Source organism: Arthrobacter sp. K41 (assembly GCF_059089645.1).
This window is the reverse complement of sequence record NZ_JBNHEW010000003.1, coordinates 114,231-170,372: the sequence shown is the minus strand read 5'-3', so window position 1 is coordinate 170,372 and position 56,142 is coordinate 114,231. Positions and strand designations below refer to the sequence as shown.

Below are 56,142 nucleotides of genomic sequence, written 5' to 3'. Positions count from 1 at the left end.
GACCTGTCAGTGGTGGACGGTTCCCGCGTCCGGCCCCTTCCCATGGCACTGGGGCACGAGGCCGTAGGACGCGTTGCCGCAGTGGGGGAGGGCGTGACGGATGTTTCCCCCGGAGACCACGTGGTCCTCGTCTTCGTCCCCAGCTGCGGTGCCTGCCGCGCGTGCCGGGCAGGCCGCCCCGCACTCTGCCACCGCGCTGCGGAAGTCAACGGGACCGGGGACCTCCTGCACGGCGAGGCCCTGCTGCGGACGCCTGCAGGGGAACGGATCAACCACCACCTGGGGGTCTCGGCGTTCGCCGACTATGCAGTGGTGGCGCGGGAATCGGTGGTGGTTATCGACGACGACGTCCCGGACACTGTTGCAGCAATGTTCGGGTGCGCCGTACTCACCGGAATGGGAGCGGTAATGAACACCGCTGCAGTCCAGCCCGGCCAGTCAGTGGCGGTCTTCGGACTCGGCGCCGTGGGGCTTTCGGCCGTTATGGCCGCCGCTCTCGCGGGTGCCTCCTCCGTGATTGCCATCGACCCGAATGCCGGCAAACACGGGCTCGCCCTGAAGTGCGGCGCCACGGCGGTGGGGACGCCGGACGAGGCTTCCCGTCTTATTGCTGAGGCCGCGGGTGACGGCGTGGACACTGCCATCGAAGCTGTGGGATCAGCACGTGTCATCACCTCCTGCCTTGAACACGTGACCCGCGGCGGCGCCGTGGTCTCCGTGGGACTGCCGCACCCCACTGCGGAGCTGACGGTGCCCGCGCTCCAGTTCGCGGGAGCGGGCAAGCGGCTGCTCGGGTCCTATATGGGCGACGCCGTTCCAGGCCGGGACATCCCCCTCTATCTCCGGTACTGGCGGGAGGGCAGGCTCCCCGTTGAGCTGCTGCACACGGACACCCGGCCGCTGGAGGAGATCAACGAAGGCCTCGATGCGCTCGCCGCAGGACAGGTGGTAAGGCGGCTCTTCCAGGCCTGACATGGATCCTGCTCCAATTGCAGCAGGATCACGCGCCCGCCGCATCAGGCTGCCAACAGATCCTGGCGTTCCGCCACCTCTTCCTGCAGCGCAGCAATCACGGCCTGCACCCTGGCGGACCGCAGCGCTTCCGGCCGGGCCACTGCCCAGATGGGCACCTGGCGCTGGAAGGAGTCCCGGAGCACCGGAACGAACCCTGGATCCCGGGCCACCATAAAGCTGGGAAGCAACCCGATGCCGGCACCGCGGCGTACCGCCTCCACCTGGGCGAAAATGCTCGTCGCCTGGAAACTGGACTTAGGCATCGGCAGCTGCGAGGACCGGTGGCCCAGTTCGGCCACCTGAAGTGCCGACTCCACGTAGGAGACGAAGCCATGCTGCCGCACACCGTCGGGCGTTTCCGGTAATCCCCTCCGGGCGGCGTAGGCGGGGCTGGCGTAGAGCCGCAGGAAGTAGTTGGTCAGGAAGATGGCCTGCGCGTTGCTCACGTCCGTGCGTCCCACCACCACCTCCAGGTCCACGCCGGAGCGGTTCTGGCTGACCTTGCGCGTGGCACTGAGCATCTCAACATTGAGCATGGGATGCCGGTGCTGCAGCCGGACCAGCGCAGGCGTGACGAATTCGGCGCCGAAACCGTCAGAGGTGCTGATCCGCACCATGCCGGCGAGAGCGTCCCGGTCCTGGCCTGTGACCGCAGCCAGGGAACCCAGGGTTTCCTCGATCCTCTCGGCCGCGGCGACGGCCGAAGCGCCCAGCTCCGTCAATTCCCACCCGTGCGGGCTGCGCTCCAGCGTGCGCCCGCCCAGTTGCTTGTCGAGGGCGAGGATCCGCCGGGAAATAGTGGTGTGCGTGGTACCAAGCGTTTCTGCGACGGCATTGAAACGCCCCAGCCGGGCCACGGTCAGCAAAATCAGCAGGTCGTCCGGACTCGGTAGCCGCGCCACTCATCACCTTCCATCCGTGTGCATCAGTGCACATACTGTCTGTGTTTTTTCCCCTTGATTGCACTGTAACAGGGGTGTGATGGTGGACACAGACCTTCCGGCTGCCTTCGGCCGGGGACACAGCAAAGGAGCTTGGACCATGGCAGTAGTCGGTTGGATTGGGTTGGGGAATATGGGCGGTTCCATGTCGGGGAACCTCGCCAAGGCGGGCCACGACGTACGGGGATTCGACCTCAACCCCGCCGCGCTCGCCGCAGCGGAGGCCGGAGGGGTCAAACCGGTGGGAAGCATCGCCGAGGCTGTGGCCGGCGCCGACGTCGTCTTCACCATGCTGCCGAAGGGCGAACACGCCAGGGCCGTCTACCTGGGCGCGGACGGGGTGCTGGCCCATGCCGATACGCGCACCCTCCTGGTCGATTCCTCCACTATCGATATCGCCGCAGCAAAGGAGCTGCACGACGCCGCCGCTGCCGCCGGCTTCCGCTTCGTTGATGCCCCTGTCTCAGGCGGGATGAGCGGCGCGGCAGCCGGAACACTCACCTTTATGGTCGGCGGTGAAACTGGTGCCGTGGCCGATGCTGCCGGCTTCATCCAACCGATGGCCGCAAACATCATCCCCACCGGCGGAGCCACCACCGGCCAGGCGGCCAAAATCTGCAACAACCTGATGCTCCTGATCAACCTTGCCTCTACAGCCGAGGGCGCCGTGCTGGCGGACCGGCTTGGCCTCGACAAGAAGGTGTTTTGGGATATCGCCTCCGTCTCCTCCGGGGACAGCTGGGCCTTGCGCACCTGGTACCCCGTTCCCGGCGTCGTCCCCACCGCGGCATCCAACAACGACTTTGCGCCCACGTTCACCGCCGAACTGGCAAACAAGGACATCGGCTTGGCCATCAGCGCTGCGGAAGACACCGGCACGCCCCTGGAAATCGGCAAGCACGTCCAGCAGCTGTACCAGCGCCTTATCGATGCGGGCGAGTCCGGCAAGGACTGCTCCATGATCATCAAGCTCGTTGACGGTTCCCTGGATTCAGCAAAGTAGAAGAGAGACTTTCATGCAAACCATCCCGCATTACATCAACGGCAGCCGCGTCACCGACGCGGAACGCTTCGGCCCCGTCTTCAACCCCGCCACAGGAGAGCAGGAAAAGCAGGTGGCGCTGGCTTCGGCCGCCCGCGTGGAGGAAGCCATCGCCGCGGCCAAGGCCGCACTGCCGGCGTGGCGGGCAACGAGCCTGGCCAAGCGGACCAACATCTTCTTCCGCGTCCGCGAAATCCTTAACCAGCGCAAGTCCGAACTGGCTGCCGTCCTTACCAGCGAGCACGGCAAGGTGCTTTCCGACGCCGAAGGGGAGATTTCCCGCGGGCTCGAGAACATCGAGTTCGCCACCGGGCTCTCCCACATGCTCAAGGGGGAACGCTCTGAGCAGGTTTCCAGCGGCGTGGACGTTCACTCCGTCCGGCAGCCTGTAGGCGTGGTGGCCTGCATCACCCCGTTCAACTTCCCGGCCATGGTGCCGCTGTGGATGATCGGCAGTGCACTGGCGTGCGGCAACACCGTCCTCCTGAAGCCGAGCGAAAAGGATCCCTCATCGGCCGTATTCATCGCGGAAGTCTTCGCGGAAGCGGGGCTGCCCGCCGGCGTGCTGAACGTGGTCCAGGGAGACAAGGAAGCGGTGGATGTCCTGCTTGAGCACCAGGACGTGAAAGCCGTCAGCTTCGTGGGCTCAACGCCCATCGCGCAGTCCATCTACAAGCGCGCGGCGGACCACGGCAAACGGGTCCAGGCACTGGGCGGGGCCAAAAACCATATGGTGGTCCTGCCTGACGCGGACCTGGACATGGCAGCCGACGCGGCCGTGTCGGCTGCCTACGGCTCAGCGGGTGAGCGGTGCATGGCAGTGAGCGTGCTTGTTGCGGTGGGCAACGTCGCTGACGACCTCGTGGCGGCCATCAAGAGCCGGATGGCGACGCTCACCATCGGCCCGGGCACGGACCCGGCATCGCAGATGGGCCCGTTGATTACGGCGGAGCACCGTGAGCGGGTGGCCTCCTACGTGGCAGGCGCAGAGGACGAAGGGGCCACGGTGGTTGTTGACGGCCGCTCGCAGCAGTTCGATTCAGACGGGTTCTTTATTGGCGTCAGCCTGGTGGACAACGTCAAGCCGGGCATGAAGGTGTACGACGACGAAATCTTCGGGCCTGTCCTGTCCGTTGTCCGCGTGGATACCTACAATGACGCCGTCCAACTGGTCAACGACAACGAGTTCGGCAACGGCGTTGCCATCTTCACCCGTGACGGCGGCGCCGCCCGGCAGTTCGAGTTCGACGCGGAGGCGGGCATGGTGGGCGTGAACGTGCCCATCCCGGTGCCGGTGGGCACCTTCTCCTTCGGCGGCTGGAAGAACTCGCTGTTCGGTGACACGCACATGTACGGGCCGGACAGTATCCGCTTCTACACCAGGGGCAAAGTGGTCACCACCCGGTGGCCGGACCCCGCGACGTCGGTCATCGACCTGGGCTTTCCGCAGGTCGACTGAGGCGCGTCAGCCGTTCATGATCTCGCCGCGGCGGGCCATGTACTCCTCAACGGACAGTTCGCCGTTGCTGTACTTCTCATCCAGCTCCGCCAGCCTGCGCGCGCGGTAGCCCTGCGGGGCCGACGGCGGCGGGGGAGTTGCAGGGGCGGCCGGCTGCTGGGGCACCTGGGGTTGTCCCTGCACCGGCTGGCCCTGCTGGTATTGCCCATGCTGTTGCTGCCCGTACGGCGGGAACTGCTGGTCCATCGGCGGGACCGGCTGGACGGGCGGCAGCGGCTGGGGCCGGTCAAGGCCGCGGAATCCGCCGCTGAAGTAGTCCTGCTGGGTGAAGCCGTCCCGGGGCTGTTTGTTCTGCGGGCCGGCTGAGCCCGGGAACTGGCCTCCGCCCGGGAACTGCTCGGGGTAGCGCCCCAGGAAGCTCTGCTCCTGGTTCCTGCGGGCCACAGACTTCCGGTACATCCGCATGGCCATCGGGATCAGGAATGACAAAATGATGATCCAGAAAAACAAGTTGCTCACGGTGCCGTGCCTCTCATATGTGTCCCTCAAGCTTAGCCCCGGAGTGCACGCGAACGGCCGGGAGCCCGGTGAATGCGCCGTACCGGTCCACTGCTTCCTGCACTGCCGCGGCCACTGGAGAACCCGGCGTCCCAGCGGAGAGTGACAGCCGGATATCCAGCTCGCAGCGGCCGGGAAGCAGCGTATGCCGCCAGGCGCCGGCCATCTTCCCGTCCAGCAGCACCACGTGCATCGGCTGGCCTTCAGAGGGAAAAGCGGGTGCGCTGCCCCCGAGGTAGTGCCGGGTGGCGGAATAACCCATGATGTATTCGTCGTAGCACTGGACCAGGTCGATCCGGGGCCGGCCTTCCGGTGAGACGGCGGCTCCGTCTCCTGCCCCGGCTTCAGGACTGCCGGACTCAGCATCGCGGGCGCCAGTGCCGGCGGCTTCAGGACTGTAATAGAACACGACGCCGTCTATAAGGGCTGAGGCGAGAGCCCCCGGTTCAGTTTCCAGGGTGAGCTGCAGGCCCTTCCTGACGTCCGTCATGGTCATTCCCGACCAGTCGGCGCAGTCCTTGGCTGTGGCAGGACCGCGGCCAGTGAAATAGCGGCGGGCGAGTTCGGCCAACGCCTCCTCCCGGGTGGGCGCCGTCCCTGGCCCGGCGGGAACCCGCTCTTCAAAAAGCGCGTATGTCTGCTTCAACGCTCCGCCACGGCTTCGCACGGGCGTCCCGCTCACCAGGACACCGCTGATTTCGGCATGCATAATCAGGTAGGCCAGCTCCAGGCCCTTCGCCGTAAACCCGGCCCCGCGCAGCCGGTCCGCAAGGCCTTCACGGGTCAGGTGGTTTCCGTCCGCAACAGCCCGTGCCAGCACGTCGGCGCTCCGCGCGGCAGCGGCCGCGTCAATGCCGGTGCTGCGGTAGGTGAAGGCATTGGCCTGCTCAAGCCGTGGCCCGGAGAGCGCACGGAGCCAGCGCAGATCGTCCCGGTGAACGAAGTGCCAGGTGGGCCGGAGGATGTGGGTGCGCAGGATCCGGCCGTCCGCCACAGCCTGTTCAATGTCAGCAGCCGTCACGGGTGCACGTCCGGCGGCCGATACGCGCTGGGCGAGACTCCACCGGGCGTACGGAAACTCCTGTGCCTGCACGGCCAGGAGCCTCCGGAGTGCCGCTTCGGGAGAGGCCGCGGCAGGTGCCCGGAGCAGCTGGGACCGAAGCCGCATCCGCACCACCGCATGGGGTTCCATGCCTGCCCGCCTGAACTGGCCGCCGTCGGGATTATCCTGCGGGCGCTAGCGCCTGGCAGCCTCGGTGGTGCCCAAAGGACCCTCGCCGGATCCCAACGGCACGCCGGGGCCAAAGACTGGCCCCGGCGTCGGACGCTTGGCGGTGATTCCATCTCCGGAGGACTGGTGCCGCAGCCGGCGCAGCACCCAGGGCACAAAGTACTCGCGCGCCCACACCAGGTCACCGGAGCGCGCCTCGCGCCAGGTGCGGGAAGGCACAGGCTTGGGCTGGAGCGGCTCCAGTGTGTGCTCAACGTTCAGCGAGTCCAGCACCATGGCCGCGATGGTGTGGTGGCCCAGCGGAGAGAAATGCAGGCGGTCCTGGTCCCACATCTGGGGATCGCTGAGCTGGCGCAGGGACCACATGTCCGCGATAACGGCGTCGTGCCGGGCAGCCACGGTGCGAAGGTTCTCGTTGTAGATGGCAACCTTGCTGCGGATCCTGCCCAGCACTGACGAGCCGGTGTCGGGGCCGTTAAAGAGGACCACGGTGGCGCCGCCCATCGCCAGGATCTGCACCACGGAATCGAGTTTTTCGGCGAGCGCGTCGGGGTCACCGCCAGGGCGGATGAGATCGTTGCCGCCGGCCGAGAGGGTCACCAGGTCCGGCTTCAGTGCCAGGCACGGGGCGAGCTGCCGGTCCACGATCTGCTGCAGCAACCGGCCGCGCACGGCGAGGTTGGCATAGGCGAAGTCGGGCTGGGTGCGGCCCAGTTCCTCCGCCACACGGTCCGCCCAGCCGCGGTAGCCGCCGGGGCTCGAGGGCTCGGGATCGCCGATGCCCTCGGTGAAGGAATCGCCCATTGCCACATAGCGGGTCCAGGGGTGGGATCCGGCGTGGGCGGTGGGGGTTCGAATGGCACTCGTGTCAGTCACGGTCCTATCCTGCCTTCCGCTTCGCTGGCTACGCGAACGTAGGTTGTTACCTGGGGGTAACTGTAAGAATGGAAACCATGACTGAAGCCGAAGTATTTCCTGCCCCTGTTGTTTTGTGGTCGCATCCGGAGGACCAGCGCGACGGCAGGCCGCTGCTGGTGCTGCTGCACGGCTACGGCGCCAACGAACAGGACCTGCTCAGTCTGGCTGACCTGCTGCCGGGGGACTTCGCCGTGGCCTCAGTCCGGGCCCCCATCGCCATGGGCCCGGGCTTCACCTGGTTTCCGCTCACGGCCTCCATCGAGTACTCGCTGGATCGGGTGAAGGCAGCGTCGTCCTTTGTGCTGGATTGGATCGACACCATCAAAGTAGGACACCCCTCGGTGTCACTGCTGGGCTTTTCCATGGGAATGGCCATGGCCACCACGCTCCTGCGGCAGCGCCCCACTGACTTTGCGGCCGTCGTCGGGCTCTCGGGCTTTGTGGTGGACGCGGGCGGCGACCCCAGCTTCAGGGACTCCGAACTGGACGGCACCATTCCCATGTTCTGGGGCCGGGACCAGCAGGATCCGGTGATCACTCCGGACAGGATCGACTACACCATGGGCTGGGTCCGCAAGCACGTCAAGCTCACCAAGGTGCTGTACACAGGCATGTGGCACGGGATCAACCAGCAGGAGATCGGGCACGTGGGTGAATTCCTCACCCACGAGGTGCTGAAGAAGTAGGCGGACGACGCCGGGCGCCTGCCCGGGAGGTCAGCCCGCCTTCGGTGCCACCACCCGGACGGTCTGCCCGTTCACTGTGACGGTGTCCCCGTGATGCAGCTGCCGGCCGCGGCGGTCATCGATTTCGCCGTTGACTTTGACGAGCCCGTTCCTGATGAGATCCGCCGCCTCCACGCCGTCCTCCACAAGGCTGGCGAGCTTGAGGAGCTGGCCGAGGCGGATCATGCTGTCGCGGATGGGAATGTCTTCAACGGGGTTGCTCATGAAGCAATGATGCCTGACGTAAGGTGGATTCGGTGACCTCCAGCCCCCGCCTGCCGCTGCTCGCAGGCCTGCCGTTGGCGGTGGGCGCTGGGCTGGCCATTCCGCTTCAGGGCCGTGTCAACGGTGCCCTTGGTGCCCGTTTGGACGACGGCATTGCCGCTTCCGTCGTGAGTTTCAGCACAGGCCTTGTGGTGATGATCCTGATCTCGCTGCTGCTGCCGCGCGGCCGGGCCGGGCTGGCGCGGATCGTACCTGCCGTCCGCAGCAGGGCCTTTCCCCGGGTTTATGTTTTCGCCGGCGGGATCGGGGCGCTGTTCGTTTTTGCCCAGTCCTTCACGGTGGGCATCCTGGGTGTTGCCCTCTTCACGGTTGCCACCGTTACCGGCCAAACCGTCAGCGGCCTGCTCGTGGACCGGTTGGGCATCGGGCCGGCAGGCAAGAGACCCGTCACCGCGATCCGGCTCATCGGCTGCCTGCTGACCATCGCCGCTGTCGCCTGGGCAGTTTCGCCCCGGTTCACCGGAACCGGCGGGGGAGCGCACGACGGAGGTCCTGCTTTCCTGGTGCTTCCCCTCCTTCTTCCCGTCGCGGCCGGGTTCCTGATGAGCTTCCAGCAGGCCATGAACGGAACGGCAACAGCCCATTACGGCACGCCCATTGCAGCTACCCTGGTCAATTTCGTGGCAGGTTCGCTGGTCCTCTGGACGGCGTATGCCATCAAGGTGGCCGTTGCCGGGCCGGGCAATCCGTTGCCGGGGGAGTGGTGGTACTACGTTGGCGGCCCGATGGGGTGCGTGTTCATCGGTTTGGGCGCCCTGCTGGTGCGCAGCCTGGGCGTCCTGGTGACGGGGTTGGGCATGATCGCCGGGCAGTTGCTCGGCTCGCTCGCCCTCGACGTGATCCTGCCGGCGCCCGGAAGCGTGGTTGCCCCGGCCACAGTGCTCGGCACCATCCTCACTCTCGCGGCCATCATCCTGGCCACCCTGCCCTGGCCTCGGGGCGCGCTCCACAGTGGGCACCGGTAGGCTAGGTCACGCAGCTTTCTGCATCTTCCTTCATCCGCCCCCGCGGCAGCCAGCGGTTGCACACCGCCGGCTTACCGCGGGCCCGAAAAACCGCGGACCGCACCCAGCGGCCCTGTAGAAATTGGAGTTTTCCCCATGGCAGCAAAATCCGTTCTCGACCAGGTCATTTCCCTCTCCAAGCGGAGGGGTTTTGTGTTCCAGGCCGGTGAGATCTACGGAGGTTCGCGTTCTGCCTGGGACTACGGGCCCCTCGGCGCGGAGCTGAAGGAAAACATCAAGCGCCAGTGGTGGCAGTCCATGGTCCGCGGCCGCGAGGACGTGGTGGGCCTGGATTCCTCCGTCATCCTGCCCCGCCAGGTATGGGAAGCCTCCGGCCACGTGGAGGTCTTCTCCGATCCCCTGGTGGAGTGCCTGTCTTGCCACAAGCGCTACCGTGCGGACCACCTTGAGGAAGAATACGAGGAAAAGAAGGGCCGCCCTGCCGAGAACGGCCTGAAGGACATTGCCTGCGCGAACTGCGGCACCCGCGGCGAGTGGACCGAACCCCAGGAGTTCTCCGGCCTGCTCAAAACCTTTTTGGGTCCCGTGGCCAGCGAGGAAGGCATGCACTACCTGCGGCCGGAAACGGCTCAGGGTATCTTCGTGAACTTCAACAACGTGCTCACCACTTCGCGCAAGAAGCCGCCGTTCGGCATCGGCCAGATCGGCAAGTCCTTCCGCAACGAGATCACGCCGGGAAACTTCATCTTCCGCACCCGCGAGTTCGAGCAGATGGAAATGGAGTTCTTCGTCGAGCCCGGCACGGACGAGGAATGGCACCAGTACTGGATGAAGGAGCGCATGTCCTGGTACACGGGCCTGGGCATCCGCCAGGAAAACCTCCGCTACTTCGAGCACCCGCAGGAAAAGCTCAGCCACTACTCCAAGGGCACCACGGACATCGAGTACCGCTTCGGTTTCCAGGGCTCGGAATGGGGCGAGCTTGAAGGCATCGCCAACCGCACGGATTTTGACCTCTCCACCCATGCCAAGGCCTCCGGCACGGACCTGAGCTACTTCAACCAGGCCACGAACGAGCGCTACACCCCGTACGTGATCGAGCCTGCGGCCGGCCTCACCCGGTCCTTTATGGCGTTCCTGGTGGACGCGTACACGGAGGACGAAGCCCCCAACGCCAAGGGCGGCGTGGACGTCCGCACTGTCCTGAAGCTGGATCCGCGCCTGGCCCCGGTCAAGGCAGCCGTGCTGCCGCTGAGCCGCAACGAGGACCTGTCCCCGAAAGCCAAGGACCTCGGCGCGCAGCTGCGGAAGAACTGGAACATCGACTTCGACGACGCCGGGGCCATCGGCCGCCGCTACCGCCGCCAGGACGAAATCGGCACCCCGTTCTGCATCACGGTGGACTTCGACACCCTCGAGGACCAGGCCGTCACCATCCGCGAGCGGGACACCATGAGCCAGGAACGCGTCTCCCTGGACAAGGTGGAGGGCTACCTGGCCGCCCGCCTGATCGGCGCCTAGCCATGGCCATCGAATACCGCGAATGGCGCGAGGGCGACGACCTGGCCCTCCTGGAAATCTGGGGCGGCCCCGAAACGTACCAGGCGCGGCAGTTCCGCGGCGCCCTGGCACCGTCATCGGACGGAAGCGGCTCGCCATGGCGGCGCTGCATCGTGGCCGAGGACGTCATTGACGGCGTCGGCATTCCGGTTGCGGCTGGCGTTGTCTACGAGGCCTCACTGCACCCCGAGCGGCTGTGGGCCTACATCGAGGTGGCACGCGATCACCGCCGCTCCGGCATCGGCGCCACGCTCCTGACCATGCTGCGCCGCGAAGCCGGGCAGTCGCCGTCGGGCGTGTCCAGGTTACGGGCCAAGGTGGAGCCGGGCACTCCGGGTGCCGCCTTCGCAGAGCATTTCGACCTTTCGCCTATCCAGCGGTCCCGGCTGGTGGTGGTGGAACCGGGCGCCCTGCGGCTTCCGGTCTTCCCGGTCAAGGACCACGACGGCGGGCCGGCGAACGATGAGAACGCAGGCTCCGACGTCGTAATGGATTTGGCTACCGGGTCCGTGGAGCTGACCGATGTTGTGGGCCGCTATTACACGGCCATCCACGACTGGGATTCGCCGGGTGTGCTGTCCGTGGGCCAGGTACAGAAGCTGTTTTTGGACGATCTCACCGGCGCGCACGGGGCCATCGTGCTGCGTGCGCAGCCGGAGTCCGCGTTTGGGGCGGGGGTTTCGCCCAGCAGGAAGGGCCGGATCAGGGCTTTCGCAGTGAGTTATGCAGCCCAGGCGCAGGGCCCCGAACAGGACACGGCGCCGCAGGGGGAACAGGTTCCTACTGACGTGTTCGTTGGGCACGAACCCGCGCTTGCCCCGGAGGACGCCGCCGAGGCCGTCCGGGACATTCTCGCGCTGATTGCTTACCAGCACCCGGTCATGCTGGAACTGGACGATTCAATGACGGCCCTTCGCGCCGCCGTCGAGCCCCTCCTCGAAAACGGCAAGGCGCGGCTCTCCGGTCCCGAAACCCTGGTCGTGTCGGACTAGGAAGACTGACCCACCTGACCCGCAGCGATCGTCCCCGGCGTTAACTGCGGGTCATGCGGGCAGCCTCTCTGCAGCGTTACAGGGTCACCTGGACGGCCGATGCCGGCAGCAGCTGGCCAAACCCGCGGGGAAGGGCAACATCCGCCCCGGTTGCGTCGTGGAATGCCTTCAGCACAAATCCCGTGGACAGCGAATGCCACAGGCCGATCTTGCGGAACATGAAGTGCCCCACGCCTTTCAGGGCAACGTACTGCATCGACTGGGCACCTGCGGCGGCCCGGCGGGCGAACGCGAGCGACGCCGGCGGGCTGGTCCACCTGTCGACGGTGCCGTGGACAATGAGCACCTTCCGGCCGGCCACTGCCGAAACCGGAGTCCCGGAGCTGAGCCAGGGCGCCAGGGCAACAACAGCTTCCACCTGGGGGTGGTCTGCAGCGCAGACGGCAGTCAGGCCGCCCATCGAGTGCCCCACCAGGAACACCGGAACGCCCGGGTGCCGGCTGCTGATCTGTTCAAGGGCCCAACGCGCATCCTGCAGCGGCGACATGTCGGCGCCGTTCCAGCCGCGCACGCTGTTGCGGAGGGACCACACCGCCAGTCCGTTCTGCCGGCCGGCCCGGTGCAGGTGCCGCGCAAAGGGGATCATCCGTGCCGGGCTCAGGTGGATGGCTTCCACCTGCTCGCGGCTGTGCGATTTTCCGCCGTGCAGCACCAGGGCAACGCCCAAGGTGGGCCCGGACGCCGGAAGAACACTGAGTGCGGCCTGGGGGGCGGCGTCAGAAGCAGTTCCGGCGGCATTGAAACGGCCGCTTTCCCCCGTGCTGCGGTTGGCCATGCCCGGTTCCTCCCAGTTCTGACGGTCCATTTATCAACCCTATGGTGCCGGACGTAGAGTTCAAGGTATGAGGTTCTACTGCTGATGGGCTCCGGTCACTCCCACGCTTCCACAGGCCATGCGGAGCCTTCACCGCAGGCAATGGCCGCCCGCCGGAAGGCAAACAGGATCCTCGCCGCGGTGCTGATTCCCCTGACGCTCCTGACCCTGGCCGGCATGGCGATGCTCTGGCCCTCCGGAAGCAAGGAGGGCATCTCCCTGGCCAACCCCTACTCCGCCGCTCCGGGGGTCACGTTCGACACCGGATCCATCCAAAGCGTCGTCACCGAGAACTGCATGCAGGGCGTCGCCCAGCAGGGGCCGGGCGAGCAAAGCCAAACCCAGCAAAGCCAAAACCAACAGGGACAAAGCCAGCAGGGATCTGACTGTACGTTTGCCTTTACCGAACCGGACAAGGGCGGAAGCCCCGTCAAGGTGGTCATCAACCCGGATGTCGCCAAGTCGCACGGGGTGAAGCCTGGCGACCAGATCCGGTACCTGAACCTTTCCAACGCCCAGGGCGCCTCCGCCTCCCAGGGTTCACCCGCCTTCATCTTCGTGGACTTCGTCCGGACCCTGCCGATAGTCCTGCTCGCACTGCTTTACGCTGCGGTGGTCATCGCAGTTGCCCGCTGGCGGGGCCTCCGGGCGCTGATCGGACTCGTGGGGGCCTACCTCGTGCTGGCCGGCTTTATGCTTCCAGGCCTGGTCGAAGGCAAACCGCCGCTGCTGCTGGCCCTGGTGGGGTCGACCGTGATCATGATCGGGGTGCTGTACTTCGCCCACGGCTTCTCGGCCCGGACGTCCACCGCCCTCCTGGGCACCATGTTCGGGCTCGGAATAACAGCGCTCCTGGCAGCCTGGGCCACCGGCGCCGCAAACCTTGCCGGCGTGGGCAATCACGAGGCAACCACCCTGGTGAACACCTCAATCAACATCTCAATCTCGGGTGTGATCCTGTGCGGGCTCATCATCTCCGGACTCGGTGTCCTGAATGACGTGACCATCACCCAGTCCTCCGCCGTGTGGGAGCTGTACGAACTGGCACCGGGCAGCAGCGCACGGAAACTGTTCACCTCCGCCATGCGCATCGGACGCGACCACATCGCCTCCACCGTCTACACCATCGCCTTCGCCTACGCCGGAGCCGCTCTGCCGATCCTCATCATCGTGATGCTCTACGACCGCCCGCTCGCGGACACCCTCACCAGCGCGGAGTTGTCGGAGGAGGTCATCCGGACCCTGGTCGGCTCCATCGGCCTGGTCCTGGCAATTCCGGTCACCACCCTCATTGCCGTGCTGGTGGTGAAGGCCACCGGCGCACGGGCAGTGGAGCCCGCGGGTTCCGGAGGCCTCCAAACGGAATCGGGCCAGGGTGAAGCCGCCGCTGCTGAAAGGCCGGCTCGTCCGCCCCAGCCCGCCGTCAACCCGGACGACGTCAGCGATACAGGCACGCTTGCCGCCGCTGCCCTGCAAACCCGGCGGGGGCGCAGGGCGGCCGAGCGGGACTGACGGCGGCGGTCACCGGGGGAGCGGGACCTGCGCGCACGCCCGATTTGCCCGGCTTTGCAACAATGGACAGGTGACTGTTGCAACTCCTCCCGCCCCCAAGCTGGAACTCCCGCCCCTGAGGCTGGGCCCCATCACCGTGGACACCCCGGTGATCCTGGCGCCCATGGCCGGCATCACCAACTCGGCTTTCCGCCGGTTGTGCCGTGAATACGGCGGCGGCATGTACGTGGCGGAGATGGTCACCTCGCGCGCGCTGGTGGAACGGACGCCTGAGTCCCTGCGCATCATCTCCCACGATGATGACGAAAAAGTCCGGTCCGTCCAGTTGTACGGTGTGGACCCTGGAACAGTGGGCCGCGCCGTCCGGATGCTGGTGGAGGAAGACCGGGCAGACCACATCGACCTGAACTTCGGGTGCCCCGTACCCAAGGTCACCCGTCGCGGCGGCGGCTCAGCCTTGCCCTGGAAAATCGACCTTTTCACCTCGATCGTGCAGACCGCCGTCAGGGAGGCCTCCAAGGGCAACGTCCCGCTCACCATCAAGATGCGCAAGGGCATCGACGACGACCACCTCACGTACCTCGACGCCGGCCGCATCGCCCGCGATTCCGGTGTTGCCGCCGTCGCCCTGCACGGCAGGACCGCGGCCCAGTTCTACTCCGGACAGGCGGACTGGTCCGCGATCGCCCGCCTTCGCGAGGCGCTGCCAGACATTCCGGTGCTCGGCAACGGCGACATCTGGTCTGCCGAAGACGCTGTGCGGATGGTCCGCGACACCGGTGTTGACGGCGTGGTGGTGGGGCGCGGCTGCCAGGGCCGGCCTTGGCTGTTCGGGGACCTGCAGGCAGCCTTCGAAGGCAGCGACACCCGCTTCCGGCCCAACCTGCGCCAAGTGGCCGAGGGCGTGTACCGGCACGCCGAACTTATGGTGGAAACCTTCGGCGACGAGGGCAAAGCGCTGCGCGAGATCCGCAAACACATTGCCTGGTACTTCAAGGGATACGTGGTGGGCGGGGAACTGCGGACCCGGCTGGCCCTGGTGACCAGCCTGCAGGTGCTGCGGGATACGCTCGCCGAACTGGACCTTGAATCGCCGTACCCGGGCAACGACGCCGAGGGTCCCCGGGGCCGCGCGGGCTCGCCGAAGAGGCCTGCCCTGCCCAAGGACTGGCTGGACTCGCGGGCGTTGAACGCGGACCAGTCCCGGGACATTGCTGCGGCGGAACTGGATGTTTCCGGTGGCTGAAACGCGCACTGCTGCCCCGGTCCTGCCGGGCTATGACACCCACGATTCCGCCCGCTGGGTGGAAGAGCCGCCCAAGAACATTTACCGGTCGGACTTTGAGCGTGACCGCGCCCGGGTGCTACATTCCTCCGCGCTGCGCAGGCTCGGGGCCAAGACCCAGGTGGTGGCGCCGGACACTGACGACTTTGTCCGCACCCGCCTCACCCACAGCCTGGAAGTGGCGCAGGTGGGCCGCGAACTGGGACGCGCCCTTGGCTGCGACCCTGACGTGGTGGACACTGCCTGCCTCAGCCATGACCTCGGCCACCCGCCGTTCGGCCACAACGGGGAATCGGCGCTGAACGAGGTGGCCCACGCCATCGGCGGTTTCGAAGGCAACGCCCAGACCCTCCGGCTGCTGACCCGCCTCGAACCCAAGGTGCTGACGGCAGACAACCAGCCGGCCGGGCTGAACCTCACCCGGGCCAGCCTCGACGCCGCAGCGAAGTACCCCTGGTCCGCGCTGGAAGCTCCGGTGATCCACGGCCAGCGGACCAGCAAGTTCGGCGCCTACGAGGACGATCTCCCCATCTTCAACTGGATCCGCGAAGGCGCACCGGAACGCCGGTCCTGCCTGGAGGCGCAGGTCATGGACCTCGCCGACGACATCTCCTATTCGGTCCACGACGTCGAGGACGCGATCGTCGCCGGACACTTCCAGCTCCGCTGGATGGACAACCCGGACCACCGCGCCCGGGTGGTGGGTTACGCCAGGCAGTGGTACCTGCCGCACAACGACCCCGCCGCCATCGATGCCGCCCTGGCCCGGCTGGAGGCAACCGATGTGTGGGTGCGCGAAGCGGACGGCAGCCGCAAGTCCATGGCAGCCCTGAAGAACATGACCAGCCAGCTCATTGGCCGGTTCTGCCAGAGCGCCCTGGAAACCACGCGTGCGGTCTACGGCCCGGAAAACCTGACCCGCTACAACGCCCAGCTCATGGTGCCGGACGAGACCATCATGGAGATCGCGGTCATGAAAGGCCTGGCCACCACCTTCGTGATGACCACCGAGCACCGCCAGCCGATCTACGAGCGCCAGCGCGAGGTGCTGCACGCCCTGGTAACCGCCCTGAGCGCCACCGGGGACCGCCATCTCGAGCCGATGTTCGCGGCGGACTGGCGTGACGCTCCCGACGACGGAGCCCGCCTTCGCGTCGTAATCGACCAGGTGGCGTCACTCACCGACGGTTCGGCGCTCGCTATGTATGAACGCCTGGTGGGGAGCCTTCCGTCACTGTGGTGAGGAACGCCATAAGGCGCCCGGCGCCGTCGTACCCCGGGGCTAGGATGGCTCTGTGGCTGGGCTGATCAAACGTGAAGACATCGACGAAGTACGCCAGCGCACTGACATCAAGGAAGTGGTGGACGGCTACGTCACGCTCAAGGGCGCGGGGCTGGGGACCTTCAAGGGCCTGTGTCCGTTCCACGACGAGCGCTCGCCGTCCTTCACCGTCCGCCCCCAGGTAGGCCGCTACCACTGCTTCGGCTGCGGCGAGGACGGCGACGTCATCGCGTTCGTCCAGAAGCAGGACCACAGCTCCTTCCAGGAGGCCGTGGAGAAGCTGGCAGCCCGGATCGGCTACGAACTCCGGTACGAAGACGGCGGAACAGGGCCCAGCCGCGAGGAAGTCGGGCGGCGGCAGCGGCTGCTGGATGCCCACAAAATCGCGGATGAGTTCTTCCAGGCGCAGCTGCTGACGCCCGGTGCCGCCGAGGGGCGGACCTTCCTGCACGGCCGCGGGTTCGACCGCGCCGCCGCCGAGCAGTTCGGCGTCGGCTACGCCCCGCAGGGCTGGGACTCGCTGCTCAAGCACCTGCGCAACCGCGGCTTCACCGATGCCGAGCTGAAGCTCACCGGCATGTTCTCTGCCGGGGGACCCGGAAACCAGCAGAGAATTTACGACCGGTTCCGCGGCCGCCTCATCTGGCCCATCCGCGACATCGCCGGCGACACCATCGGCTTCGGTGCCCGGAAGCTCTACGAGGACGATCAAGGGCCCAAGTACCTGAACACCCCGGAGACCACCCTCTACAAAAAATCCCAGGTGCTGTACGGCATCGACCTCGCCAAGCGCAACATCGCCAGGGACCGGCAGCTGGTGGTGGTAGAGGGCTATACGGATGTGATGGCCTGCCATCTGGCAGGGATCCCGACGGCGGTGGCCACCTGCGGCACCGCGTTCGGCACCGAGCACATCAAGGTCGCCCGCAGGCTGCTGTCCGACGACGGCACCGGGGGAGAGGTCATCTTCACCTTCGACGGCGACGCCGCGGGCCAGAAGGCGGCATTGCGTGCCTTTGAAGAGGACCAGCGTTTCACCGCCCAGACCTTTGTTGCCGTGGAGCCCACGGGCGCTGATCCGTGCGACCTGCGCCAGACCAGGGGCGACGAGGCCGTGCACGCGCTGGTGGAGTCCCGGCGGCCGCTCTTCGAATTCGCCATCCGCAGCACGCTTCAGCAGTTTAACCTGGACACCGTGGAAGGCCGGGTGCAGGGCCTGAAAGCGTCCGTACCGGTGGTTGCCGCCATCCGTGACGCATCCACCCGCACCGGATACTGCCAGGCGCTCACGGGCTGGCTGGGCATGCCGGACCCCAACGAAGTGCTGCGCCTGGTAACTGCCGCGGTAAAACGCGGAGACCAGGCAGGGCCACCCGCAACAGATGCCCGGACTTCCGCACGTGCCGCCCTGCCGGGCGGTCCGGGCGTCGCTGCCGGGCCGGTGCAGGGCGCCGTCCCGTCCTTCCACCGCCCGGACCCGCGCGATCCTGTGGCGTCCATGGAGCGGCAGGCCCTGGAGGTGGCACTGCAGGAACCCGCACTGCTCGGTGGAGGGGTCTGGGAGCGCTTTTCCGCTGCCCGGTTCGCCACCCCGGCTTTCCAGGCGGTCCACGACGCCATGCGCGCCACGGACCCTGCCCTCACGGCCGATCCCGTGCGCTGGGTGGAGCATGTGATGAACGAAGTCCCCGAACCGCTGCGGCCCCTGGTGTCCGAACTGGCTGTGGTGCCATTGCCCGCCAGCACGGAGGAAGCAGTGCAAAAGTATTGCCGGGACATCCTCGCGCGGCTTTTCGAACTGCAGATCACCCGGGTCAAGGCCGACAAGATGGGCCAGCTCCAGAGGCTGGACCCGACGGCAGACCCGGAGACCTACCAGCGGCTCAACCGCGAGCTCATGATGCTCGAAATGGAACGCCGGGCGCTCCGGGCGGAGGCCTAGCAGGTCCCGCAGGCCCCAGGGGCGGGCCCGATTTCGTTTCCAGGCGGAGTCTTTGCTAGGCTAATACCCGCTTCATTCCTCCTTAGCTCAATTGGCAGAGCATTCGACTGTTAATCGAAGGGTTGCTGGTTCAAGTCCAGCAGGAGGAGCGCGCAATCCCCGTTCCGGACTCCGGAACGGGGATTTTTTTGTACCCTCAAAGCCTTCGCGGCCCGGCAAAACCGCCGATTTCACTTTGGCGTGGATCCTTTGCTAATGTCATACCTGCTTCATTCCTCCTTAGCTCAATTGGCAGAGCATTCGACTGTTAATCGAAGGGTTGCTGGTTCAAGTCCAGCAGGAGGAGCCAAGAGAAAAATCCCCGTTCCTCCATTGGAGACGGGGATTTTTCTTTCCTAGACGAAGTCCATCTCCACTTGAAGAAACCGCTCCGCCTCGGCTACGGCGGCCAGGAACGCCTCCTGCTCGGTAGGCGACCTCCGCGGCTGGCGCGGGTTCCACTCATGCGGCGCCGAATGGACGCGCACAAAGCCCGTTTCCGGCGGCGCATAGAAGATCCCAAAGCGCTGGACGGGCCACTCGGGTGAGGTTTCCGGGGCTACCAGCAGCGCGGCCTTGAAGGCGGGGTTGTACCACTGGGCGATCGGACGGCGGCGGTCCTCCGTAAACAGGCCGGCGGCGTAGAGGGCGGCGGACTGCTCGCCGCTCTGGGCACGCAGCCGGTCCCACCACAGTGGCAGTATCCGGGCATCGCACCGTTGCCATGTGGCCGGAAGCGGCGGTTGGTTCTGCCGGCGGGACACGGACACAGTTTATCCCGTAGGGCACCGCGGCGGCAGACATGGCGCCGCGGCCCGGCCGTGCCGCGGGAACGTCGGGGAAGCCGTGCGGCCAGTGTCAGGGCCGGTTCCAGGGCCCCGGGTTGACGCGGTACAGCAAAGCCGCTCCTGCAATCATGCCCAGGGCGATCCCCATGGCAGGGTTGCCCAGGGCCCGGCCTGCAAAATAGCCGGCGACGGCGCCAAGCACCGCTCCGAGGAACAGGCCCCGGCGGTTCCGGTGCGGCTTTCGCCGTGGATGCTTCATGGCTTCAGTGGATCGAGGGGACGGTGCGTGGCCGTACCACCAGCCAGAGGGCTGCGATGGCCAGCAGGATGCAGGCACCCTGCACGGCGCCCATGGGAGCTGCGCTGTTGATGCCCAGCCAGCCGACCACAGGGGAGATGAGTCCGGCCATCATGAAGGTCGCGAAGCCGAGCAGGGAAGCAGCGGTGCCGGCCTGGGCGGCGTGGCTGGCCAGGGCGAGCACCTGCACGCAGGGAAACATGAAGCCGGTGCCCATGATGTAGAACCACAGCGGGACCATCACGCCCCAGAGGCCGAACCCCAGCTGGTCGAACACCACGATCAGCATTGCCATCACGAACATCCACGCCGTGGCGCCGGCAAGGATCCACTGCGGCGGCACGCGGCGGATCAGCCGCGAACTCGTCTGGATTCCGGCCACGATGCCCAGCGAATTGATGCCGAAGAGCAGGCCGTACTCCTGGGCGGAAAACCCGAAAACGTCCTGGAACAGGAACGGGGACGCCGAAAGATAGGTGAACAGGCCGCCGAAGTTCAGGCCAGCCACCATCAGCAGCCCAACGAAAACCCTGTCGGTGAAGAGAACACGGTAGCGCTGGCGGGCTGTCATGCCGCTTTGCCGGCGTTTTTCCGGCGGCAGCGTCTCGCGCACCAGGAACAGGGCGGCGACGATGACCAGGGTGCCGTAGGCGGCAAGGAAAACAAAAATCCCCGGCCACGGCATCACCAGGAGCAGCTGGGAGCCAATCACAGGCGCGAGGATCGGCGCCAGCCCGCTGACCAGGGACATGCGGGAGAACATCCTGACCAATGCATAGCCGGAGAACAGGTCCCGGACCATGGCCATCGCCACCACGCCGCCGCCGGCAGCGCCCACCCCCATCAGCACGCGGAAAATACCCAGGGTGGTGATGTCCGTGGACAGGGCTGCGCCGAGCGAGGCTGCGATATGCAGGGCCGTGGCCAGGATCAGCGGAGTCCTCCGGCCGAACCTGTCGCTGAACGGGCCCACCACCAGCTGGCCGAGGGCGAAGCCCACGGTCGTTCCGGCGAGGGTCAGCTGGACCTGGGCCTCACTCACGCCCAGGCTCGCCTCCAGTGCGGGAAAGGCGGGAAGGTAAAGATCGATCGTGAACGGACCCAAGGCCGTCAGGGCACCGAGGAGGAGGATGTACAGAAGTTTCCGGCGTCGGCTTAACAGGTCGCCCGGATTGCTGGGTGTGGTCACGGAGATTAATCCTATGGCCGGGGGCTAAGGGAATTCTCCAGCGTTGTAGGCCGCGCCGTCCGGCAAGCCACGGGGGCCGGTCATTCAACCGAATGATACTTTTGGTGCCGGGGACTGTGCAGCTGCACTTTCCCGCAGCACATGGAAGCCGAATTGGCCATGAAACAGTAAGGCGGAACCGATGAGCGGACGTCACAGCGGGCGGACCAGCCCGGGATTGCGCATCGCTGCGCTGCCCGGGACGCTTAAACTCCTTTTCCGGTTGGCGCCCCGCCAACTGAATGACGAAGTCGCTTTCGCGAAGATTGAGCTTAAGCGCAAGGGTATCCAGGTCGGAGTTGCCTCAGCCTTCCTCGTCGTGGCGCTTGTCTTCCTCCTCTTCCTGCTGGTCGGCCTGATCGTTGCCGCGATCATGGGCCTGGCCACGGTCATGCCGGCGTGGCTGGCCGCCCTGCTGGTCTCTGCGGTTTTTCTGCTGATAGCACTCATCGGTGGCCTTATCGGCATGCGCAAATTCAAGAAGGCGATGCCTTTGCTGCCGGAGGAAACCATCCGCGGCATCAAGCACGACATCGGCATCGCGAGGGAAGGCTCCGCCTACAATCCCGCAATCCTCGATCCGCAAAGCCCCGAGGCAAAAGCGGCCAAGGCTGCCAAGGCGCAGGCCGATGCCAAGGCCAAGGCCGAAAAGGAGGCCAAGGCAGCGGAGCACAACAAGGAATACCCGCAGGCCTCCGAGCCGGACCTCGTCCGCCGCCTCAACCAGCGCCGCCACCACCTCACAGAGGTCCGCGACGATCTCGGCGATGAGCTCGATGTCAAAACCCAGGCCCAGTTCCTGCTGGCTGCCGCCCAGGGCAAGCTCCACCAGGGCCAGGTTCTCGCCGGGCGGGGCAAGGACCTTGCCGGACGCCGGCTTGCAGCACTCTCCGAGTCCGCCGGAGGCCTGGGTAACCGGTGGAAGCCGCTGGCAGCCTTTGCGGCTGCCGGCACCTTGTTCGTCGTCCTGGTCCGCAAACTCCTGAGGACCTACTAGCACCAGGCTTCCTCCCGCGCTGCAGCGTGCAGCACGGCAGGTCCGTCGGCAGGAACCGTTAGCCCCCGCCCGAGGGGCAGCAGGAAGGAAAGGGGGTCGGGATGAAGTTCATCGGTGCCGGCTCCCGTCCCGGACGCCCCCAGGTGGACCATGACCGCGTGTTCACCATCCCCAACCTGCTCACTGTGGTCCGGTTCATGGGCGTACCGCTCTTCGTCTGGCTGGTCCTGGCCCAAAAGGAATACGGCCCCGCCGTAGTGGTCCTGGCAGTGATGGGCTGCACCGACTGGATTGACGGCTACGTAGCGCGCCGCTTTGACCAGGCCTCCAAGCTTGGCCGGGTCCTGGATCCCATCGCGGACCGGCTGGCGCTGATCGCCGTCGCGGTCACGCTGGTGATCGCCGGGATTGTGCACTGGCTGTACCTGGCCGCACTGCTGATCCCGGACGCCGTGCTGCTGGTGCTCACGCTGTCATTCTTCGGCGGCCACCCGGACCTGCCCGTCAGCGCCGTGGGCAAGGTCCGCACCGGCCTGCTGCTCCTAGGCACGCCGCTGCTGGTCCTGTCCCGGCTGGACACCGCGTTCTCGGGCGGGCTGCTCGTCACTGCGTGGATTGTCCTGGGCCTTGGCCTCGTTGGGCACTGGATCGCGGCCTACAACTACTTTTGGGCCATCCTGCGCAAAGGCAGAATGGTCCAGGACCACGACGGCGGGACCTCCTGATGGTGTGGGTGGCGGTTGGGCTGGCACTGCTGGGTGCTTTCTGCCTTGCCCTTGGTGCCCAGCGCCAGGGGAGCGCGGTTAAAGCCGACACCGGTGGCCTGGCGCTGAGCTCCAACGGATTCCTCCGCCTCCTCCGTAACCCGCGGTGGGTTTTCGGCCTCCTGCTGCTGTGCGCGGGCATGGCCATGAACGCGGTGGCACTGGTGTCCGCCCCGCTCACCGTGGTGCAGCCGATCGGCGCCATCGCGCTCGTCATCACAACCGTCATCAATGCCAAGGACCAGGACCTCACCATTAACCGCGCGACAGTGGTGGCCATCAGCGCGTGCGTGACGGGCTCTGCGCTTTTTGTGCTTCTGGCCGTCAACGTCACCCAGGAAAACCACCATGTGAGCCTGGACGCCGAACTGACCATCGTGCTGCTGCTGGCCCTCGCCGTCGGACTTTTCGGCACCCTTGCAGTGATGTTCAAGCACCGCATCAACGCTTTTATCTACATCCTTGGCGCCGGCGTACTGTTTGGCTTCGTAGCAGTGCTCACCCGGATCATCGGCAAACACCTGCTTGACCCGAACGGGCTGTTCCTGCTGAACGTTCAGTGGTACTCGGTGCTGGCCCTCATCGCCGCGGGAGGTCTGGGTTCGTGGTTTGTCCAGAACGCCTACTCCGCGGGTCCGCCGGACCTGGTGATTGCGGGACTTACGGTGATCGATCCGCTGGTAGGGATCGCCATCGGAATTGTCATCCTCGGTGAACTCCGCCCCGATGTCCACGCCGTGATGGCCATTGCCATGGGAACCGCTGCTTCCCTTGCTATCGTGGGGGTAATAGCCCTTTCAAGGCACCATCCCGAGGTTACCAAGCGCAAAAAAGACGCTCGGAAGGCCGCGGGCAGGCCGTCCCACTAGTCCGTCCAGCCACTACACGAGGCCCCCGGCCCCATGCCGGCGGCCAACCGTGCTGCCAGTGCCAGCTGTCCGCACCGTGACCATCAGGAGTTCTCCACGTGACCACGCCCGCAGACCAGCAGCCCCTGACCATTCTGATCGCCGCGGACACCTATCCGCCCCATATCAACGGGGCAGCCCAGTTCGGGTACCGGCTGGCCAAGGGCATGACGGGCCGGGGCCACAACGTGCACGTGCTGGCCTGCCGCGCGGACAACGGGAAGAGCTTCACCGAGTTCCGGTCAGAAGCAACGGTGCACCGCCTCCGCTCGCACGGCGTGCCCACGCATGAGTACTTCCGGATCTGCTTTCCCTGGGAAATCAAGAAGGAAATCAGCCTCCTTTTTGACCGCGTTAAGCCTGATGTAGTGCATATCCAGAGCCACTACATGATTGGTGAGCATGTCCTGTACGAGGCCGACAAGCGGGGCATCCGGATCGTCGCCACCAACCACTTCATGCCGGAGAACCTCAACCCGTTCCTGCCGTTTCCGCAATGGTTCAAGAACATCATCGGGCGGATCTCCTGGAAGGACATGGGCAAGGTGATGGGGCGGGCGGACGTGGTAACCACGCCCACCCCGCTGGCGGCCAAGGCGATGCACCAGCACGCTTTCCTCCGCAAGGTCCTGCCGCTCTCGAACGGCATCGACTCGGCCGCCTACGAGCTTCAGCCGGGCGAGCACATTGAACCGCACGCCCACCCCACCGTGATGTTTGCCGGCCGCCTTGCCGAAGAAAAGCATGTGGATGTGCTGATCGAAGCCATCAGCAAGACGCCCCCGGAGCTGAACGTGCACCTGGAAATCGTGGGTGGCGGCGAGGTGCGTTCCTCCCTCGAAACCCTCGTCCAGCGGCTGGGCCTGGGTGACCGGGTGAAGTTCCTGGGCCTTGTCAGCGACGAGGAGCTGCGGGAGACCTATATCAAGGCGGATCTCTTCTGCATGCCAGGGACTGCGGAGCTGCAGTCCCTGGTCACCCTGGAGGCGATGTCTGCTTCCACTCCCGTGGTGCTGGCGGATGCCATGGCTTTGCCGCATCTGGTCCGCGATGGCGAGAACGGGTACCTGTTTACCCCAAACGACAGTGATGATCTTGCCAAGAAGATCACCATGATCCTTGAGCTGCCAGCGGACCAGCACGCCGTGATGGGCCAGGTCAGCCGGCAGATGGTGGAACCGCACAGCCTCGAAGGCACCCTGCAGACTTTCGAGGACCTGTACCGGGGCGCGCGCTTCGAGGACAAAGTGGTCTGAGGGCTTTCCCGGGTTTGCTAGAGTAATTTTGCCCTGCCGGCGCATCCCTTTTGCGGTGGCGGGCCAGGGCGTCTGGGGCTATAGCTCAGCTGGTTAGAGCGCGGGACTCATAATCCTAAGGTCCTCGGTTCAAGTCCGAGTAGCCCTACCTCAGAAAGAGCCCTCCTTCCCTTGTAAACAAAGGGAAGGAGGGCTCTTTTGCATAGTCGCCGGGGTGGTCCTTGACAGAACGCCTTCGTTGAGCGTTATCAGCAATTCCCGGCGATTTCCGGCGGACTGGATAGTTTCTGGATAGCGAAACGGCGAGGTGGATACTCCGCTTTTCCCTGTAGCACAGGGGCCTCAGGCCCCTAACGCATCTCCGGGCGCAGGAGAGCAAGCGACATGAAGCGAAATATTGGGTCGATACCTGGAAATCTCTTTCACGCTCTGTCACGCGTGGCAATGTTCATAAGTCACCCCCGATTCTGCCCAGTGTGCAATGGCAGCCCTACAGGCCGCTGAGTAAACCCCAGAAGCCCTCAGGGGCTCCGAGCGGGGCTACTGCTGCTCTTGCTGCCGCTAGACGCTTAGAGCGGCGTACTGCGCTTGAAAGCTGCCCAGCGTCGGGCCCAGGTAAGAGTGCGCGGTAATGTTCTCGGGAATTGAGGGGCAATGGGTAGAACAGGCGCACTGTTCGGATAACCTCAATCCCAAGCGTGCGACACCTAATAAGGGTGTCGATGAGGGGGTTGGAATGGTCAGGATTTCGCGTCTGGCGGGGTTAGCCTTTTACCGCCTAAAAACCACCCTCAAAAGCTTTCGATGGGTAATAGTAGGCGGCATTGTAGCCATCATCAGTCTTGCCGACCTCTTCTTCGACATCCCGGTGGAAGTGATCGCGCCGGCAGCCTTAACAGCGCTGGTCTTGGTAATTCTAGATATCCGCGCCAATCGAAGGGCTTGGAAGTCTACAGCGTTCGTGCCTCGCGACTCCGAGACTTTCCGGGACTTAACGTCCCAACTCGAGGAGTCGGAACGCTTCGACGCTTGGGAATATCCGAACGGAAGTTTCGTTCATGACAGAAGTTTGAGTGCAGTGATTGAAGGCGGCTTGGTAGCACGTCGAAGCGAGTCGTCCTACGCGCTTCCTCCAGCCCTGGACAAGATCGGCAAGCGCTACCTCCATCATGTGCTAAGCAAGCCGCATAGCAGCCACCACGACGGCCCCATCATGGGTTGGCACTCGAACATAGGGACCGTCGAAGCGCTAACCGAGGTTCAATTTGTGCCGTCCAGTTACCATCTGCACATTGCCTCCGATCACCTAGCAACGGTGAACATAGAGCAAGACAACGCTCCCTTGAATGATCACGGCCGAAGACTATTCATGAATCGGCATGGACAGTTGAGAGACTTTGGTGAGTCCTGGCTCCTCAACGGCGTTGGTGTATCTACCCTTGCTTTTACGTCAGACGGCATGTTGCTACTTATTCAGCAGGCGATCAACAACATCAACAGTGGTGAGCTCTTTGCTCCAAGTGGCTCGGGAGCGCTGGAACCGGCTGATTTCGGAGGATCATCGACGATCCCGCTGAGACAGCTTGCGGAGAATGGCGGCAATAGAGAACTGACTGAGGAAAGCACAGTGCGAATGCCTGAAGTCCAGGCCAGCCACTTTCTGGGCGTTGGACGCTGGCTAAACAAAGCGGGAAGACCAGAGCTATTTTCACTGACTCGTGTCTCTGTGGACTCACACACGCTCAAAGCACGTCCTCTGAACAAAGAGGAAAAGCCCTATGTGAAACGTCAGGAGTTTGTGCGTCTAGTGGGTCACCCCGCAACGTGGAATCCCGAAACGCCCGACAGGATGCTTTTGCCGGCTTTCCGCGACCATCTTTCCGTTCCGCTAGCGGCCGGCCTGTCCTTGTTGGCGCTGAAGTGGCAAACGCTGGAGGGGCTAGACGAGTCGTTTTTCGTCAGCTCTGCGCACGTTTCTCCAGAACAATAACAAGGCGGGTTCAGCCCTGCATGGCACACGCAGGGGCCCCTACTGCTTCGCTCACAGCGTACTACTTTCACGGAGGATGGCAGCTACCCTGCGGCACTGTTCCTCGGATAACTCTGGGAGTCCGTCAACAATGCGGTCAGCCATCGCCTGCAATTCTTCAGGGGTAACCCTAGCCACGGTCCTAGTTCCTTCCCAAGACGTGAGCGATCATGTGGGCTTGCTCCTCGGTCAGCGTCGGCATCTGAGCAACCTTCTTCTCTGCCCAGGCGCGCAGTTCTTCGTCTGTCATGTTTGCCACCGCCTACGCCGTAGCCGTGAGGACCGTGGGCGTCCCGTAGGGCGCGCCGGCAGCCACTGCCGCACGGGCTGAGGCGTCACGCTGCCAAGATTCGATAATTCCCATAACAGCGTCAGCGTCACCCTCGAAAGCGATGCGGAAGCCTTGGCCGTAGTTGATGATGACCGCGCCGGTTGGCTGTGCGTTGCCATCCAGCTCGTTCTCAATGCCGTGAATGGAGCTCAAGGAGATGTAGGCACCGGGGAATTTGATGAGACCGCTCTTCTTTGGGGACATCAGCTTGAACAGGAACCTTGCCGTCTTTGCTGTTGCGGCCACAGCCCTTGCAGGGTGCAGCGCACCCGGCGAGGGAACGCCTCGCCTACTGTCACGGTGACAGTAACGCAGCCTCCGGTAACTGTGACGGCTACGCCTCAAGCGCCCGCTCCGGGCGCATCTCCCGCCGCGCTTGGTGAAACGCTATCGGCAAAGAATGGCGGATCCGTGACCGTGTCTGAGCATCGCAAGGGCGTCGAGAAGCAGGACCCCAATCAGGAAGCCATCCACGTCGAGGTGTGCGTGCTTGCAGCGCCGCCGACTGTCGGCGCTGAGCTGCCATACTTAACCAACCAACCTTGGGCACTGCTGGACGCTGACAATAGGCGATACACGTCTGCTTCGACCACGTGGCAGCACGAAGGTGCCCAGCCGGCCTACCCGCATCAAGAAACGATTTCATGGGGTTACTGCGTTCGCGGCTGGGTCATCATCCAGGGCCAGGCTGCAACTCAGATGACCAAGGTCAGGTACACCGGGGCCAATTCAATCCTGAAGTGGAAGCTTTCCTAGCGCCACGCCGCTATTTGCCCCCGGAAAGAAGGCAAATAGCGGCGAAACCGCTGTTGGACGTATTCCTCGAAGAGATAACGCGTAACTATGGGCCTCCAGAGGTCGTAGTTAACCTTCTGAGGCTCCAATAGGCTTTAGCCCCACCCGCTGAACCCTTTTCGATTCGGAGGCGCTTAGAATGGCGCGCAGCGCTTTCTGCTATCCATAAAGAGCGGTTTGAGCTTATGATTGTGTCCGGTTTGAGTAATTGTTGCAAAAGTTGGACCTAAAGAGGCATCTCCTGTGTACTCTGACCCTGACGAAGCAACTTGGCGGGAAAATGCGTTTTAATTGCTCGACTGGATTGTTTCTCACCGGAGCCTGGCTCGCCATTGGAGGAGCAGCGGTAGGTTTTGTCGGAATTGCCAGTATGGGCTCCTCCTCGACTTCCATCTACTCGTCGAGGCCGGACGGATTCAGCTTGCGTACTGATACTCCTGTCGGGTGCTGCAGCGGTAACTGGGTGGGTGCTTATAGCGATCGCGCTTCATAGGGCGCTTTCCAAGATCGATGGGTTGGCTGCCCCGCTGGCGCAGCAGCAGGGGGCTCAGTGGCAGGGGCAATATCCGCCGTCACAGGGCGGCCCGTTTCCCGACGGAACGGCGCTCGTCAGGGGAAGGTCCGAGAGTAGACCATAGCTGCGTACTCATGCGTGTTTTAGCAGGGGTTACTGACCTATCACTCTGGCGTGAGTACGGCTGTAAGCCATGCGGAGAACACGCTAACGGGCGCAGTAACGAGAAGGCTGAGTCCCGCTGCCTGCCAGCGGACCTTGCGGTCGTGGGACCGTTGATCGGCGGTTGCCTTGGTGATCGTTTTCACCACGGGGTATGACTTGAGACCCCTCCACCAAGGGACCGTTCCGGTGCATGACTCCGCCACTTCCTTGGCCCTGCTGACGAGGTACGAGGCATCCTGGGCCATTCCGAGGTTAGGGCTTATTGCCAGGTAAAACCGGCCGGGCATTGAGGCGGAATGACCAGCGTTTGTAAGGGTGACCATCAACTTCCAGCCGCTCCCGATTTCATCGGGCTCGGCGCCCGGCGGGTAGATGGCGATGGACATCTCATCGAGTTGGGCATCCGTCATCCCCGAAATGTCCTCGAGGGACTTGGGCGACCCTTTAACCCTGTACTGGACAGGGCCGCCGGTGGCGAGTTCGTCGCCGAATGCCTTCAAATCCGCGAGGGTTTTAACCTGGACGCGCTTCCTGTAATGCGAGCCGATGCCCGCATCATCCCAACGGTTGGCCTTATCTGCGAGACGTTGGAGCATCAGGTCATAACGCGGCAAAGCGGTCCCCTTGGATCAATTCGGCGTAGTTGGTGGGCAATTTTCCGCTGCAAGAATACCCCGGGATAAGTGCACAGGGCGGGGCGGGCGGCCCTAGTCCCACCCTTTAATGGCTTCTATGACAAATGGGGCAATGACCGCCAGCGCGGCGAAAACTAGTGAGCTCAGCGCTATCCAGAAGTTCTTTCGCGCCGCGCTCCTAGCCTCTTCGTCGCGGCCGGCCGCTTCACGCGCCTGTTCGCTCATTGTGGTCAGCATGTCTTGCATGACCTGTGCGGTGACTTTTATGTTCTCGCTATTGCGCTCTTCTCGCTCATGCTCCAAGCGCTTGGCCTCCGCGATACTGTCCAATACCTCCTGACTTACCCCGAAGTCCTGCGCGGAGGGCTGTGCACGTTGGGCAACGGACGTGATCGCCTTCTCCCTTATGGCCCCTACGTCTATGGAGGGGTGGCTGGGCGGGGTACCGTTTGTAATAGGGGACAACCGCTCGAACATTGACTTGATGTTGCCAGTAAAGGCTTGGCGGAATTGCCCCATGGTCTCGTTCAAGGAGTTGCGGGCATCTTCATACTCAGCGTGCTCCTCCTCGCTGAGCTCGATTGGCTTGCCGTCTGCTTCCGCTTCTTCGATTTCTTGGTATCGATCCATCGTCATGGCGGCCTCCGAATCATTCAAAAGGCTGACGACGTACGGCTCGTTTTGCTGGCTCATGGCCCCATCCTAAGGCGGGGCGCGTCGCCATCCATGTCGGCTGAAATGAGGGCAGAAGTTGAGGGTACTTTCGTAAAAAAAAACTATTTTATCCACAGATCATTTCTAGCAATTCCCCGGCTCAACGCTGCTCAAGCATTGTGGCAAAAACTTTTCCACAAACTCGCCCACACCTTGTGCACAAGTTATGCCGAGTACTGCACAGGTTATCCACAGGGGGCGGCCCTCAATGGCTTTGCGAATGTTCGGGATGTGCTTAGGCTCCTAAATACCAGCGGCCGGTACCCGTCTGTCTCGCAAACTCGGGGTACCGGCCGATCAAAACAAACAGCGCAGCGCTGAGTGCTTCGGTGTCAATAGTAGGCAGCCCTTCGGGGCTGAGCAACCGCTATTGGCTCGCTCGAGCACTTGTCGTGCCGCCGGGAATAGAAGGTGTGACACATGACCAAGTCATTCGAGCACAAGCCCTGTAAGTGCCCCAGATGCACAGTCGTGCCTCCACTGCTGCAGCAGTGGTCCGGGCCCGTTGCGTGCATCTTGGCGGTGGTCGCGAGGGAGTTGTGGAACTAGGTCAGACAGGCAACGATGAGTCGTAGCGCGACGTTTGTCAGTAGTTCACCTGCTGGGAGTATCGTCCGTAAACCGTTGCTGTAGCGGCCCTCACGGGATCATGGCGGCGGTAGATGGCCCGCTCTGCTCAACAGGGGGCAGAGCGGGCCACCCCCTGGCTAGCGGAGAGTCCGGGCAATGTGGGCGCTTAGTTATTGCCGGGTCAGCCCTCCCAGTCTCGCCGCGTCCCGCTTCAAGGTGGGCAACTGAAGCGCGGCCGACAAGGGCACCCATCAGTAGGCGGGGGAATCCGCTGCCGCTGCGATCACAGCGGCGTCATCAACTATGGAGGATGGGTTTACGGCCCAGTCCATGATTTGCCTGCGCGTAGTTGCGGCGAGATTGTATATATCGCTAATTTTGTCCACGCTGCGTTCGTCCAGCTGAGTCATTGCAAATACCCGGGCGCTAATCCAGCCTCCTAATATTGTGCCGCCCTCATGGCAATCGAGGCGAAGTAGCGCATCCAATTCTTCAGTCTCGTGCATTAGGCGGAAGTAGTCCTGGCCGTCCACGCTCTCTGCCGATAGCTGCGCTACTTTCGTGATCAATGCCATGCAGCGTTCGGCCATATGCCGTCGCCAGCTTGCCCATTGTGCCTGTTCCTGCGCTTCGAAGGCTGACTTCATTTCCGCTTCACGGCGGTTGAAATCCCTGCGCTGCGACCACAGGGCAAGCAGCACTGAGCCGATAACAGCTACAAGCGTGAACATCCCGGCCCAGAGCACCTCTGGGCCATTACCAGCATCCCCAAAATCTAGAAGCATGACGAGAGCCTCTCACAGCGCACCCCTAAGCCGTGGGATTCGGACTTGCCGGTTAGTGTGGTGCGGTGAAACATCTTGGCTTTCCTTGCGCCACCGCACCAGAAGATCACGCCCCATGAGGGCCTATGGGCTAGCCCGAGCTGTCGGTGAGTTGTGGTTTTGGATGGTTGTTTTTTAACGGGCCTCGCACTTGGCGCCTTCATAACCTGCGCCATACGCGTCGGCGTTGGGGGTGTCGATATGGCTCGATGGCCTGAGATGGCGACTGCGATCTTCGCCCTACTAGCATTCATGGTTGCCTTGCTGACCTACCGATTCACCTTGCACAAGCATCAAAAAGACCTGTTCGTCACGGTGCACGACAAACTAATTGCGCCCGACATGCAGAAGGGTCGCGAACTCTTGTTGGAGCATGTAAAAAATAAGGACGACGTTAGCAGGCTGAACAAAGACCAGTTCCGCGTGGTGAACGGGTCTGTGGCGCTTTACGACACTTTGGCGATGTACGCGCAGAACAATGACCTAAGTGATAAGCATGTCCGGGATACCTGGGGACTTGTAATGCACGACAATCGGGCCCGATCTTGGCCTTTATCGCTCACCGCAAAGATAAGGACCACTACGAGTCCTGGCCGCATCTTCGGCAGTTCCTAGCCAGCCTTGGGAAAGCACCCCCTGTCGCTAGATGAGCATAAATGGCCCATATTGGGCCTTGGGCAAGGGATAGGGGAGTGCCACGAATTAGGATAGCGCCCGGCGGTACAACCGTTCATGTATTCACAAGGGGGACTGCAAACAATGGACTTGGCGCCTCAGATAGTCACATGGGTAATCTCGCTCGGCTCCTTAGCCGTTGCCGCGTGGGCTTTGCTACTCAGTCGCAGGAATGACGCGCGGCAGCGCCGTATAGAGGAGCGCCAAGACACAATTTTCCGCCGGGAGAAGGCCGACAAAAATTCCGATTTTGTCGTGGAGTGGTGGGACTATCCGTTCCGAGAGGTTGCCTATGTGGTGGCTCGCAACGTCGGCGGCGGGGCAGCGACCAACATCCATGCGCACTTCCGCGGCGACCCCACTCACATTCTGGGCTTTGACGGGGAGACGCGCGGACCACTAGCTCCTGGCCAGACATTCGTAGTCGCCGGTGAGCGAAGTGTGTTCCCGGTGGATGGGCATCCTCAGATGCGGCTCAGGGGGCTGGGGGACAATGATTTCATCTTGTCGTGGGTCGACTCCTACGGCGATGAGCAGTCAAAGGTCTTTCCTGTGGCCGAAATGACAGCCAAGGGGATCGTGGAGGACGAGCCGAACTTGCCATCGCAATGGGAGACGAACGTGCCATACCTGCCAATCCAAGACACCCGAGCCCGATAAGCAGTCACAGGCAAGTAGCCCCGCTCGTGCATGGAGGGCAACTTCTTCAGTCAGGCCTGTAGACCGCTGACGGCCAGCTTCACCCGCCAGTTGCCACCCGCTCGGGATGCAGAGGGCATGGAAGAGTGGAGCGGAAGACACGGCACGTCAGACTGTGCATGGGGGCTTACGGCTGACGCCGACGCCCAAGTGATGGCAAGCAGCAACGACTTCGATAGTCACGGAGCAACGTGCGGGGCGACTGCCCTTTGAAAGGCCGGCCTTTGCCGACTGTTGGTTAGTGACCTGCGATTGCTTTGCCTAGTAACTGCGCTGCCTGCTTTAGTCCCTTCCACTGGAGCTGAACCGGCGGAGCCGTGTTCAGCAGCTAGCTGTATATATAGAAGGGGGCTGGACGGTATCGGGGGGAACACTTGGGAACTCATTGCCCGATACCTGAAAGTATTGGCAAAACGGGCTCTATTCAAGAATCGAGCTCTTGGCGTGCTCCCGGACCGGCCTCCCCGCGCCGGAAGGGGGCACGCCGCGCCCCGGTTAGGAGGACTTTGGATAGCGAGCACTTAGGATAGTCGCCATGGCCGTATGCGACGCTCGCGAGCGGTTCCCGGATACGCCCACCACCAAGCCGTGGGTCGCTGACTACCGGGACGCCTCCGGAGCCAGGCGGCAGCCGCGCTTTCGAACAAAAAAGAGGCCGAAGCGCACTATCGGGAGCAGACGCTGGCCGTCTTCAGCGGCACTCATCTCGACATGTCCCGCGCCAAGGCAATGACAGTCTCACAGCTCAACAAGCAGTTCGTTACCTTCAAGCTCAGCGTGAGCGCCCGTGGCAAGCCCTGGGCGCCAGCCACACACGCCAAGCACCGGGCACAGTTCGCCAAGTACGTCGAGCCGCGCTGGGGTCATACACCGCTCGCCAGCGTCCGTCACGCTGACGTGTCCGACTGGATAAGCGGGCTGGAGTCGGATGACGGCCCCGCAGGGGCCAGCGTGAAGCGGCAGGTTGCCAAGCTGTTTTCTCAGCTCATGGGCTACGCGGTAAGGCTCAACCTGCTGCCAGCCAATCCAGCTGCGAGATGGCTCCATCGACTACATGCCCAGGGTTCAGAAGCTGGCGAACCACGTCTATTTGTCCATGGAGCAGTTGGCCTACTTCGCCAGCAAAGCCGATCGATACGAGGACATGATCCTGACGGCAGGGCTCTGCGGGCTCCGGTTCGGCGAACTGGCCGCCCTCCGTGTTGGCAACCCCTCCCTGGGCGACAAGCCATCAATCAACGTCGAGTCGTCCATTTCTGACGTGCCCAAAGACCTCGGCGGGCGCGTCGAGAAGGACCCCAAGGGCGGAACTGGCCGCATTGTACCGTTGCCCGTCAAACTGGCGGCGCGGCTGGCCAGGGCGGTTGAAGGCCGAAGGCCTGAGGAGCGGCTGTTCACGTCCCCCAAGGGCCACACGCTGGGTGCTGAGAACTTCCGGCGGGACGTCTTCACGCCGCTAGTTGTGAAGGCGCAGGCAGGCGCCAAAGATTTCCCCTCTCTTACACCCCACGCCCTCCGGCATACTGCAGTCAGTCTGCATATCCGCGTGGGGTCAACGTAAAGGTTGTGCAGCGAATTGCCGGCCATGCGACAGCAGTCCTAACGCTGGACACCTACGCGGGGCTCTTTGACGATGACCTTCACGAGAGTGCGGCGAGGCTGGATGCTAACCTTCCGTTCTAGCTGGTGGATAGTCGTACCTACTGTTTCCCAGTGGCAGCAACGGAAAGCTGTAGGATTCATAATCCTAAGGTCCTCGGTTCAAGTCCGAGTAGCCCTACCCAAAGCGCGTAACCGCGGCCGGCACTTGTGCCGGCCGCGGTTTTTTCTTCCTAAAGCCTGCCTGCTGCGGTATGTTACTGAGCAGTAACTTAACGTGCTCCTTCCGGCCCCCGGTCACCGCTGATCATTTGCGAGGTAAACATGTCCACTTCCGCTGCCGACCTCAACAACCTGCCTTACGCCGATGGCGACTTTTATGCCTTCGAGCAGTTGCTCAGCGGGAAGGAGCAGGACCGGCTGTCGGAAGTCAGGGAGTTCCTGGCACGTGAGGTACGGCCTATTGCGGTTGACTACTGGAACCGCGCCGAGTTTCCGATGGGCCTGATTCCCAAGTTGGCGGATATTGACCTGGTCAGTCCTGTGCGCAGGCAGGGCCACTCCAACCTGTTTGCGGGCCTGATGCATGCTGAGGTGACACGCGCTGACGCGTCCATTTCCACCTTTATGGGCGTCCATGACGGGCTCTTCACCGGTTCCATTGAAGCGTTGGCCTCCCAGGAGCAAAAGGAGGCCTGGCTGCCGGACATCTATTCGCTCAGGAAGATCGGAGCCTTCGGCCTGACGGAGCCCCTGGGCGGATCCGACGTAGCGGGGGGTACGCGGACCACTGCTCGCCGCGAGGGTGGTTCGTGGATCCTGAACGGGGCCAAGCGCTGGATCGGGAACGCCACCTTCTCCGACTGGGTGGTCATCTACGCACGGGACATCCAGGACAACCAGGTTAAGGGCTTCCTGGTGGACACCCGGCTGGAGGGCTTCCGCGCGGAGAAAATCGAGAACAAGATCGCACTGCGGACGGTCCAGAACGCCGACATCACCCTGGACGACGTGGTGGTGCCTGACTTCTGCAAGCTTGCCCACGCCAATAGCTTCCGCGACGTCAACAAAGTCTTGAAAGTCACCCGCCTCGGCGTCGCCTGGCAGGCCGTCGGCCAGCAGCTGGCTGCCTTCGACGTGGCGCGGCGCTACGCGGTGGAACGCCACCAGTTCGGCCGGCCGCTGGCCTCCTTCCAGCTGGTGCAGAGCCAGTTGGTCCAGATCCTGGGCAACGCCGTCAGTTCCATGGGCATGATGGTGAGGCTGGCCCAGCTAGAGGACGCCGGGGTGGCCAAGGACGAACAGTCCGCCCTGGCCAAGGCCTTCACCACGGCAAGGATGCGTGAAAGCGTTGCCATCGGCCGGAACCTCCTGGGCGGCAACGGCATCGTGACCGACTTCGAAATGGCCAAGATCTTTGCCGACGCCGAAGCCATCTACTCCTACGAGGGAACGCACGAAATCAACACCCTCGTGACCGGCCGCGCCATTACCGGCATCTCAGCCATCGTCTGAGCCGGCGCGGTCCGGTTCCACGGCTCCTCAGCTACTGTGGCGGTGCTGCTAGGGGCAGCAGGATGGACGGACGCAGGTCCAGAACAAACTGCAGCGGATTTACGTAGTCCTCGCCCCGCCTGACACCCCAGTGGACGCACGAAGCCCCGGGGCAGTGCCCCGGCAGGGCAGTGCCAATAACCTGGCCCGCGCCCACCGCGGCTCCCGCGGCCAGGCTGCTCTCCACCGGTTCAAAGCTGCTGCGCAGGCCGTTTCCGTGGTCAATGGTGATCACCGGCCGGTCCACCACAACCCCTGCGAAGCTGACAGTGCCTGCCGCCGGCGAGGTGACCTGTGCGCCGTCGGACGCTGTTGCCAGGTCCACGCCACGGTGGCCGCTGAGCCACGGCTTGGGCGGCGGGTCGAAGTCGCGCAGGACCGGCGGCCGGGGACTGAGCGGCCACTGCCAGGAAGGCGCCGGCTCCGCCGCTGCAGGCTCTGCGGACAGCGGGGGGCCGGCCACCAGCGTCTCGCCGGCGGGGGTAAGGGAAGCGGGCAGCAGGAGCAGGGCCGCGAGCAGGACCGGAGGTTTCATAACCCCAGCCTGCGCCGGCGGGGAACTACCTGGGCAGGGCCAGCCCGGCCTATGTGGATAAGGCCTGGCAGAGCGCGGTCCCGTCCTTGGGGCGCGGGTGCCTGTAGTACACTTGATGGAGCAGTTTGCTGCGCCCTCAACGCTGTCCGTCCGGCGGCTATCCCAATGGTTTTTCCCAACGGTATACGCCCCTGTCCGGGTTTGCGTCGGCACGTCTCATTCAGGAGTGTGGGGGAGTGGCAGCTGACTACGCGTATCCAGCCCTCCAGCGGAGGATCATGCTTCTTGCGGTCAGCGCCCCCGGTGCTGATGAGAAGTGCGATGGATGCCAGGAGCAGGGCCCGCCCGGGCCCGGCTAATAAACCGTCAACTATTGGCAGGGTAAGAAGCCCAGGGGCTTTCTCATGAATGACCTGCCGGAAGGAGCGTCGGCATGCCCGTCGTAACCATGCGCCAGCTGCTTGACAGCGGCGTCCACTTTGGACACCAGACCCGCCGTTGGAACCCGAAGATGAAGCGCTTCATCTTCACCGAGCGCAACGGCATCTACATCATTGACCTTCAGCAGTCGCTGTCCTACATCGACCGCGCCTACGAGTTCGTAAAGGCCACCGTTGCACACGGCGGCACCGTTCTCTTCGTCGGCACCAAGAAGCAGGCCCAGGAAGCAATCGCCGAGCAGGCAACCCGCGTGGGCCAGCCGTACGTGAACCAGCGTTGGCTCGGCGGTATGCTGACCAACTTCCAGACGGTCGCCAAGCGCATCCAGCGCATGAAGGAACTCGAAGAGATCGACTTCGACGACGTCGCCGGCTCCGCGTACACCAAGAAGGAGCTGCTGCTCCTCAAGCGTGAACTCACCAAGCTCGAGTCCAACCTCGGCGGTATCCGCAACCTGACCAAGGCACCCTCCGTGCTCTGGATCGTGGACACCAAGAAGGAGCACCTCGCCGTTGACGAGGCCAAGAAGCTGAACATCCCGGTTGTGGCCATCCTGGACACCAACTGCGATCCGGACGAGGTCGACTTCCCGATTCCGGGCAACGACGACGCCATCCGCTCCGTGAACCTCCTGACCCGCGTTGTTGCCGACGCCGTTGCCGAGGGCCTCATCGCCCGCAACAACCGCGCCACCGGCACCACCGAGGCTCCGGAAGAGCCGCTGGCCGAGTGGGAGCGCGAGCTCCTCGAAGGCAGCAAGGCTGAAGAAGCTGCTCCCGCCGCTCCGGCGGAAGAAGCTGAAGCACCCGCTGCTGCCGAGGCAGCTGCCCCGGCAGAAGACGCTGCTGCTCCGGCTGAAGACGCCAAGTAACAAATAAATCCGGATTCTCCTGCGCCGCCCTGCGGTGCCGGAGCTGCTGACAGGATGGCGGCCCACCAGGTGGGCTGCTGTCCTGTCGGTCCGTACACCACCATAAATTTCTAGACAGAGGGGTTCACATGGCGAACTACACTGCCGCGGACATCAAGGCCCTGCGCGAGCGCACCGGCGCCGGCATGATGGACGTCAAGAAGGCTCTTGACGAGGCCAACGGCGACGCCGAGAAGGCCATCGAGATCATCCGCATCAAGGGCCTCAAGGGCGCTACCAAGCGCGAGGGCCGCTCCACCGCTGAGGGCCTGGTTGCCGCCAAGGTCAGCAACGGCGTCGGCGTTATGATCGAGGTCAACTGCGAGACCGACTTCGTGGCCAAGGCTGACAAGTTCATCCAGCTGGCCGACAAGGTCCTGGCCGTTGCCGTCGAGTCCGGCGCAGCCGACCTCGAGACCCTGCTCGCCACAGAGGTTGACGGCAAGCCCCTCTCCGAGGTCGTCGTCGAAGAAGGCGCTGTCCTGGGTGAAAAGGTTGTTGTCCGCCGTGTCTCCCGCGTCGAGGGCGCAACGGTTGACGCTTACCTGCACAAGACTTCCAAGGACCTCCCGGCCCAGGTTGGCGTGCTGTTCGCTGTCGACGGTGAAGGCGAAGCCGCTGGCACCGCCGCCCACGACGTTGCAGTGCACATCGCTGCCATGGCTCCGAACTACCTGACCCGCGAAGACGTCCCGTCAGAGCTGGTTGAGTCCGAGCGCCGCATCGCCGAAGAGACCGCAAAGGCCGAAGGCAAGCCCGAAGCCGCCCTCACCAAGATCGTGGAAGGCCGCGTGACCGGCTTCTACAAGGGTGAGGTCCTGGTTGACCAGGCATTCGCGAAGGACGCCAAGAAGTCCGTGGCGCAGGTCCTCGAAGAGGCCGGTGTCAAGGGAACCGCGTTCACGCGTTTCCGCGTCGGCTCCTAGTCGAAACAGCAAGGGGGTGGCCACTTCGGTGGCCGCCCCTTTTGCATGCGCGGGGACGCCCGCCTGGGAACCTGGCCCCGAACGGGACAGGCTCGAATGGTGCGGGCCCGAATGGGTCCCCGGCCGCGCAGCAGGATAACCTTTTTTCAGAGTTCACCAACGGGAAGGCATCATGGAAGCCGTCAACACTGTAGTCCAGCCAGAGAAAAGCCGACGCCGGGTCCTCCTGAAGCTTTCCGGCGAGGTCTTCGGCGGCGGGAAGCTGGGCGTTGACCCTGAGACCGTCCGGGACGTCGCCAAGCAGATCGCAGCAGCCGTCCCCCAGGTGGAGGTGGCGATCGTGGTAGGCGGCGGCAACTTCTTCCGGGGCGCCGAACTTTCCCAAAGCGGCATGGACCGCTCAAGGGCCGACTACATGGGCATGCTCGGAACGGTCATGAACTGCCTGGCCCTGCAGGATTTCCTGGAGCAGGCCGGCGTGGAGACCAGGGTCCAGAGCGCCATCACCATGGGACAGGTGGCCGAGGCCTACATTCCGCGGCGCGCCATCCGGCACATGGAAAAGGACCGCGTAGTCATCTTCGGCGCCGGTGCCGGACTCCCGTACTTCTCCACCGACACCGTTGCCGCCCAGCGGGCACTGGAAGTGCACGCCGACGTCGTCCTGATGGCCAAGAGCGGCGTGGACGCTGTGTACACGGCGGACCCTAAAAAGGATCCCACTGCCGAGCGGCTCGAAACCCTCAGCTATGACGACGCGCTCCGCCGCGACATCCGCGTGATGGACCAGACGGCGATGACCATGTGCAAGGACAACAACCTCTCGATGGTGGTCTTTGGCATGGAAGGCGAAGGCAACGTTACCCGGGCCATCCTCGGCGAGAAGCTGGGCACCCTGGTCACAGCCTAGCTGCGGCTAGGATGTCTTCAGGACAGTTCCGCCCCTGCCTGTGTGGCCAGGGGCGGAAGCAGTAACAGAACCACGTTTGTGCATGGACCCGGTGGCCCGGACTGCACCAGAATCTTCAGGAGAAACCGTGATTGAAGAAACCTTGCTCGAAGCCGAAGAAAAGATGGACAAGGCTGTTGAGGTAGCCAAGGAAGACTTCGCTTCCATCCGCACCGGCCGGGCCAATCCGGGCCTCTACAACAGGGTTCTGGTGGACTACTACGGCTCACCCACGCCGCTGCAGCAGCTCGCCTCGTTCGCCATTCCGGACGCCCGCACCATCCTCATCACCCCCTTCGACAAGACGGCCCTGCGCGACATCGAACGTGCGCTCAGTGATTCCGAGGTGGGTGCCAACCCGTCCAACGACGGCAACGTCATCCGGATCACCATTCCGGAGCTGACCAAGGAACGCCGCAAGGAATACGTCAAGATCGTCAAGACCAAGGGCGAGGACGCCAAAGTCTCCATCCGCAACATCCGCCGCAAAGCCAAGGAAACCCTGGACAAGCTGGTCAAGGACGGCGAAGCCGGTGAAGATGAGGGCACCCGCGCCGAAAAGGAACTTGACGGCCTGACCAAAGCGCACGTGGACGGCATCGACGAGCTGCTCAAGCGCAAGGAAGCAGAGCTGCTCGAAGTCTGATGGGCCAGGCAGAGCAGGCCCCGGCACAACGGGCGCGCACACGGGGGAAGCAGCCCAGGTCCAACCCGACGCCGAAGGCCGGACGGAACCTGCCGGCTGCGGTGGCGGTGGGCCTTGCCATGCTCTTCGCCGTGCTGGGCGGGCTGTTGTTCCTCCCTCTCGGCTTTGTTGCTGTCACCACCGCGTTCGCCGTTTTCGGGGTCTGGGAGATTTACCGTGCCCTGGAGGCGAACGGCACCAGGATGCCCATCGTGCCGGTAATAACCGGCACGGTGGCCATGCCCTTTGCCGCCTACTTCGGCGGGATCGAGAGCCTGCTGTTTGCCATGCTGCTGAGCTCGGTGGCCGTGCTGCTGTGGCGGTCCATCGAGAGTGCCGCCGGCTCAGCCAACAGCATCTTTGCGGGCGTCTTCACCCTGGGCTGGGTGCCGTTCTTCATCAGCTTCGCGGCACTTCCGCTGCATGCTTCGGGCGGTGCCACCCCCGTAGGACTTTGGCCGGGAGGGATGATTCCCGACGGCGCGTGGCAGGTGGCGGTCATGCTGCTGCTGGTCGTATCCAACGACACCTTCGGCTACCTGGTGGGCGCGTCATTGGGCAAGCACCCGATGGCGCCCAAGATCAGCCCAAAGAAATCCTGGGAAGGCTTCGCCGGCTCCATCGGCGGCGCCATCCTTATAGGCGTCCTGGCCAGCCTCTTTATGCTGGACAAGCCCTGGTGGGTGGGTGTGGTCCTGGCGGTGGGACTCGTAGCCGCATCCACAGCCGGCGACCTCGCCGAATCCATGGTCAAACGCGAGCTCGGCGTCAAGGACATGAGCAGCATCCTGCCGGGACACGGAGGCGTGATGGACCGCCTGGACTCGATCGTCTTTGCAGCCCCGGCGGCCTTTGTCCTGTACGGCCTCGTCTCCGGGGCCTGAAACACAACCCCCGCCGGACACCCGGGCACCCCTAGACTGGCGCCCGGGCGGTACGGCTTGAGAAGCATCGAAGGAATCATCAGTGGCATTGGACATTCATCGGCAGATCCCTGCGTCCTTTGAGCGCGTGCAGCGCAGTGATTACGGCTACAACGCCAAGCAGGTGGACCAGTTCCTGCAGCGCGCGCGGGTGTCGCTGGAGAACCCCGGCGCCGCGGCGGAGCCGGTCAACAGTGCTGACGTCAGGGCGGTTTCCTTCGACCCCGTCAAGGGCGGTTACTCCGCTGCCGTTGTTGACGCGGCCTTGGACCGCCTCGAAGATGCCTTCGCGCGCCGTGAGCGGGACGAGTTGATCGCTGCCCGTGGCGAGGAGGCGTGGCTGCGCGAGATCGGCAACCTGTCCGGGATCCTCCGCGGCCGGCTGCACCGCCCCGACGGCGACCGCTTCCGCCGCCCCGCAAAGAAGAAGGCGCGCAGCTACAACACGGTTGACGTGGACCGGCTCTGCCGCGAACTTATTGCCTACCTTGAGCAGGACAAGCCACTGAGCGTGGACAACGTCCGCCGGGCGGTCTTCCGTCCCGCCGTTGGCCGTGACGGGTACGAGGAAACCCAGGTTGACGCCTTCCTCGACCGTGTGGTCGAACTGATGGCAGCCATCGACTGAGCCGCCTTCACACATCCCCGGGCGGAGTGGGGGAGAGCGGCTTGAACCTGCGCCAGATATTCCGGTAGGCCCGGTAACCATAGACCGACCACGCGGCCACGAATGCCAGGCCCGCCACCGCTCCAACGACGACTGCCACCGCTGTGCCGGCTCCCAGGAGCGACAACAGCAGGCCGGACAGGATGGCGATCAGGGCTGCGTTCGCAGCAGTCATGAAGATCATGCTGCTGCCCAGCACATGGCTCAGGGAATTCCGGTTCCCGAAGAAGAAGTAGGTCCTCCCGGAGCCGGCCTCGTCATCGTGGCTGGCGGCCATCAGGTACGGCGCTATACCGGGGTCAAGATCCACGTAGGCGGCCCGAAGCCGGTTCATAGCCGTCACATACATCAGGTCCTCCTGCGCGACATTCATAACGCGGATCTGGGTAAGGAGTCCCATGGCCACGTCAATGCACAGAACGATCACCGCAAGCAGGACAAAGGCTTCGGAAAAGCGGGTTGCCTGACCCACCAGTGCCGCACTCACCACACTGGCGGAAGTAAAGGTAAGGAACATGCTGATCCGGGTCAGGACCTCGCTCTGGGTGGTGCTGCGCGATGCCAGCAGGCCCCAGTGTTCAGTGGCGAGCAGCTGGGCCCGCACCGACGGAGGAATGCCATCCGGCGTGCCGCGCGGCCTGCCGTCCTCGGTGGACATGGCGTTATTGTCTCCCATCCCGGGGAGCAGCGCGAGGAAAAAGCAGGCCACGGCGGCGTCCGGCTGGATCAGCCGGGCCTGTTCACCGCTCGGTGGCCAGCGGCCGTTCCGGAGTGTGCAGGCGCGTCATGACCCGGGACATCGTCCTGGGCACCCTGTTGGCGGTGGCGCGGGAAACAACCACCATCACTGCGAAGGCGGCCGGTACTGTCCAGGCGGCAGGCTGCGCCAGCCAGGGCGAGAGGTTCGACGCGCCGGCCACTGAGCCTGCGATCATGGCGCCGCCGCAGAGGACCCCGCCGGTCAGCATCCCGGCGATGGCACCGGCGTCGGTCAGCGCCCGCCACCAGATGCCGAGCAGGAGCACCGGGCATACGGTGGAGGCGGTGAACGCGAAAACCAGGCCCACGCTGCCGGCAAGGGCCAGCGAGTCCGTCATAGCGGCAAAACCCAACGGCACCACGATCGAGATCACGGCGGCCAGCCGGAATCCGCCCACGCCCGCGCCCAGCACATCCTGGCTGATAACTCCGGCAAGGGATACCACCAGTCCCGACGTCGTGGACAGGAAGGCGGCAAAAGCGCCGGCCACCACAAAGGCCGACAACAGGTCGCCGGCGGCACCGCCCACCAGTTCGCCGGGGAGCAGCAGCACCAGGGCATCGGCCTGGCTGGTGCGGGCGAGGCCTGGAGCGAACATCCGGCCCACCAGGCCGTATGCCGTGGGGAACAGGTAGAACACGGACAGCAGCCCCAGGACGATCAGCGTGGTGCGCCGGGCCGAATGCCCGTCCGGGTTGGTGTAAAAGCGGACCAGCACGTGGGGCAGCCCGAGGGTGCCGAACAGGAGGGCCACCAGCAGGGACACGTTCTGGTACAGCCCGGCGGGGGCCAGGGAAGTGGGGTTTACGGAGGGCGCTGACAGTGCAGGGGTTCCGTTCCCCGCCAGCATAAAGATGATGAAGAGGATGGGGACCGCCAGAGCGGTGAGCTTGAGCCAGTACTGGAAAGCCTGGACAAAAGTGATCGAACGCATGCCGCCGGCAACCACCGTCAGGCACACCACAACCACCACAGCCACCGATCCCACCCAGGACGGCAGTCCGGTGGTGATCCGGATGGTCAAAGCGGCTCCGTGCAGCTGGGGCACAATGTACAGCCATCCCACCAGCACCACCACGAGGCTGGTGACCTTCCGGACAGCCCGTGAATCAAGCCTGGCCTCCGTGAAGTCAGGAATCGTATAGGCGCCGGAGCGCCGCAGCGGCGCTGCAACAAACAGCAGCAGCATCAGGTAGCCGGCCGTATAGCCCACCGGAAACCACAGGGCATCCGTTCCGGACAGCAGGATGAGCCCGGCAACACCGAGGAAACTCGCGGCGGACAGGTACTCGCCGCCAATGGCGGAGGCGTTCCACCAGGGCCGCACCGTTCGGGAAGCAACGTAGAAATCCCCGGTGGTCCTTGAAATGCGCAGGCCGTAAAAACCAATCACCGCAGTGGCCACCGAAACCACCGCGAGCGCGGCTATGGCCACGCCGGGGTTCACGGTGCCCTCACTGGTCCTTGGCCAGGTCGCGGTACCGTGCCTCGTTGCGCGCAGCGGTGCGGACGTACAGCCAGGCGCTGAGTCCGATCAGGGGGTAGATGCCTGCGCCCAGGAGGAGCCAGTCAAAGGGAATCCCCGCAACGCGGGTCTCCGCCAGCCCCGGCACCACGGCCAGCAGCAGCGGGAAAGCGCCAAGGATCAGCAGGAACCCGGCAGCCACCACCAGCGCCAGGCGCAGCTGCGACCGGATCAGCGACCTGACGAAGATCTGCCCTACCTCGGAATCCTGCGCCGCTTCCCGGCTGTCCCGGGGAGGAAGTGCAGCGGAACGGGGGGCGGTAACGCGTACCCTGCTCATGCGTGCGGCCTGATCCGGGTGGCCCCCAGCTTTTCCCGCACCGTTGGCAGGTGGCGCCGGCTGATGGGAAGGCCGGCACCTGCAACGGTGACGCAGGGACCGTCCGCAGCCAGCTTCATGGACGTAACGTGCTTCAGGGCAACGAGGTAGGAGCGGTGCGTCCGGATGAAGCCGGCGTCGGCCCACTGCTGCTCAAGGTCCGCCAGCGGCACCCGGATCAGGTAGCTCGCATCAGCCGTGTGCAACCGTGCATAGTCGCCCTGGGCCTGGACATAGGTGACGTCGTCACGCCGGATCATCCTGGTGGTACCGCCCTGGTCAACGGTGATCATCTCCGGTGCCGTACCGCCGTCGCGCAGTTCACTGATGCGCCCCACGGAGCGGGCCAGACGTTCGGCCCGGACCGGCTTAAGCAGGTAGTCCACAGCGGCGAGTTCGAAGGCCTTGAGCGCGTGGTCCTCGTCCGCGGTCACAAAGACCACGGCGGGCGGATTCCGGCTCCCGGAGATGGCGCGGGCAATATCCAGCCCGGAGACCGCCGGCATATGGATGTCGAGGAATACGGCGTCAACCGGGCTGGCTGCCAGGGCCCGGAGGGCTTCGGTGCCGGAGGTGGCGCGGAGGACGGTGCCGATGCGGTCGTCCCGGCCGAGGAGGAATGCCAGTTCTTCAACGGCGGGCAGCTCGTCATCGACGACGAGGACGTTAATCATCTTCCTAGGGTACGTTCCCGCCTGGCGCCTGGTGTGCGGGGTCACGCGTCGTGGCCGGGTTGGGACTTGGGGACCCGCATGGTGATCAGGGTCCCCTCCCCGGGGGCGGTGTCGATGACCAGCCCGTGGTCGTTGCCGTAGACCTGGCGGAGGCGGGCGTCCACATTCCGCAGGCCCACGTGCTCGCCGTCGGTATGGCCGGCCAGTATGGACTGCAGCTGCGCAGGGTCCATGCCCACGCCGTCGTCCTCAATAGTCACCTCGGCGAAGGCGCCGGCGTCGTTCGCGCTGATGCTGATGTGCCCCGGCCCTTCCTTGGCCTCCAGCCCGTGCCGGACGGCGTTTTCCACCAGCGGCTGCAGGCTGAGGAAGGGGATGACGGTGCTGAGGACCTCCGGGGCCACCCGCAGGCTGACCTGGACGCGCTCGCCAAAACGGGCACGTTCCAAAAGGAGGTAGCGATCGATGCAGCGGAGCTCCTCGGCGAGCGTTGTGAAGTCGCCGTGCCGCCGGAAGGAATAGCGGGTGAAGTCGGCGAACTCCACTACCAGCTCCCGGGCCCGGGCAGGGTCGGTGTTGATAAAGGAGGCGATGGCGTTGAGCGAGTTGTAGATAAAGTGCGGGCTGATCTGGGCGCGCAGCGCCCGGACCTCAGCCTCCATCAGCAGTGTCCGTGATGCGTCAAGCTCGGCAAGCTCCACCTGCACGGCCACCCAGTCGGCCACTTCTGTGGTGGCCCGCACCAGGCCCGCGCCGGCTGTCGGGGCGAAGGCAGCGACCGCCCCCACCACGCGGGTGCCGGCCCGCACCGGGGCGATCACCGCCGCGAGCGGCCCGCCCGTACCGCGCTTCGGGGCACCGCCCGGTCCGGTGGGATAACCCGCCAGCAGCACCGCAGTCCGCCCCCCAGCCAGCACCCCTTCGGCAAGGGCCATCAGTTGCGGTTTCAGTTCCTCGCCGGCACCGTCCCACGCGAGTACGCCGGTGGTGTCTGTGATGGCCAGCGCGTCGGAACCGAGCAGCCCGCGCAGCTGCTTGCCGGCTTTTGCCGCGCCGGCGGGGTTCAGTCCGCGCCGGAGATGCTGGCCGGCCTGGGATGCCGCATGCAGGGTGTGGTACGTGGCGCGTTCGGCGTCGGTGCCGAGGTCCCGGAATGAGCGCAGCACCTTGAGTCCCACGCCGACGACGACGGCGACGGCCATGGCGATCACTGCCACCGCCGCGGCAGTCAGGAGGGGGGAGTCAGGCATGGTGCCCAGCGTAGTGGCGGGTGCCGTTTGGCGCAGCATCCCGACCGTTGAGCGACCGCCGGCGGGCCGGGTATGGCTTGTACTGCCCATCGCCCGCAGAGTGATTGCAGTCACACTTGCGGTAGCCCTGACTGGATTTGCCGGCCGGTGTGTGTCCAAGGCAAGTCTCAATGAGGAGGAACGATGGGTAACGATGCCCACACTCCGGACGCAGCGGCGTCCGTGGACTTTGAACAAGTCCAGTCGACCGGGCAGTTCCAGGAACTGCGCAAGCGTCACCGCAGCTTTGTCTTTCCCATGGCGATCGCATTCCTGCTGTGGTATTTCGCCTACGTCCTGCTGGCTGACTACGCGGTGGGCTTTATGTCCACCAAGGTCTGGGGCAACATCAACGTCGGGCTGATCCTCGGCCTGCTCCAGTTCGTCTCGACGTTCGCGATCACCAGCTGGTACGTCAGCTACTCAAACCGGAAGCTGGACCCCATCGCAGCGGAGATCCGGAACGAAATCGAGGGGCATGAATTTGATAAGGACGGCAACCGCGTGGGCGAGGTAAACAAATGATCGGGATTGCCGCAGCGGTGGACGTCGCCGCGCTCAAGGACACCACCCTCCTGAACATGGGCGTCTTCGCCCTGTTCGTGGCCGTGACCATGGTCATTGTTTTCCGCGCCAGCCGGAACAACAAAACCGCGGCCGACTACTACGCCGCAGGCCGGTCCTTCACCGGCTCACAGAACGGCACGGCCATCGCGGGGGACTACCTCTCGGCAGCGTCGTTCCTGGGCATTACCGGTGCCATCGCCGTCAACGGCTACGACGGTTTTATGTACTCCATAGGCTTCCTGGTGGCCTGGCTGGTGGCACTGCTGCTCGTGGCCGAACTCCTGCGCAACACGGGTAAGTTCACCATGGCGGACGTGCTGTCCTTCCGCCTCCGGCAGCGGCCCGTCCGCATCGCCGCCGCCATTTCCACGCTGGCCGTCTGCTTCTTCTACCTCCTGGCCCAGATGGCAGGGGCCGGAAGCCTTGTTTCGCTGCTGCTGGGCATCAGCGACTGGGGCGGCCAGGCCCTGGTGATCATCGTCGTCGGCGGCCTGATGATCATGTACGTTCTCATCGGCGGCATGAAGGGCACCACCTGGGTGCAGATCATTAAAGCAGTCCTGCTTATCGCCGGCGCGGCCGTCATGACCATCTGGGTCCTGGCGATCTACGGCTTCAACCTTTCCAGCCTGCTGGGCGCAGCAGTTGAGACGGCCAACAACCCGGCCGTCCTCAACCCGGGCCTGCAGTACGGCAAGACCGAAACCTCCAAGCTGGACTTTATGTCCCTGGGCCTCGCGCTGGTCCTTGGAACCGCCGCCCTGCCGCACGTGCTGATGCGTTTCTACACCGTCCCCACCGCCAAGGAAGCCCGCAAGTCCGTGGTGTGGGCCATCTGGCTGATCGGGCTCTTCTACCTGTTCACGCTGGTGCTCGGGTACGGCGCCGCCGCTCTCGTTGGTCCCGACACCATCCGGACGGCACCGGGCGGTGTGAATGCCGCGGCCCCGCTGCTGGCCTTCTACCTGGGCGGGCCGCTGCTGCTGGGCTTTATCTCGGCCGTGGCCTTCGCCACCATCCTCGCCGTTGTGGCAGGGTTGACCATCACCGCCGCCGCATCCTTCGCCCACGATATCTACGCAAGCGTCATCTCCAAGGGCAAGGCCGACGCCGACACCGAGGTCAAGGTGGCCCGGCGCACTGTGGTGGTCATCGGTGTCCTGGCCATCCTGGGCGGTATCCTCGCCAACGGACAGAACGTGGCGTTCCTCGTGGCGCTGGCCTTCGCCGTCGCCGCCTCCGCCAACCTGCCCACCATCGTCTACTCCCTGTTCTGGCGGAGGTTCACCACCCAGGGTGCGGTCTGGAGCATGTACGGCGGGCTTGGCGCCGCGATCGTCCTGATCATGTTCTCGCCGGTGGTCTCCGGCGGCGCGACCTCAATGATCAAGGACGCCAACTTCGCGATCTTCCCGCTGAGCAACCCCGGCATTGTGTCCATCCCGCTGGCGTTCTTCCTCGGCTGGCTCGGAACCGTCCTGGACAAGAAGCGCGAAGACACCGCCAAGCAGGCCGAAATGGAAGTCCGGTCCCTGACCGGGGTCGGGGCAGAAAAGGCAGTCAACCACTGACCCCTGACTCAAGGGTTACCCGGCATCACGGAAAGAGCCTCGGCGCTGCGGCGCCGAGGCTCCTTCGTGTGCGGGGGAGTCAGGCCTTGGGCCGGAGCTTGATGTTGGTCATCTTCAGGTCCTCGGTACCTTCGAAGCGGTAGGCCAGGTCCACTTCCTTGCCCTCGCAGGTGATGACACCTGCCACGTCCGCCGCCTTGGTCCCGTTCTCGGTTCCCACCTGGAGGTCGTTATACGTCGGCTTGCAGGAATCGTCCATCTCCAGGGTGTCCACTCCGGCGATGAACGCTTCCTTGGACAGCTGTTCCTTCAGGGCAGGGTCAAGGTACTCGTCGTAAGCCTCTGAGCTTCTGCCGCTGATGACCATCTTTGTGAAACCGTCAGCAACGCCCCTCGCCTGGTTGGTGGCACTTCCCACCACGTTAACCAGGATGATGACGCCCAGGACCACCAAAAGCAGGACACCGCCGATCGCCGCCAACACAATCCACAATTTCCGCCGGCTCTTGACCGGAGGCTGCCGGCCCGGCAGGCCAAACGGGCCCGGTTCCCCATACGCCCCGGCGGGAGCCTGGTAAGCCTGCCCGCTGTAGCCCGGCACTTGCTGCGGGGGCAGGGGCGGCTGCTGCGGCGCCTGCCCGGGCTGTCCCGGCTGGTACGGTTCCTGAGGATTGCCCAAGATCGAGCCTCTCCGGCGTGATGTATGGCACCCGCCTGGTTGCGGGGACCTCCCGGCACCCGTGAATAACTTGCAACAGCCTATATTCCCGCGCTGCCGCCGTCGTACTTCCACGGCGATCCGCCGGCACTGTCAGCCGTTTCGCGGGCCCCGCTCCAGGAGGGGCTGCATCCGGAAGGGGATGAGCTCACCCATCGCCAAGGCAGTGTCCGTCCGGTCCACGCCGTCACACGCCAGGATCTTCCCGTTGATGCGGAAGAGGTCCTCGGCGTCCAGTGCCACCACCCGGAGCAGCAGGTCGGCCGGACCGGTGAGCCCGTAGCCTTCGAGGATCTCCGGAATCCCGGCCAGTGCCGTTGCCAGCCCGGCGAGCTTTTGCTGCTGGACGTGGACGGATATAAACGCCATCAGCGGATATCCCAAGGCCACGGGATTGATCCTGCGTTCGAAGGAAAGGAAAACGTGCTTCTTCTCCAGTTGGGCCATCCGCGCCTGAACCGTATTCCTGGACAGGCCCAGCTTTTGGGCCAACGCCACCACCGTCCGCCGCGGATCCTGGGCGAGGGCGGACAAAAGGCGGGTGTCAGTGCCATCCAGAGCCTGCATAGTGCGCAACGTTAGCACCGTCACAAGCCGCCACACAGAGCATTGTGCTAAATAACCGACCTGGTGGTTGTACCCAATGAGCATTGTGAGTAGGGTCACAGTATCCGCGGCAACGGCGCCCGGGGGCCGGAGGCAGGCGGGACCACAAGTCCCCGAATCCGCTGGTCAACAACGTGAGAAGGTGCGGCTATCGTGTCTACAGACAGAACCGGCCAGGACGGCGCAAATACCCCGCTTGCAGATGCCGCGGGTGCTGATGCCGGGGCGGATATTCACCGGCAGGGCAAGGGTCTTGTCCAGCTGATCACTCCCCGGGGGGAGCGGATAAGCCACCCGGAATTCGACCCCTGGGTCCAGGACATTACTGACGAGCAGCTGTGCTCGCTGTTCGAGGACATGACTGTTGTCCGGCGCATCGACGTTGAAGCCACTGCCTTGCAAAGGCAGGGCGAACTCGCCTTATGGCCGCCACTGCTGGGGCAGGAAGCGGCGCAGGTCGGCTCCGCCCGGTCCCTGCGCGCGGACGACTTCGTTTTTTCCAGCTACCGCGAAAACGGTGTGGCCTACTGCCGTGGTGTCGGCCTGACGGACATCGTCCGGGTCTGGCGCGGAAACGCCTCGTCCGGCTGGGACCCCTACTCCATTAACATGGCCACGCCGCAGATCATCATCGGCGCCCAGACCCTGCATGCCACCGGATATGCCATGGGCATTCAGAACGACGGCGCCGATTCCGCGGCCGTCACCTACTTCGGCGACGGCGCCACCAGCGAGGGTGACGTCAACGAGGCGATGGTCTTTGCCGCGAGCTTTCAGGTGCCTGTCGTGTTCTTTTGCACCAACAACCACTGGGCCATCTCCGAGCCCGTGCGCGTTCAGTCGCACATCCAGCTCGCGGACCGGGCCGCCGGGTTCGGCATCCCCAGCCTCCGGGTGGACGGCAACGACGTCCTTGCCGTCATGGCGGCAACGCGGGTGGGCCTGGACCGTGCCCGCCGCGGCGGCGGCCCCACCTTCATTGAGGCCGTCAGCTACCGGATGGGCCCCCACACCACGGCCGATGACCCCACCCGCTACCGGGACCCCAATGAACTCGAGGACTGGGCAGCGAAGGACCCCATCAGCCGGGTCGAAGCGCTTTTGGACCGCAAAGGCCTCCTGACGGCAGGGTTCAAGCAGCAGGTCAAGGACAAGGCCGACGCCGTTGCACGGGACATGCGCACGGGCTGCACCACCATGCCGGAGCCCCAGCCGCTGGACGTTTTCAAGCACGTCTACAGCACCCCCAACTCCTGGCTGGACCGGCAGCAGGACCACTACACCCGTTACCTGGCCTCCTTCGGTGATCCCGCAGAAGCCGTCTCAGAAAAAGGTGAACGCTGATGACCCAGATGACCTTTGCCCGTGCCATCAACGCCGGCCTGCGCAAATCAATGGAAAATGACCCAAAGGTGGTCCTGCTGGGCGAGGACATCGGTGCCCTTGGCGGCGTCTTCAGGATTACAGACGGCCTGCAAAAGGACTTCGGCAGGCACCGCGTTGTGGACACGCCGCTGGCCGAGTCCGCCATCGTGGGAACCGCCGTGGGACTGGCCTACCGCGGCTACCGGCCCGTGGTGGAAATCCAGTTTGACGGCTTCATCTACCCGGCATTAGACCAGATCGTCAGCCAGGTGGCCAAACTGCACTACCGCACCCGCGGCGCGGTGAAAATGCCCATCACCATCAGGGTGCCGTTCGGCGGCGGCATCGGCTCACCTGAACACCACTCGGAATCCCCGGAAGCCTACTTCACCCACACCTCAGGGCTGCGGGTGGTGACTGTTTCCAGCCCCCAGGACGCGCATACCGTCATCCAGCAGGCCATCTCCTGCGACGACCCCGTCCTGTACTTTGAGCCCAAGCGCCGCTATCACGACAAGGGTGAAGTGGACGAGGCGCTTGACCCACTGTCAGCGGCACCCATGGACAAGGCGAGGGTGCTGGCGGACGGCACAGACGTCACCCTGGTGGCCTACGGTCCATTGGTAAAGACAGCACGGGACGCCGCCCTTGCCGCCGCGGACGAAGGTATCTCCATCGAAGTCATCGACCTTCGTTCGCTCGCGCCCGTGGACTACGACACCGTGGTGTCCTCAGTCCGCAAGACCGGCCGCCTGGTCATCACCCACGAGGCGGGCCAGTCCGGAGGCCTCGGCGCGGAAGTGGCAGCGAGCATTACCGAACGGTGCTTCTACTACCTTGAAGCGGCGCCTGTCCGCGTGACCGGCTTCGACATCCCATACCCGTACTCCAAATTGGAAATGCACCACCTGCCGGGCCTGGACCGCATCCTCGACGGCGTGGACCGTGCCCTGGGCCGGCCCAACTCCCTCAGCGGGCTGGAAGGATGAGCGCCACCATGATCAAGGAATTCCGGCTCCCGGACCTGGGCGAAGGACTCACTGAATCGGAAATCCTCAGCTGGAAAGTGGGGGTGGGGGATACGGTGAGCCTGAACCAGGTAATCGCCGAGGTGGAAACCGCCAAGGCGGTGGTGGAGCTCCCGTCCCCTTTTGCCGGAGTCATCCGGGAACTGCACGAACAGCCCGGCACCATCGTGGAGGTAGGCAAGCCCATCGTCTCCTTTGAAGTGGCAGACGACGCCGGCACTGCCTCAGCAGGGTCCGGTACCGCTGCTCTGTCCCCGGCTGGCCCGGCCGCCTCCGCCGCGGGCCGGGAGGGGGAACCCGCCAGGAGGCAACCCAACCTCGTGGGGTACGGCGCCGTCGTCGAAAGCTCCGCCCGTCCGGCACGGCGCCCCCGCAACCTGCTCCGGGTTGCTGCGGCCCCGGTGGCCGAGGCAGCAGCGACAAAACCGTTGGTTGAGCCGGCCGGAACAGGGCCTGCCGTAACCGACCCTGGCGCAATGCGCCCCCGGTCCACTCCGCCCGTGCGGAAGTTTGCCAAGGACGCGGGCGTGGACCTGGCGCTGGTTCCAGCAACCGGCCCGCACGGCTTGATCACCCGCGAGGACGTCCAGCAATTCCTGGACGGCAGGTCGCCGAGGGCGGCTGCTCCTGCGTGGGAAGCAGAAACCCCGGTGCTGGCGGCACAGCAGGGCGGGCGGGAAACCCGGACGCCCGTCAAAGGCGTGCGGAAGCTTACGGCGGCTGCAATGGTGCAGAGTGCCTTTACCGCGCCCCACGTCACCGAATTCCTCACGGTGGACGTCACCCCATCGATGGAGCTCCTGGCCAGGCTCAAGGAAAGCCGCGGCTTCAGCGGCCACAAGCTGACTCCGCTCACCCTGGCGGCGAAAGCCGTACTCATCGCACTGCGGCGCAATCCCGCCCTCAACGCCCGATGGGACGAGCAAAACCAGCAGATTGTGACGTTCAACTACGTGAACCTCGGCATAGCCGCCGCGACGCCGCGTGGACTCACCGTTCCCAACATCAAGGACGCGGACACCCTGTCCCTGCTGCAGCTGGCCGATGCCCTGACGGAACTCACCGAAACCGCCCGGGCGGGCAAGACCACACCCGCGGACTTGTCCGGGGGAACTATCTCGATCACCAACATCGGTGTCTTTGGGATCGACGCCGGCACGCCCATCCTCAACCCGGGGGAGGCGGCCATCCTGGCGTTGGGAGCGGTGCGGAACATGCCGTGGGAGCACCAGGGCCAGGTGGCGCTGCGCCAGGTCCTCACACTGAGCCTGTCCTTTGACCACCGCCTGGTGGACGGCGAGCAGGGCTCGCGTTTCCTGGCAGATGTAGGCGCGATCCTCGCAGAGCCCGGAATGGTCCTCACGATGGTCTGAGCCGGCAGTTGCTGGACCGCTGCCGCCGGCCGGGCCTGCCGGGCCGTACGTTTCCTGCCGGGCCGCGCGTCCCTTCGGCTGTTGAAGAACCGGGGCCTTACGGGGAGCCCTGCGGGACCTCCACCAGCAGCGCAGCCAAAGCCATGCCTTCCAGCAGGGGACGGGCGGTTCGTGCCGCCATCTTCCGGCCGTGGCTGCGGACCGAGTGCGGCGTGGAGTTGATCAGTCCGAACGTGGCGTGCGCCCGCATCCGCAGCTCCGCGATGTCCGTGTCCGGATGCAGCCGGGCGAGCACGTCCACCCAGACTTCGACGTAATTCAGCTGAAGCGTACGCACGGCTGCCTGGTCCTGCTCGGACAGGTTGCTGAAGTCCCGGTCCTGTACCCGGATGACGTCAGGCTTGCCGAGGGCGAAGTCCACCTGGAACTCCACCAGGCGCCGCAGGGCGGAGGCGGGATCAGGATTTTGGTCAACAACGTCACGGCCGCCGTCCAGCAGTTCCTGGCTGACGGTCACCAGCAGGTCGGCAAGGACGGCCTGCTTGCCCGGAAAGTGACGGTAAACGGCCGGGCCACTGACTCCTGCCGCTGCTCCAAGGTCTTCAAGGGATACCCGGTTGAACCCGTTGACGGCGAACAGCGAAGCCGCGGCGGACAGCAGCGCCTGGCGGCGGTTTTCCTTGGCCTTGCCGCGCTGCGTTGACTGGACGCGCTGCGCTGACTGGACGCGCTGCGCTGACGGGACGCGCTGGGTGGCTGGTTCGGGCCGGCCGGCGGTAACGCCTGCCGGACCCGGATCCGCAGCCGGGGACTGGATCGAGGATCCTCGTCCGCCCGTCTTGGTGGCGTCGGTGCCGGCCACGTTTCCTCCTCGGCCCCGCGGCGTCAGCCAGAGCGGTATGTGTTGGACTTCACAGTTAATACAGACTAACCTGATTTTCAGTTATTGGGCGCTAACCGAGTTGCTTGGACAGCTCGGACCGGAACAGGAACGGACCGTCAATGGAGACCCTTGCCACCCGGCTTGACGCAACGGCCGAGGCCTTTGCGTCCAACCGCGCCGAGCAGCTGGCGCTCGCCGGGGAGCTGCGGAAAAAGCTGGCCGACGCCGCCCTGGGCGGGCCCGAAAAGTCCAGGCAACGCCACGTGGCCCGGGGAAAGCTCCTGCCCCGCCAACGCATCGACCAGCTGCTCGACGACGGCAGCCCCTTCCTCGAAATTGCGCCACTGGCCGCCACCGGGATGTACAACGATGAGGCCCCCGGCGCCGGCGTGATTGCGGGGATCGGGCTGGTTCACGGCAGGCATGTGCTGGTGATTTCCAATGACGCCACCGTCAAGGGCGGAACGTACTATCCGATGACCGTGAAGAAGCACCTGCGGGCCCAGGAAATCGCCTTCGAAAACCGGCTGCCCTGCATCTACCTGGTGGACTCCGGTGGGGCCTTCCTGCCCAAGCAGGATGAGGTTTTCCCGGACCGGGACCACTTTGGCCGGATCTTCTATAACCAGGCCAGGCTCTCGGCGGCCAAGATTCCCCAGATCGCCTCGGTCATGGGCTCCTGCACTGCCGGCGGTGCCTACGTTCCGGCCATGAGTGACGAGACCGTAATCGTCCGGAACCAGGGCACCATCTTCCTGGGCGGGCCGCCGCTGGTGAAGGCCGCGATCGGTGAAATTGTCACTCCTGAGGAACTCGGCGGCGGGGAAGTGCACTCCAGGATCTCCGGCGTGACGGACCACCTGGCCGAAAACGACGAACACGCGCTGCAGATCATCCGGGACATCGTGGCCACCCTGCCGCCGCCGGCACCACCGGTGTGGGAGGTGGCTGACGCCGTCGAACCCGCAGCAGATCCTGGCGGGATCTACGGCGCTGTTCCAACGGACGTCAACGCCCCGTACGACGTCCATGAGGTGATCGCCAGGCTGGTGGACGGCGGCCGGTTCCACGAATTCAAAAAGGAGTACGGCGCCACCTTGGTGACAGGCTTCGCCAGGCTGCACGGGCACCCGGTGGGGATCGTGGCCAACAACGGCGTCCTGTTCAGCGAATCGTCCCTCAAGGGCGCGCACTTCATTGAACTGTGCGACCAGCGTGGAATCCCGCTGCTGTTCCTGCAAAACATTTCCGGTTTTATGGTGGGCAAGGATTCGGAGCAGGGCGGCATCGCGAAGAACGGGGCCAAGATGGTCACCGCCGTGGCGACAGCCCGTGTGCCCAAGTTGACGGTGGTGATCGGAGGCTCGTTCGGTGCCGGCAACTACTCGATGTGCGGCCGCGCCTATTCGCCGCGGTTCCTGTGGATGTGGCCCGCCGCCCGGATTTCCGTGATGGGCGGCA

At 64.5% G+C, this 56,142-nt stretch carries 55 protein-coding genes, 3 tRNA genes and 1 pseudogene (2 of these 59 running past the window's edge); 37 read left to right on the top strand and 22 right to left on the bottom strand.

Features of this window, described 5'->3' with window-relative positions; translation table 11 throughout:
- Positions 1-972, top strand: the 3' portion of a protein-coding gene (locus AC5RTE_RS08445; RefSeq protein ID WP_494040941.1) for a zinc-binding dehydrogenase. It extends 147 nt beyond the left edge of the window; only the last 972 of its 1,119 coding nucleotides appear in the window; its start codon lies off the left edge, out of view; the stop codon is at positions 970-972.
- Between the two features lie 44 nt (positions 973-1,016).
- On the opposite strand, the gene AC5RTE_RS08440 is transcribed toward AC5RTE_RS08445, so the two are convergent.
- Positions 1,017-1,916 carry a LysR family transcriptional regulator gene (locus tag AC5RTE_RS08440; protein WP_494040940.1) on the bottom strand — a complete coding sequence of 300 codons (900 nt, stop codon included), beginning with the start codon at positions 1,914-1,916 and terminating at the stop codon, positions 1,017-1,019.
- A gap of 139 nt (positions 1,917-2,055) precedes the next feature.
- On the opposite strand from AC5RTE_RS08440, the gene mmsB reads away from it, so the two are divergent.
- Complete coding sequence (gene mmsB, locus AC5RTE_RS08435; RefSeq protein ID WP_494040939.1) at positions 2,056-2,958, top strand: 3-hydroxyisobutyrate dehydrogenase; 903 nt, start codon at positions 2,056-2,058, stop codon at positions 2,956-2,958.
- Positions 2,959-2,971: 13 nt separating this feature from the next.
- Positions 2,972-4,456 carry a CoA-acylating methylmalonate-semialdehyde dehydrogenase gene (locus tag AC5RTE_RS08430; protein WP_494040938.1) on the top strand — a complete coding sequence of 495 codons (1,485 nt, stop codon included), beginning with the start codon at positions 2,972-2,974 and terminating at the stop codon, positions 4,454-4,456.
- 6 nt (positions 4,457-4,462) lie between these two features.
- Here the strand turns inward: AC5RTE_RS08430 and AC5RTE_RS08425 are convergent, their stop codons facing one another.
- From AC5RTE_RS08425 to AC5RTE_RS08415, 3 genes are read right to left on the bottom strand one after another with little or no spacing between them, the layout of a single operon-like run.
- Positions 4,463-4,975 carry a hypothetical protein gene (locus tag AC5RTE_RS08425; protein ID WP_494040937.1) on the bottom strand — a complete coding sequence of 171 codons (513 nt, stop codon included), beginning with the start codon at positions 4,973-4,975 and terminating at the stop codon, positions 4,463-4,465.
- 13 nt (positions 4,976-4,988) lie between these two features.
- Positions 4,989-6,206, bottom strand: a complete 1,218-nt coding sequence (locus tag AC5RTE_RS08420) for a winged helix DNA-binding domain-containing protein (protein ID WP_494040936.1) — start codon at positions 6,204-6,206, stop codon at positions 4,989-4,991.
- Positions 6,207-6,251: 45 nt separating this feature from the next.
- The gene (locus AC5RTE_RS08415) at positions 6,252-7,121 is read right to left on the bottom strand and encodes an SGNH/GDSL hydrolase family protein (RefSeq protein WP_494040935.1); all 870 of its coding nucleotides are present in this window, start codon (positions 7,119-7,121) and stop codon (positions 6,252-6,254) included.
- A gap of 77 nt (positions 7,122-7,198) precedes the next feature.
- Here AC5RTE_RS08415 and AC5RTE_RS08410 point away from each other — a divergent pair, with 77 nt between their 5' ends.
- Positions 7,199-7,849 carry an alpha/beta hydrolase gene (locus AC5RTE_RS08410; protein WP_494040934.1) on the top strand — a complete coding sequence of 217 codons (651 nt, stop codon included), beginning with the start codon at positions 7,199-7,201 and terminating at the stop codon, positions 7,847-7,849.
- Between the two features lie 30 nt (positions 7,850-7,879).
- Here the strand turns inward: AC5RTE_RS08410 and AC5RTE_RS08405 are convergent, their stop codons facing one another.
- Positions 7,880-8,113, bottom strand: coding sequence for an RNA-binding S4 domain-containing protein (locus tag AC5RTE_RS08405; RefSeq protein ID WP_494040933.1), 234 nt, complete (start codon positions 8,111-8,113; stop codon positions 7,880-7,882).
- Positions 8,114-8,145: 32 nt separating this feature from the next.
- On the opposite strand from AC5RTE_RS08405, the gene AC5RTE_RS08400 reads away from it, so the two are divergent.
- From AC5RTE_RS08400 to AC5RTE_RS08390, 3 genes are all read left to right on the top strand, one after another.
- Positions 8,146-9,138, top strand: coding sequence for a DMT family transporter (locus tag AC5RTE_RS08400; protein ID WP_494040932.1), 993 nt, complete (start codon positions 8,146-8,148; stop codon positions 9,136-9,138).
- 135 nt (positions 9,139-9,273) lie between these two features.
- Positions 9,274-10,659, top strand: coding sequence for a glycine--tRNA ligase (locus AC5RTE_RS08395; RefSeq protein WP_494040931.1), 1,386 nt, complete (start codon positions 9,274-9,276; stop codon positions 10,657-10,659).
- A 2-nt stretch (positions 10,660-10,661) separates the two neighbouring features.
- Positions 10,662-11,690, top strand: coding sequence for a GNAT family N-acetyltransferase (locus tag AC5RTE_RS08390; protein ID WP_494040930.1), 1,029 nt, complete (start codon positions 10,662-10,664; stop codon positions 11,688-11,690).
- Positions 11,691-11,766: 76 nt separating this feature from the next.
- Here the strand turns inward: AC5RTE_RS08390 and AC5RTE_RS08385 are convergent, their stop codons facing one another.
- Positions 11,767-12,525, bottom strand: coding sequence for an alpha/beta hydrolase (locus AC5RTE_RS08385; RefSeq protein ID WP_494041336.1), 759 nt, complete (start codon positions 12,523-12,525; stop codon positions 11,767-11,769).
- An 84-nt stretch (positions 12,526-12,609) separates the two neighbouring features.
- Here AC5RTE_RS08385 and AC5RTE_RS08380 point away from each other — a divergent pair, with 84 nt between their 5' ends.
- The 6 genes from AC5RTE_RS08380 (at position 12,610) to AC5RTE_RS08355 (ending at position 18,934) form a co-directional block, all read left to right on the top strand.
- Positions 12,610-14,076: a YibE/F family protein gene (locus AC5RTE_RS08380; RefSeq protein ID WP_494040929.1), complete on the top strand. Its 1,467-nt coding sequence runs from the start codon at positions 12,610-12,612 to the stop codon at positions 14,074-14,076.
- A gap of 70 nt (positions 14,077-14,146) precedes the next feature.
- Positions 14,147-15,322 carry a tRNA dihydrouridine synthase DusB gene (dusB, locus tag AC5RTE_RS08375; protein WP_494040928.1) on the top strand — a complete coding sequence of 392 codons (1,176 nt, stop codon included), beginning with the start codon at positions 14,147-14,149 and terminating at the stop codon, positions 15,320-15,322.
- Positions 15,306-16,604 (top strand): deoxyguanosinetriphosphate triphosphohydrolase, encoded by a 1,299-nt coding sequence (locus tag AC5RTE_RS08370; protein ID WP_494040927.1) that lies wholly within the window; start codon positions 15,306-15,308, stop codon positions 16,602-16,604. The genes dusB and AC5RTE_RS08370 overlap by 17 nt, the downstream gene beginning before the upstream one ends.
- A 52-nt stretch (positions 16,605-16,656) precedes the next feature.
- On the top strand, positions 16,657-18,585 hold the full coding sequence (dnaG, locus tag AC5RTE_RS08365) for a DNA primase (RefSeq protein ID WP_494040926.1): 1,929 nt from the start codon (positions 16,657-16,659) through the stop codon (positions 18,583-18,585).
- Positions 18,586-18,661: 76 nt separating this feature from the next.
- A tRNA-Asn gene (locus AC5RTE_RS08360) sits at positions 18,662-18,734 on the top strand.
- Between the two features lie 124 nt (positions 18,735-18,858).
- Positions 18,859-18,934, top strand: a tRNA-Asn gene (locus tag AC5RTE_RS08355).
- A 46-nt stretch (positions 18,935-18,980) separates the two neighbouring features.
- Here the strand turns inward: AC5RTE_RS08355 and AC5RTE_RS08350 are convergent.
- The 3 genes from AC5RTE_RS08350 to AC5RTE_RS08340 form a co-directional block, all read right to left on the bottom strand.
- Positions 18,981-19,388, bottom strand: a complete 408-nt coding sequence (locus AC5RTE_RS08350; RefSeq protein WP_494040925.1) for a hypothetical protein — start codon at positions 19,386-19,388, stop codon at positions 18,981-18,983.
- 94 nt (positions 19,389-19,482) lie between these two features.
- Complete coding sequence (locus AC5RTE_RS08345; RefSeq protein ID WP_494040924.1) at positions 19,483-19,671, bottom strand: hypothetical protein; 189 nt, start codon at positions 19,669-19,671, stop codon at positions 19,483-19,485.
- A 4-nt stretch (positions 19,672-19,675) separates the two neighbouring features.
- Positions 19,676-20,899 carry a multidrug effflux MFS transporter gene (locus tag AC5RTE_RS08340; RefSeq protein WP_494040923.1) on the bottom strand — a complete coding sequence of 408 codons (1,224 nt, stop codon included), beginning with the start codon at positions 20,897-20,899 and terminating at the stop codon, positions 19,676-19,678.
- 181 nt (positions 20,900-21,080) lie between these two features.
- On the opposite strand from AC5RTE_RS08340, the gene AC5RTE_RS08335 reads away from it, so the two are divergent.
- The 6 genes from AC5RTE_RS08335 (at position 21,081) to AC5RTE_RS08310 (ending at position 26,853) form a co-directional block, all read left to right on the top strand.
- Entirely contained in the window at positions 21,081-21,935 is an 855-nt protein-coding gene (locus AC5RTE_RS08335; protein WP_494040922.1) for a phage holin family protein, read from the top strand.
- A 101-nt stretch (positions 21,936-22,036) separates the two neighbouring features.
- A complete protein-coding gene (locus AC5RTE_RS08330; RefSeq protein ID WP_494040921.1) occupies positions 22,037-22,660 on the top strand; it encodes a CDP-alcohol phosphatidyltransferase family protein in 624 nt (207 codons plus the stop codon).
- Positions 22,660-23,568 (top strand): DMT family transporter, encoded by a 909-nt coding sequence (locus tag AC5RTE_RS08325; RefSeq protein WP_494040920.1) that lies wholly within the window; start codon positions 22,660-22,662, stop codon positions 23,566-23,568. The genes AC5RTE_RS08330 and AC5RTE_RS08325 overlap by 1 nt, the downstream gene beginning before the upstream one ends.
- 98 nt (positions 23,569-23,666) lie before the next feature.
- On the top strand, positions 23,667-24,863 hold the full coding sequence (locus AC5RTE_RS08320) for a glycosyltransferase (RefSeq protein WP_494040919.1): 1,197 nt from the start codon (positions 23,667-23,669) through the stop codon (positions 24,861-24,863).
- A gap of 74 nt (positions 24,864-24,937) precedes the next feature.
- Positions 24,938-25,011: transfer RNA gene (locus AC5RTE_RS08315), tRNA-Ile, on the top strand.
- Positions 25,012-25,494: 483 nt separating this feature from the next.
- Positions 25,495-26,853, top strand: a complete 1,359-nt coding sequence (locus tag AC5RTE_RS08310) for a hypothetical protein (protein WP_494040918.1) — start codon at positions 25,495-25,497, stop codon at positions 26,851-26,853.
- 301 nt (positions 26,854-27,154) lie between these two features.
- Here the strand turns inward: AC5RTE_RS08310 and AC5RTE_RS08305 are convergent, their stop codons facing one another.
- The gene (locus tag AC5RTE_RS08305; RefSeq protein WP_494040917.1) at positions 27,155-27,469 is read right to left on the bottom strand and encodes a hypothetical protein; all 315 of its coding nucleotides are present in this window, start codon (positions 27,467-27,469) and stop codon (positions 27,155-27,157) included.
- Positions 27,470-27,634: 165 nt separating this feature from the next.
- Between AC5RTE_RS08305 and AC5RTE_RS08300 the strand changes: the two genes are divergently transcribed.
- Positions 27,635-27,979, top strand: a complete 345-nt coding sequence (locus AC5RTE_RS08300) for a hypothetical protein (protein ID WP_494040916.1) — start codon at positions 27,635-27,637, stop codon at positions 27,977-27,979.
- Positions 27,980-28,696: 717 nt separating this feature from the next.
- Here AC5RTE_RS08300 and AC5RTE_RS08295 read toward each other — a convergent pair.
- From AC5RTE_RS08295 to AC5RTE_RS08285, 3 genes are all read right to left on the bottom strand, one after another.
- Complete coding sequence (locus AC5RTE_RS08295) at positions 28,697-29,311, bottom strand: hypothetical protein (RefSeq protein WP_494040915.1); 615 nt, start codon at positions 29,309-29,311, stop codon at positions 28,697-28,699.
- Positions 29,312-29,404: 93 nt separating this feature from the next.
- Positions 29,405-30,025: a hypothetical protein gene (locus tag AC5RTE_RS08290; protein WP_494040914.1), complete on the bottom strand. Its 621-nt coding sequence runs from the start codon at positions 30,023-30,025 to the stop codon at positions 29,405-29,407.
- A gap of 842 nt (positions 30,026-30,867) precedes the next feature.
- Positions 30,868-31,401 carry a hypothetical protein gene (locus tag AC5RTE_RS08285; protein WP_494040913.1) on the bottom strand — a complete coding sequence of 178 codons (534 nt, stop codon included), beginning with the start codon at positions 31,399-31,401 and terminating at the stop codon, positions 30,868-30,870.
- A 258-nt stretch (positions 31,402-31,659) separates the two neighbouring features.
- On the opposite strand from AC5RTE_RS08285, the gene AC5RTE_RS08280 reads away from it, so the two are divergent.
- The 5 genes and pseudogenes from AC5RTE_RS08280 (at position 31,660) to AC5RTE_RS08260 (ending at position 35,928) form a co-directional block, all read left to right on the top strand.
- On the top strand, positions 31,660-32,055 hold the full coding sequence (locus AC5RTE_RS08280; protein WP_494040912.1) for a hypothetical protein: 396 nt from the start codon (positions 31,660-31,662) through the stop codon (positions 32,053-32,055).
- A 150-nt stretch (positions 32,056-32,205) separates the two neighbouring features.
- Positions 32,206-32,775: a hypothetical protein gene (locus AC5RTE_RS08275; protein WP_494040911.1), complete on the top strand. Its 570-nt coding sequence runs from the start codon at positions 32,206-32,208 to the stop codon at positions 32,773-32,775.
- 750 nt (positions 32,776-33,525) lie between these two features.
- Positions 33,526-33,843 (top strand): annotated as a pseudogene (locus tag AC5RTE_RS08270) (hypothetical protein); the annotation flags it as partial.
- Positions 33,844-33,868: 25 nt separating this feature from the next.
- On the top strand, positions 33,869-34,375 hold the full coding sequence (locus AC5RTE_RS08265) for a site-specific integrase (protein ID WP_494040910.1): 507 nt from the start codon (positions 33,869-33,871) through the stop codon (positions 34,373-34,375).
- 362 nt (positions 34,376-34,737) lie between these two features.
- Entirely contained in the window at positions 34,738-35,928 is a 1,191-nt protein-coding gene (locus AC5RTE_RS08260; RefSeq protein ID WP_494040909.1) for an acyl-CoA dehydrogenase family protein, read from the top strand.
- Positions 35,929-35,959: 31 nt separating this feature from the next.
- On the opposite strand, the gene AC5RTE_RS08255 is transcribed toward AC5RTE_RS08260, so the two are convergent.
- Positions 35,960-36,502 (bottom strand): peptidoglycan DD-metalloendopeptidase family protein, encoded by a 543-nt coding sequence (locus AC5RTE_RS08255; RefSeq protein ID WP_494040908.1) that lies wholly within the window; start codon positions 36,500-36,502, stop codon positions 35,960-35,962.
- 433 nt (positions 36,503-36,935) lie between these two features.
- On the opposite strand from AC5RTE_RS08255, the gene rpsB reads away from it, so the two are divergent.
- The 6 genes from rpsB to AC5RTE_RS08225 all read left to right on the top strand — a co-directional run bounded on the left by rpsB (position 36,936) and on the right by AC5RTE_RS08225 (position 41,964).
- The gene (gene rpsB, locus AC5RTE_RS08250) at positions 36,936-37,814 is read left to right on the top strand and encodes a 30S ribosomal protein S2 (RefSeq protein ID WP_494040907.1); all 879 of its coding nucleotides are present in this window, start codon (positions 36,936-36,938) and stop codon (positions 37,812-37,814) included.
- 128 nt (positions 37,815-37,942) lie between these two features.
- A complete protein-coding gene (tsf, locus tag AC5RTE_RS08245; RefSeq protein ID WP_494040906.1) occupies positions 37,943-38,779 on the top strand; it encodes a translation elongation factor Ts in 837 nt (278 codons plus the stop codon).
- Positions 38,780-38,951: 172 nt separating this feature from the next.
- Complete coding sequence (gene pyrH, locus AC5RTE_RS08240; RefSeq protein WP_104997352.1) at positions 38,952-39,689, top strand: UMP kinase; 738 nt, start codon at positions 38,952-38,954, stop codon at positions 39,687-39,689.
- A 127-nt stretch (positions 39,690-39,816) separates the two neighbouring features.
- A complete protein-coding gene (frr, locus tag AC5RTE_RS08235) occupies positions 39,817-40,374 on the top strand; it encodes a ribosome recycling factor (protein WP_494040905.1) in 558 nt (185 codons plus the stop codon).
- A complete protein-coding gene (locus tag AC5RTE_RS08230; protein WP_494040904.1) occupies positions 40,374-41,297 on the top strand; it encodes a phosphatidate cytidylyltransferase in 924 nt (307 codons plus the stop codon). Before frr ends, AC5RTE_RS08230 begins: the two co-directional genes overlap by 1 nt.
- Before the next feature lie 82 nt (positions 41,298-41,379).
- Complete coding sequence (locus tag AC5RTE_RS08225) at positions 41,380-41,964, top strand: DivIVA domain-containing protein (protein ID WP_494040903.1); 585 nt, start codon at positions 41,380-41,382, stop codon at positions 41,962-41,964.
- A 7-nt stretch (positions 41,965-41,971) separates the two neighbouring features.
- On the opposite strand, the gene AC5RTE_RS08220 is transcribed toward AC5RTE_RS08225, so the two are convergent.
- The 5 genes from AC5RTE_RS08220 to AC5RTE_RS08200 form a co-directional block, all read right to left on the bottom strand.
- Positions 41,972-42,661: a hypothetical protein gene (locus AC5RTE_RS08220; protein ID WP_494040902.1), complete on the bottom strand. Its 690-nt coding sequence runs from the start codon at positions 42,659-42,661 to the stop codon at positions 41,972-41,974.
- Between the two features lie 82 nt (positions 42,662-42,743).
- Positions 42,744-44,210: a sodium/solute symporter gene (locus tag AC5RTE_RS08215; RefSeq protein WP_494040901.1), complete on the bottom strand. Its 1,467-nt coding sequence runs from the start codon at positions 44,208-44,210 to the stop codon at positions 42,744-42,746.
- A gap of 7 nt (positions 44,211-44,217) precedes the next feature.
- Positions 44,218-44,568: a DUF485 domain-containing protein gene (locus AC5RTE_RS08210; protein ID WP_494040900.1), complete on the bottom strand. Its 351-nt coding sequence runs from the start codon at positions 44,566-44,568 to the stop codon at positions 44,218-44,220.
- The gene (locus tag AC5RTE_RS08205) at positions 44,565-45,281 is read right to left on the bottom strand and encodes a LytR/AlgR family response regulator transcription factor (protein WP_494040899.1); all 717 of its coding nucleotides are present in this window, start codon (positions 45,279-45,281) and stop codon (positions 44,565-44,567) included. Before AC5RTE_RS08205 ends, AC5RTE_RS08210 begins: the two co-directional genes overlap by 4 nt.
- A gap of 41 nt (positions 45,282-45,322) precedes the next feature.
- Positions 45,323-46,531, bottom strand: coding sequence for a sensor histidine kinase (locus tag AC5RTE_RS08200; RefSeq protein ID WP_494040898.1), 1,209 nt, complete (start codon positions 46,529-46,531; stop codon positions 45,323-45,325).
- A gap of 183 nt (positions 46,532-46,714) precedes the next feature.
- Between AC5RTE_RS08200 and AC5RTE_RS08195 the strand changes: the two genes are divergently transcribed.
- Together AC5RTE_RS08195 and AC5RTE_RS08190 are read left to right on the top strand one after the other, a co-directional pair.
- Entirely contained in the window at positions 46,715-47,095 is a 381-nt protein-coding gene (locus AC5RTE_RS08195; protein WP_494040897.1) for a DUF485 domain-containing protein, read from the top strand.
- Complete coding sequence (locus AC5RTE_RS08190) at positions 47,092-48,708, top strand: monocarboxylic acid transporter (protein ID WP_494040896.1); 1,617 nt, start codon at positions 47,092-47,094, stop codon at positions 48,706-48,708. The genes AC5RTE_RS08195 and AC5RTE_RS08190 overlap by 4 nt, the downstream gene beginning before the upstream one ends.
- A 79-nt stretch (positions 48,709-48,787) precedes the next feature.
- Here AC5RTE_RS08190 and AC5RTE_RS08185 read toward each other — a convergent pair whose 3' ends face one another.
- A complete protein-coding gene (locus AC5RTE_RS08185) occupies positions 48,788-49,387 on the bottom strand; it encodes a hypothetical protein (RefSeq protein ID WP_494040895.1) in 600 nt (199 codons plus the stop codon).
- Positions 49,388-49,519: 132 nt separating this feature from the next.
- Entirely contained in the window at positions 49,520-49,993 is a 474-nt protein-coding gene (locus AC5RTE_RS08180; RefSeq protein ID WP_494040894.1) for an Lrp/AsnC family transcriptional regulator, read from the bottom strand.
- Positions 49,994-50,185: 192 nt separating this feature from the next.
- Between AC5RTE_RS08180 and pdhA the strand changes: the two genes are divergently transcribed.
- From pdhA to AC5RTE_RS08165, 3 genes are read left to right on the top strand one after another with little or no spacing between them, the layout of a single operon-like run.
- Complete coding sequence (gene pdhA, locus AC5RTE_RS08175; protein ID WP_494040893.1) at positions 50,186-51,376, top strand: pyruvate dehydrogenase (acetyl-transferring) E1 component subunit alpha; 1,191 nt, start codon at positions 50,186-50,188, stop codon at positions 51,374-51,376.
- A complete protein-coding gene (locus AC5RTE_RS08170; RefSeq protein WP_494040892.1) occupies positions 51,376-52,386 on the top strand; it encodes an alpha-ketoacid dehydrogenase subunit beta in 1,011 nt (336 codons plus the stop codon). The genes pdhA and AC5RTE_RS08170 overlap by 1 nt, the downstream gene beginning before the upstream one ends.
- On the top strand, positions 52,383-53,798 hold the full coding sequence (locus AC5RTE_RS08165) for a dihydrolipoamide acetyltransferase family protein (protein ID WP_494040891.1): 1,416 nt from the start codon (positions 52,383-52,385) through the stop codon (positions 53,796-53,798). The genes AC5RTE_RS08170 and AC5RTE_RS08165 overlap by 4 nt, the downstream gene beginning before the upstream one ends.
- A 97-nt stretch (positions 53,799-53,895) precedes the next feature.
- Here the strand turns inward: AC5RTE_RS08165 and AC5RTE_RS08160 are convergent, their stop codons facing one another.
- The gene (locus AC5RTE_RS08160; protein WP_494040890.1) at positions 53,896-54,660 is read right to left on the bottom strand and encodes an SACE_7040 family transcriptional regulator; all 765 of its coding nucleotides are present in this window, start codon (positions 54,658-54,660) and stop codon (positions 53,896-53,898) included.
- Positions 54,661-54,800: 140 nt separating this feature from the next.
- Between AC5RTE_RS08160 and AC5RTE_RS08155 the strand changes: the two genes are divergently transcribed.
- Positions 54,801-56,142: the 5' portion of a carboxyl transferase domain-containing protein gene (locus AC5RTE_RS08155; protein ID WP_494040889.1), read on the top strand. The gene runs 266 nt beyond the window's last position; the window shows 1,342 of its 1,608 coding nt (coding positions 1-1,342); it begins with the start codon at positions 54,801-54,803; its stop codon lies off the right edge, out of view.

Excerpts from the sequence above, each read along its gene's own strand:
- AC5RTE_RS08220 (WP_494040902.1), bottom strand. The coding sequence starts at position 42,661 with ATGTCCACCGAGGACGGCAGGCCGCGCGGCACGCCGGATGGCATTCCT.
- pyrH (WP_104997352.1), top strand. The coding sequence starts at position 38,952 with ATGGAAGCCGTCAACACTGTAGTCCAGCCAGAGAAAAGCCGACGCCGG.
- AC5RTE_RS08405 (WP_494040933.1), bottom strand. The coding sequence starts at position 8,113 with ATGAGCAACCCCGTTGAAGACATTCCCATCCGCGACAGCATGATCCGC.
- AC5RTE_RS08380 (WP_494040929.1), top strand. The coding sequence starts at position 12,610 with ATGGGCTCCGGTCACTCCCACGCTTCCACAGGCCATGCGGAGCCTTCA.
- rpsB (WP_494040907.1), top strand. The coding sequence starts at position 36,936 with ATGCCCGTCGTAACCATGCGCCAGCTGCTTGACAGCGGCGTCCACTTT.
- AC5RTE_RS08195 (WP_494040897.1), top strand. The coding sequence starts at position 46,715 with ATGGGTAACGATGCCCACACTCCGGACGCAGCGGCGTCCGTGGACTTT.
- AC5RTE_RS08285 (WP_494040913.1), bottom strand. The coding sequence starts at position 31,401 with ATGCTTCTAGATTTTGGGGATGCTGGTAATGGCCCAGAGGTGCTCTGG.
- AC5RTE_RS08395 (WP_494040931.1), top strand. The coding sequence starts at position 9,274 with ATGGCAGCAAAATCCGTTCTCGACCAGGTCATTTCCCTCTCCAAGCGG.
- AC5RTE_RS08430 (WP_494040938.1), top strand. The coding sequence starts at position 2,972 with ATGCAAACCATCCCGCATTACATCAACGGCAGCCGCGTCACCGACGCG.
- AC5RTE_RS08180 (WP_494040894.1), bottom strand. The coding sequence starts at position 49,993 with ATGCAGGCTCTGGATGGCACTGACACCCGCCTTTTGTCCGCCCTCGCC.
- AC5RTE_RS08410 (WP_494040934.1), top strand. The coding sequence starts at position 7,199 with ATGACTGAAGCCGAAGTATTTCCTGCCCCTGTTGTTTTGTGGTCGCAT.
- AC5RTE_RS08335 (WP_494040922.1), top strand. The coding sequence starts at position 21,081 with ATGAGCGGACGTCACAGCGGGCGGACCAGCCCGGGATTGCGCATCGCT.
- AC5RTE_RS08290 (WP_494040914.1), bottom strand. The coding sequence starts at position 30,025 with ATGAGCCAGCAAAACGAGCCGTACGTCGTCAGCCTTTTGAATGATTCG.
- tsf (WP_494040906.1), top strand. The coding sequence starts at position 37,943 with ATGGCGAACTACACTGCCGCGGACATCAAGGCCCTGCGCGAGCGCACC.
- AC5RTE_RS08325 (WP_494040920.1), top strand. The coding sequence starts at position 22,660 with ATGGTGTGGGTGGCGGTTGGGCTGGCACTGCTGGGTGCTTTCTGCCTT.
- mmsB (WP_494040939.1), top strand. The coding sequence starts at position 2,056 with ATGGCAGTAGTCGGTTGGATTGGGTTGGGGAATATGGGCGGTTCCATG.
- AC5RTE_RS08260 (WP_494040909.1), top strand. The coding sequence starts at position 34,738 with ATGTCCACTTCCGCTGCCGACCTCAACAACCTGCCTTACGCCGATGGC.
- AC5RTE_RS08370 (WP_494040927.1), top strand. The coding sequence starts at position 15,306 with ATGTTTCCGGTGGCTGAAACGCGCACTGCTGCCCCGGTCCTGCCGGGC.
- AC5RTE_RS08230 (WP_494040904.1), top strand. The coding sequence starts at position 40,374 with ATGGGCCAGGCAGAGCAGGCCCCGGCACAACGGGCGCGCACACGGGGG.
- AC5RTE_RS08420 (WP_494040936.1), bottom strand. The coding sequence starts at position 6,206 with ATGGAACCCCATGCGGTGGTGCGGATGCGGCTTCGGTCCCAGCTGCTC.
- AC5RTE_RS08165 (WP_494040891.1), top strand. The coding sequence starts at position 52,383 with ATGAGCGCCACCATGATCAAGGAATTCCGGCTCCCGGACCTGGGCGAA.
- AC5RTE_RS08205 (WP_494040899.1), bottom strand. The coding sequence starts at position 45,281 with ATGATTAACGTCCTCGTCGTCGATGACGAGCTGCCCGCCGTTGAAGAA.
- AC5RTE_RS08310 (WP_494040918.1), top strand. The coding sequence starts at position 25,495 with ATGTTCTCGGGAATTGAGGGGCAATGGGTAGAACAGGCGCACTGTTCG.
- AC5RTE_RS08280 (WP_494040912.1), top strand. The coding sequence starts at position 31,660 with ATGGCGACTGCGATCTTCGCCCTACTAGCATTCATGGTTGCCTTGCTG.
- AC5RTE_RS08390 (WP_494040930.1), top strand. The coding sequence starts at position 10,662 with ATGGCCATCGAATACCGCGAATGGCGCGAGGGCGACGACCTGGCCCTC.
- AC5RTE_RS08265 (WP_494040910.1), top strand. The coding sequence starts at position 33,869 with ATGCCCAGGGTTCAGAAGCTGGCGAACCACGTCTATTTGTCCATGGAG.
- AC5RTE_RS08385 (WP_494041336.1), bottom strand. The coding sequence starts at position 12,525 with ATGGCCAACCGCAGCACGGGGGAAAGCGGCCGTTTCAATGCCGCCGGA.
- AC5RTE_RS08200 (WP_494040898.1), bottom strand. The coding sequence starts at position 46,531 with ATGCCTGACTCCCCCCTCCTGACTGCCGCGGCGGTGGCAGTGATCGCC.
- AC5RTE_RS08330 (WP_494040921.1), top strand. The coding sequence starts at position 22,037 with ATGAAGTTCATCGGTGCCGGCTCCCGTCCCGGACGCCCCCAGGTGGAC.
- AC5RTE_RS08170 (WP_494040892.1), top strand. The coding sequence starts at position 51,376 with ATGACCCAGATGACCTTTGCCCGTGCCATCAACGCCGGCCTGCGCAAA.
- AC5RTE_RS08190 (WP_494040896.1), top strand. The coding sequence starts at position 47,092 with ATGATCGGGATTGCCGCAGCGGTGGACGTCGCCGCGCTCAAGGACACC.
- AC5RTE_RS08255 (WP_494040908.1), bottom strand. The coding sequence starts at position 36,502 with ATGAAACCTCCGGTCCTGCTCGCGGCCCTGCTCCTGCTGCCCGCTTCC.
- AC5RTE_RS08345 (WP_494040924.1), bottom strand. The coding sequence starts at position 19,671 with ATGAAGCATCCACGGCGAAAGCCGCACCGGAACCGCCGGGGCCTGTTC.
- AC5RTE_RS08210 (WP_494040900.1), bottom strand. The coding sequence starts at position 44,568 with ATGAGCAGGGTACGCGTTACCGCCCCCCGTTCCGCTGCACTTCCTCCC.